Annotated in this window: 52 protein-coding genes and 1 riboswitch (1 of these 53 running past the window's edge); of the genes, 20 read left to right on the forward strand and 32 right to left on the reverse strand. The window is 56.1% G+C overall.

Features of this window, described 5'->3' with window-relative positions:
• Positions 1-598 precede the first annotated feature (598 nt).
• The gene (uvrB, locus tag PGR79_RS11100) at positions 599-2614 is read left to right on the forward strand and encodes an excinuclease ABC subunit UvrB (RefSeq protein ID WP_087860040.1); all 2016 of its coding nucleotides are present in this window, start codon (positions 599-601) and stop codon (positions 2612-2614) included.
• A 205-nt stretch (positions 2615-2819) separates the two neighbouring features.
• Here uvrB and pmrB read toward each other — a convergent pair whose 3' ends face one another.
• The 4 genes from pmrB to yvcK form a co-directional block, all read right to left on the reverse strand.
• On the reverse strand, positions 2820-3917 hold the full coding sequence (pmrB, locus tag PGR79_RS11105; RefSeq protein WP_113373896.1) for a two-component system sensor histidine kinase PmrB: 1098 nt from the start codon (positions 3915-3917) through the stop codon (positions 2820-2822).
• 4 nt (positions 3918-3921) lie between these two features.
• A complete protein-coding gene (gene pmrA / locus PGR79_RS11110; RefSeq protein ID WP_032705592.1) occupies positions 3922-4593 on the reverse strand; it encodes a two-component system response regulator PmrA in 672 nt (223 codons plus the stop codon).
• Complete coding sequence (eptA, locus tag PGR79_RS11115; RefSeq protein WP_213317777.1) at positions 4590-6233, reverse strand: phosphoethanolamine transferase EptA; 1644 nt, start codon at positions 6231-6233, stop codon at positions 4590-4592. Before eptA ends, pmrA begins: the two co-directional genes overlap by 4 nt.
• A gap of 110 nt (positions 6234-6343) precedes the next feature.
• Positions 6344-7249 carry a uridine diphosphate-N-acetylglucosamine-binding protein YvcK gene (yvcK, locus tag PGR79_RS11120; protein WP_087860037.1) on the reverse strand — a complete coding sequence of 302 codons (906 nt, stop codon included), beginning with the start codon at positions 7247-7249 and terminating at the stop codon, positions 6344-6346.
• A 208-nt stretch (positions 7250-7457) separates the two neighbouring features.
• Positions 7458-7595: riboswitch (molybdenum cofactor riboswitch) on the forward strand.
• Between yvcK and moaA the strand changes: the two genes are divergently transcribed.
• The 6 genes from moaA (at position 7583) to PGR79_RS11150 (ending at position 11044) form a co-directional block, all read left to right on the forward strand.
• Complete coding sequence (gene moaA / locus PGR79_RS11125; RefSeq protein WP_271032222.1) at positions 7583-8572, forward strand: GTP 3',8-cyclase MoaA; 990 nt, start codon at positions 7583-7585, stop codon at positions 8570-8572. Its footprint overlaps the riboswitch before it by 13 nt.
• 23 nt (positions 8573-8595) lie before the next feature.
• A complete protein-coding gene (gene moaB / locus PGR79_RS11130) occupies positions 8596-9108 on the forward strand; it encodes a molybdenum cofactor biosynthesis protein B (RefSeq protein ID WP_015367606.1) in 513 nt (170 codons plus the stop codon).
• 3 nt (positions 9109-9111) lie between these two features.
• Positions 9112-9600, forward strand: coding sequence for a cyclic pyranopterin monophosphate synthase MoaC (gene moaC, locus PGR79_RS11135; protein WP_015367605.1), 489 nt, complete (start codon positions 9112-9114; stop codon positions 9598-9600).
• A complete protein-coding gene (gene moaD, locus PGR79_RS11140) occupies positions 9593-9841 on the forward strand; it encodes a molybdopterin synthase sulfur carrier subunit (protein ID WP_015367604.1) in 249 nt (82 codons plus the stop codon). Before moaC ends, moaD begins: the two co-directional genes overlap by 8 nt.
• Before the next feature lies 1 nt (position 9842).
• A complete protein-coding gene (moaE, locus tag PGR79_RS11145) occupies positions 9843-10295 on the forward strand; it encodes a molybdopterin synthase catalytic subunit MoaE (protein ID WP_032707649.1) in 453 nt (150 codons plus the stop codon).
• 44 nt (positions 10296-10339) lie between these two features.
• Positions 10340-11044, forward strand: a complete 705-nt coding sequence (locus PGR79_RS11150; RefSeq protein WP_015367602.1) for a Bax inhibitor-1/YccA family protein — start codon at positions 10340-10342, stop codon at positions 11042-11044.
• A gap of 93 nt (positions 11045-11137) precedes the next feature.
• Here PGR79_RS11150 and PGR79_RS11155 read toward each other — a convergent pair whose 3' ends face one another.
• From PGR79_RS11155 to PGR79_RS11165, 3 genes are read right to left on the reverse strand one after another with little or no spacing between them, the layout of a single operon-like run.
• Positions 11138-12103: a lysylphosphatidylglycerol synthase domain-containing protein gene (locus tag PGR79_RS11155; protein ID WP_213317774.1), complete on the reverse strand. Its 966-nt coding sequence runs from the start codon at positions 12101-12103 to the stop codon at positions 11138-11140.
• Positions 12100-13344, reverse strand: a complete 1245-nt coding sequence (gene clsB, locus PGR79_RS11160; protein WP_430921669.1) for a cardiolipin synthase ClsB — start codon at positions 13342-13344, stop codon at positions 12100-12102. The genes PGR79_RS11155 and clsB overlap by 4 nt, the downstream gene beginning before the upstream one ends.
• On the reverse strand, positions 13341-14102 hold the full coding sequence (locus PGR79_RS11165; protein ID WP_430921671.1) for an endonuclease/exonuclease/phosphatase family protein: 762 nt from the start codon (positions 14100-14102) through the stop codon (positions 13341-13343). Before PGR79_RS11165 ends, clsB begins: the two co-directional genes overlap by 4 nt.
• Before the next feature lie 131 nt (positions 14103-14233).
• Here PGR79_RS11165 and PGR79_RS11170 point away from each other — a divergent pair, with 131 nt between their 5' ends.
• Positions 14234-14644: a YbhQ family protein gene (locus tag PGR79_RS11170; RefSeq protein WP_113373901.1), complete on the forward strand. Its 411-nt coding sequence runs from the start codon at positions 14234-14236 to the stop codon at positions 14642-14644.
• Here PGR79_RS11170 and PGR79_RS11175 read toward each other — a convergent pair.
• The 5 genes from PGR79_RS11175 to cecR form a co-directional block, all read right to left on the reverse strand.
• A complete protein-coding gene (locus PGR79_RS11175; protein ID WP_113373902.1) occupies positions 14606-15712 on the reverse strand; it encodes an ABC transporter permease in 1107 nt (368 codons plus the stop codon). The two genes, PGR79_RS11170 and PGR79_RS11175, sit on opposite strands and share 39 nt — an antisense overlap.
• A gap of 88 nt (positions 15713-15800) precedes the next feature.
• Positions 15801-16934, reverse strand: coding sequence for an ABC transporter permease (locus PGR79_RS11180; protein WP_046883533.1), 1134 nt, complete (start codon positions 16932-16934; stop codon positions 15801-15803).
• A complete protein-coding gene (locus PGR79_RS11185; RefSeq protein ID WP_271032225.1) occupies positions 16924-18663 on the reverse strand; it encodes an ATP-binding cassette domain-containing protein in 1740 nt (579 codons plus the stop codon). The genes PGR79_RS11180 and PGR79_RS11185 overlap by 11 nt, the downstream gene beginning before the upstream one ends.
• Positions 18656-19648, reverse strand: a complete 993-nt coding sequence (hlyD, locus tag PGR79_RS11190) for a secretion protein HlyD (protein ID WP_271032226.1) — start codon at positions 19646-19648, stop codon at positions 18656-18658. The genes PGR79_RS11185 and hlyD overlap by 8 nt, the downstream gene beginning before the upstream one ends.
• Complete coding sequence (cecR, locus tag PGR79_RS11195) at positions 19645-20322, reverse strand: transcriptional regulator CecR (RefSeq protein ID WP_213317771.1); 678 nt, start codon at positions 20320-20322, stop codon at positions 19645-19647. The genes hlyD and cecR overlap by 4 nt, the downstream gene beginning before the upstream one ends.
• 259 nt (positions 20323-20581) lie before the next feature.
• Between cecR and rhlE the strand changes: the two genes are divergently transcribed.
• From rhlE to ybiB, 3 genes are all read left to right on the forward strand, one after another.
• On the forward strand, positions 20582-21925 hold the full coding sequence (rhlE, locus tag PGR79_RS11200) for an ATP-dependent RNA helicase RhlE (RefSeq protein WP_087860027.1): 1344 nt from the start codon (positions 20582-20584) through the stop codon (positions 21923-21925).
• A 195-nt stretch (positions 21926-22120) separates the two neighbouring features.
• Entirely contained in the window at positions 22121-24265 is a 2145-nt protein-coding gene (gene dinG / locus PGR79_RS11205) for an ATP-dependent DNA helicase DinG (RefSeq protein WP_430921674.1), read from the forward strand.
• A gap of 50 nt (positions 24266-24315) precedes the next feature.
• A complete protein-coding gene (gene ybiB / locus PGR79_RS11210; RefSeq protein WP_430921676.1) occupies positions 24316-25284 on the forward strand; it encodes a DNA-binding protein YbiB in 969 nt (322 codons plus the stop codon).
• Positions 25285-25386: 102 nt separating this feature from the next.
• Here the strand turns inward: ybiB and ybiJ are convergent, their stop codons facing one another.
• From ybiJ to PGR79_RS11230, 4 genes are all read right to left on the reverse strand, one after another.
• Positions 25387-25647: a DUF1471 family protein YbiJ gene (ybiJ, locus tag PGR79_RS11215; protein ID WP_045395040.1), complete on the reverse strand. Its 261-nt coding sequence runs from the start codon at positions 25645-25647 to the stop codon at positions 25387-25389.
• A gap of 284 nt (positions 25648-25931) precedes the next feature.
• The gene (locus tag PGR79_RS11220; RefSeq protein ID WP_045395039.1) at positions 25932-26198 is read right to left on the reverse strand and encodes a DksA/TraR family C4-type zinc finger protein; all 267 of its coding nucleotides are present in this window, start codon (positions 26196-26198) and stop codon (positions 25932-25934) included.
• Positions 26199-26317: 119 nt separating this feature from the next.
• Entirely contained in the window at positions 26318-26581 is a 264-nt protein-coding gene (locus tag PGR79_RS11225) for a DUF1471 domain-containing protein (protein ID WP_113373909.1), read from the reverse strand.
• Positions 26582-26739: 158 nt separating this feature from the next.
• Complete coding sequence (locus tag PGR79_RS11230) at positions 26740-27354, reverse strand: flavin reductase family protein (RefSeq protein WP_087860024.1); 615 nt, start codon at positions 27352-27354, stop codon at positions 26740-26742.
• A gap of 97 nt (positions 27355-27451) precedes the next feature.
• Between PGR79_RS11230 and rlmF the strand changes: the two genes are divergently transcribed.
• Entirely contained in the window at positions 27452-28366 is a 915-nt protein-coding gene (rlmF, locus tag PGR79_RS11235) for a 23S rRNA (adenine(1618)-N(6))-methyltransferase RlmF (protein WP_113373910.1), read from the forward strand.
• Here rlmF and ybiO read toward each other — a convergent pair.
• From ybiO to rhtA, 6 genes are all read right to left on the reverse strand, one after another.
• Positions 28363-30561: a mechanosensitive channel protein gene (ybiO, locus tag PGR79_RS11240; protein ID WP_113373911.1), complete on the reverse strand. Its 2199-nt coding sequence runs from the start codon at positions 30559-30561 to the stop codon at positions 28363-28365. The two genes, rlmF and ybiO, sit on opposite strands and share 4 nt — an antisense overlap.
• Before the next feature lie 111 nt (positions 30562-30672).
• Positions 30673-31395 (reverse strand): glutamine ABC transporter ATP-binding protein GlnQ, encoded by a 723-nt coding sequence (glnQ, locus tag PGR79_RS11245; protein ID WP_015367582.1) that lies wholly within the window; start codon positions 31393-31395, stop codon positions 30673-30675.
• Positions 31392-32051: a glutamine ABC transporter permease GlnP gene (gene glnP / locus PGR79_RS11250; RefSeq protein ID WP_045364618.1), complete on the reverse strand. Its 660-nt coding sequence runs from the start codon at positions 32049-32051 to the stop codon at positions 31392-31394. Before glnP ends, glnQ begins: the two co-directional genes overlap by 4 nt.
• Positions 32052-32176: 125 nt before the next feature.
• The gene (gene glnH / locus PGR79_RS11255; protein ID WP_015367580.1) at positions 32177-32923 is read right to left on the reverse strand and encodes a glutamine ABC transporter substrate-binding protein GlnH; all 747 of its coding nucleotides are present in this window, start codon (positions 32921-32923) and stop codon (positions 32177-32179) included.
• 379 nt (positions 32924-33302) lie between these two features.
• Positions 33303-33806, reverse strand: coding sequence for a DNA starvation/stationary phase protection protein Dps (gene dps, locus PGR79_RS11260; RefSeq protein WP_015367579.1), 504 nt, complete (start codon positions 33804-33806; stop codon positions 33303-33305).
• A gap of 238 nt (positions 33807-34044) precedes the next feature.
• Entirely contained in the window at positions 34045-34932 is an 888-nt protein-coding gene (gene rhtA / locus PGR79_RS11265; protein WP_087860021.1) for a threonine/homoserine exporter RhtA, read from the reverse strand.
• 352 nt (positions 34933-35284) lie between these two features.
• Between rhtA and ompX the strand changes: the two genes are divergently transcribed.
• Entirely contained in the window at positions 35285-35800 is a 516-nt protein-coding gene (gene ompX, locus PGR79_RS11270) for an outer membrane protein OmpX (protein ID WP_015367577.1), read from the forward strand.
• Positions 35801-35867: 67 nt separating this feature from the next.
• Here the strand turns inward: ompX and PGR79_RS11275 are convergent, their stop codons facing one another.
• Together PGR79_RS11275 and mntS are read right to left on the reverse strand one after the other, a co-directional pair.
• A complete protein-coding gene (locus PGR79_RS11275; protein WP_113373912.1) occupies positions 35868-37445 on the reverse strand; it encodes a phosphoethanolamine transferase in 1578 nt (525 codons plus the stop codon).
• 268 nt (positions 37446-37713) lie between these two features.
• Positions 37714-37839, reverse strand: a complete 126-nt coding sequence (gene mntS / locus PGR79_RS11280) for a manganase accumulation protein MntS (protein ID WP_015367575.1) — start codon at positions 37837-37839, stop codon at positions 37714-37716.
• Positions 37840-38025: 186 nt separating this feature from the next.
• On the opposite strand from mntS, the gene mntR reads away from it, so the two are divergent.
• The 5 genes from mntR (at position 38026) to PGR79_RS11305 (ending at position 43060) form a co-directional block, all read left to right on the forward strand.
• Positions 38026-38493: a manganese-binding transcriptional regulator MntR gene (mntR, locus tag PGR79_RS11285; RefSeq protein ID WP_113373913.1), complete on the forward strand. Its 468-nt coding sequence runs from the start codon at positions 38026-38028 to the stop codon at positions 38491-38493.
• Complete coding sequence (locus tag PGR79_RS11290) at positions 38490-39602, forward strand: anion transporter (protein WP_087860018.1); 1113 nt, start codon at positions 38490-38492, stop codon at positions 39600-39602. The genes mntR and PGR79_RS11290 overlap by 4 nt, the downstream gene beginning before the upstream one ends.
• A gap of 107 nt (positions 39603-39709) precedes the next feature.
• The gene (locus PGR79_RS11295; RefSeq protein ID WP_113373914.1) at positions 39710-40750 is read left to right on the forward strand and encodes an aldo/keto reductase; all 1041 of its coding nucleotides are present in this window, start codon (positions 39710-39712) and stop codon (positions 40748-40750) included.
• Between the two features lie 156 nt (positions 40751-40906).
• Positions 40907-42283, forward strand: coding sequence for a glycoside hydrolase family 1 protein (locus PGR79_RS11300; RefSeq protein WP_113373915.1), 1377 nt, complete (start codon positions 40907-40909; stop codon positions 42281-42283).
• A 60-nt stretch (positions 42284-42343) separates the two neighbouring features.
• Positions 42344-43060, forward strand: a complete 717-nt coding sequence (locus PGR79_RS11305; protein WP_087860015.1) for a GntR family transcriptional regulator — start codon at positions 42344-42346, stop codon at positions 43058-43060.
• A 92-nt stretch (positions 43061-43152) separates the two neighbouring features.
• Here the strand turns inward: PGR79_RS11305 and ldtB are convergent, their stop codons facing one another.
• Together ldtB and PGR79_RS11315 are read right to left on the reverse strand one after the other, a co-directional pair.
• The gene (ldtB, locus tag PGR79_RS11310; RefSeq protein WP_015367569.1) at positions 43153-44067 is read right to left on the reverse strand and encodes a L,D-transpeptidase; all 915 of its coding nucleotides are present in this window, start codon (positions 44065-44067) and stop codon (positions 43153-43155) included.
• A 198-nt stretch (positions 44068-44265) separates the two neighbouring features.
• On the reverse strand, positions 44266-45048 hold the full coding sequence (locus PGR79_RS11315; RefSeq protein WP_047049100.1) for a tyrosine-protein phosphatase: 783 nt from the start codon (positions 45046-45048) through the stop codon (positions 44266-44268).
• A gap of 179 nt (positions 45049-45227) precedes the next feature.
• Here PGR79_RS11315 and PGR79_RS11320 point away from each other — a divergent pair, with 179 nt between their 5' ends.
• Positions 45228-46820 carry an ABC-F family ATPase gene (locus PGR79_RS11320; protein ID WP_015367567.1) on the forward strand — a complete coding sequence of 531 codons (1593 nt, stop codon included), beginning with the start codon at positions 45228-45230 and terminating at the stop codon, positions 46818-46820.
• Positions 46821-46953: 133 nt separating this feature from the next.
• On the opposite strand, the gene PGR79_RS11325 is transcribed toward PGR79_RS11320, so the two are convergent.
• Positions 46954-49317: a TIM-barrel domain-containing protein gene (locus PGR79_RS11325; RefSeq protein WP_430917220.1), complete on the reverse strand. Its 2364-nt coding sequence runs from the start codon at positions 49315-49317 to the stop codon at positions 46954-46956.
• Between the two features lie 15 nt (positions 49318-49332).
• Positions 49333-50634: an MFS transporter gene (locus PGR79_RS11330; RefSeq protein WP_087860013.1), complete on the reverse strand. Its 1302-nt coding sequence runs from the start codon at positions 50632-50634 to the stop codon at positions 49333-49335.
• 296 nt (positions 50635-50930) lie between these two features.
• Here PGR79_RS11330 and PGR79_RS11335 point away from each other — a divergent pair, with 296 nt between their 5' ends.
• Complete coding sequence (locus PGR79_RS11335) at positions 50931-52004, forward strand: LacI family DNA-binding transcriptional regulator (RefSeq protein WP_430921681.1); 1074 nt, start codon at positions 50931-50933, stop codon at positions 52002-52004.
• Here the strand turns inward: PGR79_RS11335 and PGR79_RS11340 are convergent.
• The 4 genes from PGR79_RS11340 to PGR79_RS11355 form a co-directional block, all read right to left on the reverse strand.
• Positions 52001-53266, reverse strand: a complete 1266-nt coding sequence (locus PGR79_RS11340) for a DUF1479 domain-containing protein (protein WP_430921683.1) — start codon at positions 53264-53266, stop codon at positions 52001-52003. The genes PGR79_RS11335 and PGR79_RS11340 overlap by 4 nt on opposite strands.
• 140 nt (positions 53267-53406) lie before the next feature.
• Positions 53407-54222: a Cof-type HAD-IIB family hydrolase gene (locus PGR79_RS11345; protein WP_045395017.1), complete on the reverse strand. Its 816-nt coding sequence runs from the start codon at positions 54220-54222 to the stop codon at positions 53407-53409.
• A 150-nt stretch (positions 54223-54372) separates the two neighbouring features.
• A complete protein-coding gene (locus tag PGR79_RS11350; RefSeq protein WP_430921685.1) occupies positions 54373-56805 on the reverse strand; it encodes a formate C-acetyltransferase/glycerol dehydratase family glycyl radical enzyme in 2433 nt (810 codons plus the stop codon).
• 3 nt (positions 56806-56808) lie between these two features.
• A protein-coding gene (locus PGR79_RS11355) for a glycyl-radical enzyme activating protein (RefSeq protein ID WP_430921687.1) crosses the window boundary here: on the reverse strand, positions 56809-57671 show its 3' portion. The gene runs 37 nt beyond the window's last position; 863 of the gene's 900 nt are visible here — the last part of the coding sequence; its start codon lies off the right edge, out of view; its stop codon occupies positions 56809-56811.

Consider the following 57671-nt stretch of genomic DNA (forward strand, 5'->3'; position numbering starts at 1 on the left):
CTGCGAGACGGCTCTATTTTTTGTTGACAGGACGATGAAATGTGGTCCAGGAAACGCAAAAAATCCAGCCGTCTTTAGCTGATAAATATCAAAAAAAATTCGATAATTTTTTTTAGCCGCGGGCTTTGGTCCGATGAGACTTTTCTGCCGGGTGGCAGACCTCGCGGCCTGCAGACAGTTATCCACTATTCCTGTGGATAACCTTGTGTATTAGAGTTAGAAAACTTGCGGTAAGCTAGAGAGTACGCGGCCTGCGAGCAAATTGGCGCGAAACCCGTCTTTTGGTAAATTATGTTTTATTTCAGCAAGTTAAATAAAAGCAATGGCTGTCAGAAAAGTGTCACCGGCTGCCATAAAAGATTCATTACCTTGCTTGACAAATGTTAAATGATAAATGTTTCTGGGGATAACCACACAGGCTGGTGGATTATTCCGCAAAGCGCGCATTTTACGCCCGCCCTCAGAGTGCAACGCGTCCGTTTACCGCCATACAATAATGCGGTACTGTTTTTATATCCAGTGTTATTTATTGGCAAAAGTCAAACTGAAGGGTAGAATTAAACACCTGCTGGCCAATCCCATCTTCAGGTCCTGAAATATGAGCAAACCGTTCAAGCTGCACTCCGCATTCCGTCCTTCCGGCGATCAGCCCGAAGCCATCCGCCGCCTGGAAGAGGGGCTGGAAGATGGCCTTGCGCATCAGACCCTGCTTGGGGTAACCGGTTCGGGGAAAACCTTCACCATCGCCAACGTTATCGCTGATTTACAGCGCCCGACGATGGTGCTGGCGCCGAACAAAACCCTGGCGGCGCAGCTGTATGGCGAGATGAAAGAGTTCTTTCCCGAGAATGCGGTGGAGTATTTTGTCTCCTACTACGATTATTACCAGCCTGAAGCCTACGTTCCGAGCTCGGATACCTTTATCGAAAAAGACGCCTCGGTGAACGAACACATTGAGCAGATGCGTCTGTCGGCCACCAAAGCGCTGCTTGAACGGCGCGACGTGGTGGTGGTGGCTTCGGTTTCCGCCATCTACGGTCTTGGCGATCCGGATCTGTATCTGAAGATGATGCTGCATCTGACCACCGGCATGCTGATCGACCAGCGGGCGATCCTGCGTCGGCTGGCGGAACTGCAATACACCCGCAACGATCAGGCCTTCCAGCGCGGCACTTTCCGCGTGCGCGGCGAGGTTATCGATGTCTTCCCGGCGGAATCCGATGATATCGCGCTGCGTATTGAACTGTTTGACGAAGAGGTCGAACGGCTATCGCTGTTTGATCCGCTGACCGGCCACGTCGAATCGTCCATTCCACGCTATACCATCTATCCGAAGACCCACTACGTTACGCCGCGTGAGCGTATCGTTCAGGCGATGGAAGAGATCAAAGACGAGCTGGCTGACCGCCGCAAGGTACTGCTGGCGAACAACAAACTGCTTGAAGAGCAGCGGCTGAGCCAGCGCACTCAGTTCGATCTCGAAATGATGAACGAGCTGGGATACTGCTCGGGAATTGAGAACTACTCGCGCTTTCTCTCCGGGCGCGGGCCGGGCGAGCCGCCGCCGACGCTGTTCGACTACCTGCCGGCGGATGGTCTGCTGGTTATCGATGAATCGCACGTGACTATCCCGCAAATCGGCGGTATGTACCGCGGCGACCGGGCGCGTAAAGAGACGCTGGTGGAATATGGCTTCCGCCTGCCGTCGGCGCTGGATAACCGGCCGATGAAGTTCGAAGAGTTTGAAGCGCTGGCGCCGCAGACTATCTACGTTTCGGCGACGCCGGGCGCCTATGAGCTGGAAAAATCCGGCGATGAGGTGGTAGATCAGGTCGTCCGCCCAACCGGGCTGTTGGATCCGGTCATCGAGGTGCGGCCGGTGGCGACGCAGGTCGACGATCTGTTATCTGAAATCCGTACCCGTGCGGCGATTAATGAGCGCGTACTGGTGACGACGCTGACCAAACGCATGGCGGAAGATTTAACCGAATATCTGGAAGAGCACGGCGAGCGGGTGCGCTATCTGCACTCAGATATCGATACCGTCGAGCGCATGGAAATTATTCGCGATTTGCGTCTTGGCGAGTTCGACGTGCTGGTGGGTATCAACCTGCTGCGTGAAGGGCTGGATATGCCGGAAGTCTCGCTGGTGGCGATACTTGATGCCGATAAAGAGGGTTTCCTGCGTTCCGAGAGATCGCTTATCCAGACCATCGGCCGCGCGGCGCGTAACGTGAACGGCAAGGCGATCCTTTACGGTGATAAAATTACGCCATCGATGGCGAAGGCGATCGGTGAAACCGAACGCCGCCGCGAGAAGCAGCAGCGTTATAACGAAGAGCACGGTATTGTGCCGCAGGGGCTGAATAAGAAAGTGGTCGATATTCTGGCGCTGGGTCAGAACATCGCGAAGACCAAAACCAAAGGCCGCGGCAAAGCCCGTTCTCCGGTGGAAGCCGATAGCGTCGAACTGACGCCGAAAGCGCTGCAGCAGAAGATCCACGAGCTGGAAGGGCAAATGATGCAGCACGCGCAGAACCTTGAGTTTGAGGAAGCGGCACAGATTCGCGATCAATTGCATCAGCTACGCGAACTGTTTATTGCGGCATCGTGAGGGCGATACGGGGAACGGTTAAAAAATGACGGCAATGCGTAATTTGCAATTGCCGTCACGCTATTTTCTTAGGATCTTAATGTTGGCTTAATTTTCTTCAGCCAAACTATCCTCAGTTTAATGAGGATAGCGCCATGCAAAAACTGACCAACCGTGAATATCTGGCCATTGCGACCGCCTTTGTGATAGTGGTCGCCTTCTTACATCAATGGGTATTAACCTTTTGACGCGAACTGCGTGGGAACAGCACCCAGGCGCGGACGCCCGGTCCGGGTTGACGGTTATGTAAAAAGAATTGCGCATCGTGCAGTTGAGCGATGCGGGTGACAATGCTTAAACCGAGGCCTATTCCACCATAGCGGCTATCCATACGGACAAACGCTTTACTCAGTTCGCCGCTCTTGGCCTCATCAATGCCCGGCCCTTCATCTTCAACTGCCAGAATCGGCGTATTTCCCGGTTTTACCGAAATCTTAATCTTCGACCCCACGGGGCTATAGCGGTGCGCATTCTCCACCAGATTGCGTAAAATCACCCGCGCTAACGTCGCATCCCCGGAAATGAGATCCTCGCCGGCGCCGCTTTCTATCTCCAGCGTCTGCTGGCGCGCTTCGAGCATTGTTTTCAGCTCATCCTGCAGAGGCTCCACCACATCTTCGTGCAAATGCACCTGCTGGTAACTCCCGGCGGAAAACGACTGCCCGACGCGCGCCAGTTGTAGCAGCTGCGAAATGCTGTTGGTCATCTGATCGAGGCGTTGAATTAACGGATCAACGCTGACGCCGTGAACCTTCGCCAGCAGTTCCAGATGCAGGCGCAGCCCGGCAAGAGGGGTACGAAGTTCGTGGGCGACGTCGGCGGTAAACAGACGCTCGCGATCGAGCGTCAGGGTCAGCCGCGACACCAGTTGGTTAATCGCCATGGTTACTGCGGTTACTTCCGGCACCGACTCCTGCAGAATAATGGGTTGCAGATTATCCGGCGTCCGGCTTTCCAGCTCGCTCTGCAGATTTGATAGCGGACGGGTGATTTTCTTCACCGCCACCAGGCTGATATACAGCGCCAGACCGATGATCAGCAGGCTGGGCACCAGCAGGCTGGCGACCGCCTCGCGTACCTCATGCTCGACGTGCCTTTGATTGTTATGACCCTCAATGGCGCTGGCAACCAGCAGCTGGATTTGCTCTTTGCTTTCATGCCATAGCCAAAATACGCTGATCAGCTGGCAGACCACCAGAATCGCGCCGATGGTCAGCAGCAGGCGGTGGCGCATGGTCCAGGTTTCGGTCGCAAACAGTGCCATAGCGTTATTCTGACTCCGTATTATTCACCAGCATGTAACCAAAGCCGCGGACGGTGCGGATCCGCGCTTTACCAATCTTGTCGCGCAGATTATGGATATGCACTTCGAGGGTATTGGTGGCCGGTTCGTTATCCCAGCTGTAGATATCATTGTAGAGAATTTCGCGATGCACCGGGCTGCCGGCCTTCATCATCAGGCGCGAGAGCAGGGCATACTCTTTTGGCGTCAGCTCCAGCGATTCGCCGGCCAGCCACACCTGACGGCGGGTAACATTAAGGCGCAGGTTGCCGACGGTCAGCTCATTATCGCCCTGATTATTATGGCGACGCAGCAGCGCGCGAATACGGGCGTTGAGCTCTTCAAGCGCGAAAGGTTTCACCAGGTAATCGTCAGCGCCGGTATCCAGCCCGCTGATGCGGTCGCCCACGGTATCGCGAGCGGTGAGGATGAGCACCGGCTGGGTGAATTTCTCCCGGCGCATACGCGCCAGGAAATGCAGACCGTCTTCATCCGGCAGGCCCAGGTCGAGCACCACCAGACTGTAATGGTTGCTGGCTAACGACAGCGCGGCTTCGTGCGCGGTGGCGACGCCATCGCAGACGTAGCCTTCGCTTTGCATGGCCAGGATTAACCCTTGTAACAGGAGCGCATCGTCTTCAATGACTAAGATTTTCATCTGCCGGTCTCTCTACATGGCGTTAAAAGGTCGTCTTTTGCCTGATACTCGCGGGTGTCTACCCCGAGCAGGCCAAGCAGGGTAGAGAACAGATTATCTTGAGAATAATCGTTCGTCTTAGCCTGTTGTTGCAAACACTGGCTGGATACGCCATAGCGTTGCTGATAATCCGGCGACAGCCACAGCAGCATCGGCACGTGTTTTTGCGTGTCCGGCGCTATGGAGTACGGCAGACCATGTAAATACACGCCGTCTTCACCCAGCGATTCGCCGTGGTCAGACAAATACACCAGACTGGTGGTAAATTTATCCTGTTTTGATTGCAGCAATTTTATCGCTTTATCAACTACATAGTCGACATACAAAATGGTGTTGTCGTAGGTATTGGTCAACTGTTGTTGCGTACAACTTTGGATTTCATTGGTATCGCATGTCGGAGTGAATTTTTTGAATTCAGCCGGATAGCGGTTGTAGTAGGTTGGGCCATGGCTACCAATGGTGTGCAGAACGATAATGCCATCCTGCTGTAAATTATCGATATAGCTATCCAGATTATGGAACAGCACGTCATCGTAGCACTCGCCATCAATGCACTGGCCGCTGAGGTTCAGGTTGGTGACGTTTTGGTGCGGCACGCGGTCGCAGGCGCCTTTACAGCCGCCATCGTTGTCGTTCCACAGCACCTGCACACCGGCGCGTTGCAGAATATCCAGAACGCCTTCCTGATGGTGCGCCAGTTCTTCATCGTAATGCGCGCGCGGCATATTGGAGAACATGCAGGGGACGGAAACCGCGGTTGCGGTGCCGCAGGAGGTGGTTTTCGGGAAGTACACCACGTCGTCCTGCTTCAGGCGCGGGTTAGTTTCGCGATCGTAGCCGCCCAGCGAAAAATTCTCGGCGCGTGAGGTTTCTCCAAGCACCACGATGGTCAGATTTTTACGCGCGCCGTTATGCATCACCGCTTTCTGTTTGGCATCTTCGCCAATCTTCACCAGCGGCAGGTTGTCCATCCGATTATGCGCATACCATGAGTTCAGCGCCACAATGCTGTTGGATGGACTCAATGATTTCACCAGCTCTTTATTGTTACGGAATACCGACGCGTAATCTTTGTAGAACAGCGCCGCCACCAGCACAATGAGCAGCGCTGAAACGGCGATATTGAGCAGGCGCATCGCCGCGCCGCGCCAGAAAGAGGCCGGTTTGCGAATTTTAATCCACCAGGCGACCAGAACCATCAATATCCCGGAGAGACCCAGCACGATGACCATTTTCGTCGACAGCAGGGCAAAACTTTCCGCAGGCGTCGTATCGAAGATATTAGCGATCATCGAACGGTCAATCACCACGCCGAAGGTCCAGATAAAGTACTGCGCCGAGGCGCTCAGCAGAATAAACAGGCTGATGACCACCCGGTCGAGTTTTAAGAACGAGGCGAGGGTGGTGATGATGTTCATCACGCAAATTGCCACGATCGGCATGCTGAGGAAAACCAGCCAGTTATGGAGATTGTTTACCGGCAGTAGCGGGAAAACCTGGCGATAAAAGGCCAGGTTAAGAAAGATACCGATATAGCAAGCAAAGAGAATCAAATAAGCCGTGCGGCCGAGTACCGGCCGACGTAAAGAAATAAACGACATAACGAATACCCGTAGTAGGAGATGCTCGTTATGTTGACAGCGTTATTTTAAGACAACCTTAAGATTTTAATCTGAGGCGTCATCTTGTTTAAAAGGGGGCCGGTTGAGGATTAACCTAATGCCTGAATAGCGTGTTCCAGCGCCTGGCGCAGCAGCACGCGGTCATGACGATAGGTGACATCGCTGGCGTCCAGCGCGGTCTGAATCACCAGTCGTTCTTCCATACCCTTAACATCGGCTTTCGGCCCGACGATGGCGGCATCAATCACTTTTTTGCCGACGTAATGTTCCAGAATAGTCATTCTGTCCGCCAGCGTCAGATTGGCGGCTGGGCTATGTTCCTTGCCCAGGTTATCGATAAACACCATGGGCGCCGGGGTCCGCCGCAGCGCCTGGGCCATTTCGTCGAGCAGTAAAATCGGCAGCAGGCTGGTGTAGAAGCTCCCTGGCCCAATCAGGATCAGATCGGCCTCGGCGATGGCCTCAACCGCTTCGCGAGTCGCCGGCACCGGTGGGCTGAGCATCAGTTCCTGAGGAACGTGATCCAACTGATCGATATTCACTTCGCCATACACTTCATGGCCTTCATGATCGAGCGCCACCAGATCGACCGGTTGTTCCGACATCGGAATCAGGAAAGCATCTACTTTAAGCAGATTTCTGATCAAATTGATGGCCTCTAAAGGCCGTACACTCAGGTGATCCAGCGCCTTTAACATCAAATTTCCGAGGTTATGTCCGGAAAGCTCGCCATTACCGCCAAAACGATATTCAAACATCGCGGAAGCGACGCTGGGTTCGGCGATTAATTGATTAATGCAGTTGCGCATATCACCCCAGGCGATCCCACCTTCCGAGCGGCGAATTCGCCCCGTTGATCCGCCGTTATCGGTGGTGGTCACGATGCCGGTCAGGCGTGAGCCGAGCGACGAGAGCGACGACATCACCCGCCCCAGACCGTGGCCCCCGCCAAGAGCGACAACGCGGTCCAGATCGGCGAAAGTGCGATTGCGCATACGAATTCCTTCTGTTCAATGTTCGGGTTTAGCGTATCCGATCTACCCCTAAAAGATAATGGCCGGTTTCCCTCAAACTGACCGATATCAATGTTAAAGTGTGATTTTTGGCTATTCTGTACTGAAAATGCAAGATATTAGCGATGTATAGATGATTATATAGCGAAAATGAAAATGGCGAAACCATCGTGAAAGCGCTACTATCGGCATAACCCACTAACACTCTAGCCTTAGTACCTGTGTCGCAAGATATGGTGCTCTGGCCGCGGCAGCCGCGCTGTCGCCAGGGCGTGGAAAGAAATGACCACGCCTCCCGTACTTGGAAAGGTGTATATGGCCTCACAGCTTACTGATGCATTTGCGCGTAAGTTTTATTACTTGCGCCTGTCGATTACCGACGTGTGTAACTTTCGTTGCACCTACTGTCTGCCGGACGGCTACAAGCCCGGCGCCGTGACCAACAAGGGCTTTCTTAGCGTAGACGAAGTGCGACGCGTCACGCGCGCATTTTCCGCCCTGGGCACGGAAAAAGTCCGCCTCACCGGCGGCGAACCCTCTTTACGTCGCGACTTTACCGAGATTATTGCCGCCGTGCGTGAAAACAGCGCGATTCGTCAGATTGCGGTGACCACCAACGGTTATCGTCTGGCGCGCGATGTCCAACGCTGGCGCGATGCCGGGCTGACGGCGATTAACGTCAGCGTTGATAGCCTCGACGCTCGCCAGTTCCATGCCATCACCGGGCAGGATAAGTTCCAGCAGGTGATGGACGGCATTGACGCTGCGTTTGCCGCCGGCTTTGAAAAGGTAAAGGTCAACACCGTGCTGATGCGTGATGTCAACCATCACCAGCTCGATACCTTCCTCGCGTGGATCAAACCACGTCATATTCAACTGCGTTTTATTGAGTTAATGGAAACCGGCGAAGGCAGCGATCTGTTCCGCCGCCACCATATCTCCGGCATGGTGCTGCGCGATGAACTGCTGCGTCGCGGCTGGATCCATCAGATCCGTCAGCGAAGCGATGGCCCGGCACAGGTCTTTTGCCATCCGGATTACGCCGGCGAAATCGGCTTGATCATGCCGTATGAAAAAGACTTCTGCGCCACCTGTAACCGACTTCGCGTCTCATCCGTTGGCAAGCTGCACCTGTGTCTGTTTGGCGAAGGCGGCGTAGACCTGCGCGACCTGATGGCCGAGGACGAGCAGCAGGCCGAGCTGGAAGCGCGGATAGCCGAAGCCTTAACCCATAAAAAGCAGACCCATTTCCTGCACCAGGGCAACACCGGTATTACGCAGAACCTGTCGTATATTGGCGGATAATCGTTTTCGAAAGGAGCATTCAGATGAGCCAGGCTAGCGCTGAGTTTATCCCGACCCGTATTGCTATTCTTACCGTTTCCAACCGTCGCGGCGAAGAGGACGATACCTCCGGCCACTGGCTGCGCGATGCGCTGCACGAAGCGGGACATACCCTCGTCGATAAGGCGATTGTGAAAGAGAACCGCTACGCGATTCGCGCCCAGGTCTCGGCGTGGATTGCCAGCGATGAGGTGCAGGTGGTGCTGATCACCGGTGGCACCGGTTTTACCGACGGCGATCAGGCGCCGGAGGCGCTGTTGCCGCTGTTTGATCGCGAGGTCGAAGGTTTTGGCGAAGTGTTCCGTATGCTTTCGTTTGAAGAGATTGGTACCTCGACGCTGCAGTCCCGCGCCGTTGCCGGCGTTGCCAACCGCACGTTGATTTTCGCCATGCCGGGTTCGACCAAGGCCTGCGCCACCGCGTGGGAAAATATTATCGCGCCGCAGCTGGATGCGCGCACTCGCCCGTGCAACTTCATTCCTCATTTAAAGAAATAGTTTATGTCACAACTGACCCACATTAACGCCGCGGGCGAAGCCCACATGGTTGACGTCTCCGGCAAAGCGGAAACGGTGCGTGAGGCGCGCGCTGAGGCTTACGTCGAAATGCAGGCCGCAACGCTTGCGATGATTATCGACGGCAGCCACCATAAAGGCGATGTATTCGCCACCGCGCGTATCGCCGGTATTCAGGCAGCGAAACGTACCTGGGAGCTGATCCCGCTATGTCATCCGCTGATGCTCAGCAAAGTAGAAGTGAACCTGCAGGCGCAGCCGGAACATAACCGCGTGCGCATTGAGTCACTCTGCCGCCTGACCGGTAAAACTGGCGTAGAAATGGAAGCGCTGACCGCGGCCTCGGTTGCCGCGCTGACTATCTACGATATGTGTAAAGCGGTACAAAAAGATATGGTGATTGGTCCGGTACGTCTGCTGGCGAAAAGCGGCGGCAAGTCCGGCGATTTTAAGGTGGAGGAAGCCCATGATTAACGTCCTGTTTTTTGCCCAGGTGCGCGAACTGGTTGGCACCGATACCCTGACACTCGACGCCAGCGAATTGCCGACCGTTGAAGCCGTGCGTCAGCAGCTTGCCGCGCGCGGAGACCGCTGGGCGCTGGCGCTGGAAGAAGGAAAATTGCTGGCGGCAGTCAACCAGACGCTGACCTCGTTTGACCATCCGGTCGCGAGCGGCGACGAAGTGGCGTTTTTCCCGCCGGTCACCGGGGGCTAAGATGACGCAAACTCGTATCGTGGTTAGCCCGGCGCGCTTTTGCGTCGGCGATGAGTATCCGTGGCTGGCCGAGCGCGATGAAGACGGCGCGGTGGTCACCTTCACCGGCAAAGTGCGTAATCATAATCTCGGCGACAGCGTGAAAGCGCTGACGCTGGAGCACTATCCGGGCATGACCGAGAAATCGCTGGCGGAAATAGTCGAACAGGCGCGGGAGCGTTGGCCGCTTGGCCGGGTGACGGTTATCCATCGCATTGGCGAAATGTGGCCGGGCGAAGAGATTGTTTTTGTTGGCGTGACCAGCGCCCACCGCGGCAGCGCCTTCGCCGCCGGAGAGTTCATTATGGATTACCTGAAAACCCGCGCGCCGTTCTGGAAACGCGAGGCGACGCCGGAAGGCGAACGCTGGGTCGATGCCCGCGATAGCGATCACCAGGCGGCAGAGCGCTGGTAGTGTGATACGCTTACTGAGAGAAACTTGTTAATCAGGAGATAGTCATGGACAGATTCCCTCGTTCCGATTCCATTGTTCAGAGCCGCAGCGGCCTGCAGACCTATATGGCGCAGGTTTACGGCTGGATGACGGTCGGGTTGTTGTTAACCGCGTTTATCGCGTGGTTTGCGGCGAATACCCCGGCGGTCATGATGTTCGTCTTTTCAAGCAAAATCACTTTCTTCGGGCTTATCATCGCCCAACTGGCGCTGGTGTTTGTGCTCTCGGGGATGGTGCAGCGCTTAAGCGCGGGTATGGCGACGACGCTATTTATGCTTTATTCGGCGCTGACCGGGCTAACGTTAGCGAGCATTTTTATCGTTTATACCTATTCGTCTATCGCCAGCACTTTTGTGGTCACCGGCGGTATGTTCGGGGCGATGAGCCTGTATGGTTACACCACCAAGCGCGATCTGAGCGGCTTCGGCAGCATGCTGTTTATGGGGCTGATTGGTATCGTGCTGGCGTCGTTGGTTAACCTGTGGCTGAAGAGCGAAGCGCTGATGTGGGCGGTAACCTACATTGGGGTGCTGGTGTTCGTCGGCCTGACCGCCTACGACACCCAGAAGCTGAAAAACATCGGCGAGCAGATTGATACCCGCGATAGCGCCACGCTGCGTAAATACTCGATTCTCGGCGCTTTAACGCTGTATCTGGACTTTATCAACCTGTTCCTGATGCTGCTGCGTATCTTCGGCAACCGCCGTTAATCTTATCCCGGATAGCGGCGCGATGCGCCTTATCCGGGCTACCAATCCAGGCAATCCGCAAAAATGTCGCCCGGTAAGCGCAACCGGGCCGTTTCATCCGCGGGCCAGCTTGCGTTCGTTCTTCTGCCGCAGCTTTTTCGCCCGACTCTCCAGTACCAGATAGGCGACGGTCGCCAGCAGCAACGGCAGAAAATAGTACAGCGCGCGCCACGCCAGCAGAGCGGCAATTATCGCCCCCTTCGAAATCGACTCGCCGGAGAGCATGGCGATAAACACCGCCTCCAGCACGCCAATTCCGGCGGGAATATGAACGATCACGCCGGCGATACTGCTCACCAGCAACACGCCCAGCACCAGAAAATAGTTAATCTCGCTGCCCAGGAGCAGCCAGATAATCGCCCCCATCACCATCCAGTTCGCCGCGGAAATCCCTATCTGTAGTAGAGCGAAACGAAAAGAGGGCAGCACCAGCCGCTGCCCCTTAATCGTCATGTGGCGGCGTTTAGCGAAGGCGCAAGCGAAAAGATAGAGCAGGGTAAAAAGCAGCAGAACGCCGCCAATAATACGTAACGTAGTTTGACTGATGTACCAGTGCGGCGGCAGCGTCACCAGATTCGCGGTGAATATGACGCCGCCCAGCAGAATATAGCCCAGCCAGTTGGTGGTAATGCTAAGCGAGAAAATACGGGTAATGGTGCTGCCGTTCAGCCCTAGCCGCGAGTATAGCCGATAGCGCATTCCGATCCCGCCAACCCAGGTGCTCAGCGTCAGGTTAAAGGCGTAGCAGATAAACGATACCAGCATCACCTGTTTTTTTGCCAGCTTATGGCCGCACCAGGCGCGCCCGAGCAGATCGTAGCAGCCATAAATCAGGTAGCTGACGATAACCAACCCAACGGCGCTAAATAGCGCCAGACGATCGTAGCCGCGGATAACCCTCCATACATCCTGCCAGTCGACCTTTTGCGCGTAAATCACCAGCAATACGATGACGGCGATAAAAAAGAGCACGGTCAGCACTCTTTTCGCCATCCGCCAGCGGGGATGCGATTTGCTCATAGCGGATTGTCTCTGGTTTGCGTTTCTACCCGATCCTGGGTTTCAATTTCCGGCTGCACCGGCGGGCTGACCCTGGCCAATTGCGGGGTGTGCGCCGGCAGCCAACCGACCCAGGCGGGGAAGTGGCGCAGAAAGTGGAACGCCAGTACGCTGACGCCGAGCCGCCACCAGTTGCGTTTTGGCAGCATGGATTTATCTATTTGCTGGCAGTCCCTGGCGATAAGGCCGTTGAGGTTATCGCGCAGGGTCTGGTTGAACTCGCGGTCGTGGATAATCAGATTGGCCTCCAGATTCAGCGACAGACTCAGCGGGTCGAGGTTACTGGAACCGACGGTGGCCCAGTGGTCGTCCGCCAGCGCTACCTTGCCATGCAGCGGACGTCGGCGGTATTCATACACCTGAACGCCGCCTTTAATCAGGTAGTGGTACAGCAGATGGGCGCCAAACTTAACAATCGGAATATCCGGTTCGCCCTGGACAATCAGCTTGACCCGTACGCCGCGCCGGGCGGCATTGCGCATGGCGTGCAGCAGACGGTAGCCGGGAAAGAAATAGGCGTTGGCGATGATGACCTCGCGGCGGGCGCTGGTCAGCATCTTCAGATAGTGCCGTTCAATATCGTCGCGGTGTTCGTGATTATCGCGCCAGATAAACAGCGCCTGCGCTTCGCCAGGGGTTTGGTTAATTTCCGGCTGATGGCGACGGCGACGCCACCAGCGGCGTACTGCCTCGCTGGTGGGCAGGTTCTCCAGCTCGAATTGGAGAATATCGAGCACCACCGGCCCCTCAACCTGCACGGCATAATCCTGTTTCGCCTCCGGACCGTAATCGCTCATGTGCTCGGCAGAGTAGTTGATGCCGCCGACAAACGCCGTTGTGTCGTCAATCACCACGATTTTTCGATGCATGCGGCGGAATAAATTGGTACGCATACCCATTAGCCGCGGGCGCGGATCGTAGTAGCGGAAGACCACGCCAGCGGCGGTGAGTTCGCCGACGAACTCATCGCTGAGATCAGGCGAGCCGTAGCCGTCGAGCAGTACTTCCACCTGAATCCCCCGGCGGGCGGCTTTCAGCAGCACCGCATGCAGGCGCCAGCCCACCTCATCTTCAAACCAGATAAAGGATTCAAGGATCACCTTGCGCTGCGCGCGGCCAATGGCGGCGAATAACGCCGGATAATACTGGTCGCCATTCTCCAGTAGGGTAATACGATTGCCTTCCTGCCAGCGACATTTCACAGATGTATCTCCACGCTCAGGGGCGCATGATCGGACAGATGCCGCCAGTGTTTAAGCGCCAGCGCTTTTGGATGGCTGGCATGAGCATTCTTAACGTAAATACGATCGAGTCGTAGCAGCGGGAAAGCGACCGGAAAGGTGCGTACCGGCCGCCCGCGGGCGCGGGTAAAAATCTCCTCAAGCCCTGCCTGCGCTTTTAATGGCTGATTAGCCTGCTGGCGCCAGTCGTTGAAGTCGCCAGCTACTACCACCGGATCGTCTGCCGGTAGCGTGTTGACCCATTCCGCCAGCATCGTTAGCTGTGCCTGCCGCTGGCGCGTGCGAAGACCGAGATGCACGCAGATGACGTGGATCGTCACGCCGCTGTGCGGAGGTACGATGCGACAGTAAAGCAGGCCTCGTTTTTCGCCATTGCCGACCGAAATATCGCGATTTTCATAATATTCAATGGGAAAGCGCGACAGCACGGCATTGCCGTGATGACCCTCGGGGTAGACCGCGTTGCGCCCGTAGGCGTAATCGCTCCACATGGTGTCGGCAAGAAACTCGTAATGGGTGGTATCAGGCCAGTTTTCGATATGCAAAGGGTGCACTTCGTGCGCGCCCATCACTTCCTGTAGGCAAACTATGTCGGCGCTGACGCTGCGAACGGCCTCGCGCAGTTCGGGCAAAATAAAACGCCGATTAAACGCCGTAAAGCCTTTATGAGTGTTAATTGTCAGCACGTTCACCGAAATTCGCGACGTTGGCTCAGCCATAATTCTCCAGTTAATGTCACTTTCCTGAATAAAATAGTGTAGTAGACGTCACAAAAAGATGCGGTGATACGGAATTTTCCGTAAAGTGCGGTACTCTGAGTAGCAGAGAAAAATCCTTCAGGAGAGAAGCCATGAAGTGGCAACAACGTGTACGCGTCGCAACGGGTCTTAGTTGCTGGCAGATTATGTTGCATCTACTGGTCGTGGCAGTACTGGTGATGGGTTGGATGAGCGGCGCGCTGGTGCGCGTCGGATTAGGGCTGTGCGTACTGTACGGCGTCACGCTGCTGGCGATGCTGTATTTGCAGCGTCACCATGAAGCGCGCTGGCGCGACGTGGGGGACTTCCTTGAGGAGCTCACCACAACCTGGTACTTCGGCGCCGCCATGATAGTGCTCTGGTTGTTGTCGCGCGTGTTGCACAACAACCTGCTGCTGGCCCTCGCCGGGCTGGTCATACTGGCAGGCCCGGCGGTGGTATCGCTGCTGGCGAAAGATAAAAAACTAGGCAATCTTTCTTCGGAACATCGCATACGCCGCTGAGCCGGTAGTGGCCGCTATGACTAATAGCGGCCACAAACTTCCCCACACAATCTTCAGACTCGCATCCTTCAGATAAATTTGCTTGGTGATATCGGTAAAATGGCGGATAGGGTTTATCCAGGTGACGTCCTGTAGCCATTGCGGCATGTTTTCAACCGGTGAGACGTAGCCGGAAAGCAGAATCGCCGGCATCATAAAGACGAACACGCCGATAAATGCCTGCTGCTGGGTTGAACACAGCGAAGAAATCAATAAGCCAAAGCCCACCAGCGATAGACCGTAAATCAGCATGGTGAAATAGAACAGCAGCAGCGAGCCGGCAAATGGGATCTGATAGGCCCAGATGCCGATCGCCAGCACGATAGTCGCCTGCATCGTGGCGACAATCAGCGCCGGTACCGCTTTGCCAACGAAGATTTGCCAGGTGGCGAGCGGTGAGACCAGCAGCTGATCGAGGGTGCCCTGTTCGCGCTCGCGTGCCACCGACAGCGACGTTACGATCATCACCCCGATGGTGGTGATCATGGCGATAAGCGACGGCACCACGAACCATTTATAATCGAGATTCGGGTTGTACCAGTTGCGCACCACCAGTTCGCTGTTATTCGGTTTCGCTTTGTCCTGCAGCAGATCCTGCTGATAGTTTTTAACAATCTGCTGTAGATAGTTAGCGGCGATTTGCGCGCTGTTGGAGTTACGCCCGTCGAGCAGTAGCTGTAGCGGGGCGGTTTGGTAGTTGTCGAGATTACGCGAGAAATCCGCCGGGAAGCGCACCACGAGCAGGGCTTTTTGTTCATCGATGGTCGGCTGGATCGCCTGCGGGCTTTTCAGCAGCAGAACGTGAGTAAAGGCTTTGGCGCGGGCAAAGCGCTGGGTGAGCTCCACCGCGTGGCGGCCGCTATCTTCGTTATAGATAGCGATGGTGGCGTTGGTCACCTCAAGCGTGGCGGCAAAGGGAAACAACAGTACCTGAATCAGCACCGGCATGATTAAAATCATCCGCGTTTGCGGTTCACGCAGTAGCGACTGCAGCTCTTTGCGGATTAATGTCCATAAACGATGAAACATAGAACCTTCCTCATGTCGGACCCGGGCGACCGAAACTTACCGTAGGCCCGGTAAGCGTAGCGCCACCGGGCAAAATTCGAGCGCCAGGTTAATCCAGACGCCGTTTGGTTTTAAGCCACGTCAGGCCGATAAACATCACCGCCGAAGCAATCAAAAACAGCACGTTCACCAGCAGTACCACCGGAATATTGCCCGCCAGAAACAAGCTTTGCAGGGTGTTGACGAAGTAACGCGCCGGGATCACGTAGGTCACCGCGCGGATCACCGCCGGCATACTGTCTATCTGGAAAATAAACCCGGACAACATAATTGACGGTAAAAAAGCGGCGTTCAGCGCGACCTGCGCGGCGTTAAACTGGTTGCGGGTAATGGTCGAGATCAGTAACCCCATTCCCAGCGTACTGAGCAAAAACAGGCTGGTGATGACAAACAGAATCAGCAGCGAGCCGCGATAGGGCACGCCGAGAATAAATACCGATACCAGCATACACAGCAACATCGCCAGCATGCCGAGGAAATAGTAGGGAATTATCTTGCACAGCAGCAGTTCGGCACGGGTGATTTCAGTGGATAGCAGCGCTTCCATGGTGCCGCGTTCCCATTCACGCGCTACCACCAGAGAGGTCAATATCGCCCCGACCACGGTCATGATGATGGTAATTGCGCCGGGGATAATAAAGTGCTGACTGATGGCCGCCGGGTTAAACCAGTAGCGCATCTGCACGTCAATAAGCGGTTCAAAGGTCTCACCGCGGTCTTCCGCCCGTTGCTGTTGCCAAATCTGCCAGATACCTTCGACGTAGCCCTGCGCGAAGTTAGCGGTATTAGGCTCGCTACCGTCGGTAATCAACTGAATCGGCGCATTGGCGCCGGCGCGGGCCATCTGGCGGTCAAAGTCGACGGGTATGACGACCATCGCGCGGATGCGCCCTGCCTGCATCAGCTCAATCAACTGCTGGCGATTATCGCTGACGGTGGCGTCGATATAGGGAGAGCCGGTCATGGTATGGACGAAATCCAGCGCCTCTTCGCTCTGCTGTTCCAGCAATACGCCGACCCGCAGTTTACTGGAGTCGAGGTTAATGCCGTAGCCGAAGATAAACAGCAGGAGCAGGGGGATCACCACCGCAATCAGCCAACTGCTGGGATCGCGGATAATCTGCCGGGTCTCTTTGACGCACAGCGCGCGAACCCGTCGCCAGGAGAGAATGCTATTGCTCATGACCGTTTTCCTTGTCCCATTGGTTAATCAGGGTAATAAACGCCTGTTCCATGGTGGGATCCGCCTGACTGTCATTCGCTGCCTGCGCCTTCAGCGCGTCCGGCGTGCCGCTGGCGATAAGCTTACCGTGGTAGACCAGCCCGATGCGGTCGCAGTATTCCGCCTCATCCATAAAGTGGGTAGTCACCATCACCGTGACCCCTTTATCGACCATGCTGTTGATATGCAGCCAGAATTCGCGGCGAGTAAGCGGGTCGACGCCGGAGGTGGGTTCATCGAGAAACAGAATGTCGGGTTCATGCATCAGCGAGCAGGCCAACGCCAGCCGCTGCTTGTAGCCGAGCGGTAGCTCGTCGGCGGCGTGGCCGGCGATACTTTTCAGGCCAAAGGCATCGCTCATGCGCGCGATTTTTTCATTTTGCGCCCGGCCGCGTAGGCCGTAAACGCCGGAGAAAAAACGCAGGTTCTGCTCGACGCTGAGGTTGCCGTACAGCGAGAATTTTTGCGCCATATATCCCAGATGCTGGCGCGCTTTACCGGAGCTAACCTTGAGATCCATGCCCAGCACCAGCGCTTTTCCGTCGGTCGGCACCAGCAGGCCGCACATCATTTTGAAGGTCGTGGATTTACCGGCGCCGTTAGGGCCAAGCAGGCCGAAAATCTCACCGCGCTTAACCTGGAAATCGACGTGGTCGGTGGCGGCGAAATCACCAAACTTTTTCGTTAACGACCGTGCTTCAATGACCGTTTCGTCTTTGCTGCCGTCAACGTGATGAATAATCTCTCCTAACGGCGACTCGGCGGTTCCGGCGCCGCCTAACAGGTCGATAAAGGCGTCTTCAAAACGCGGCGCGGTTTCGGCCACCTGTAGCGGCGGCATGTTGCCGTTTTGCTGAACCTCATCAATGCGGGCTGCCTTTTTCAGGATCAAACGCACCGATTTGCCCTGAATCACGCCATCGCTAATTTGCGGCAGTTTTAGCGCCCGCTGCAGCAGGCGGCGGTTGTTTTCCTGCGGGCTGGAGACCAGAAAGCTGCGCCCGGCCATGGTTTGCGTCAGCGCCTTCGGTTCACCCTGGTAAAGCAATTTACCTTCGTTCATCAGCAGCACATCGCGGCACTGCTCGGCTTCATCGAGATAAGAGGTGCTCCACAAAATTAGCATGCCGTCGCCGGCCAGTTCGTGAACCATCTGCCACAGCTCGCGGCGCGAAATAGGGTCGACCCCGACGCCGGGCTCATCTAACAACAGTACTTTAGGATCGCCCACCAGCGTACAGGCGAGCCCCAGCTTTTGTTTCATGCCGCCGGAGAGTTTGCCGGCTAATCGCCCGGTGAAAGGGCCAAGAGAAGTGAATTCCAGCAGGCGCTCGAATATTTTCTTCCGCGCCTCGCCGGTGACGCTGCGCAGATCGGCGTACAGATTCAGGTTTTCCATCACCGTCAGATCTTCATACAGGCCAAATTTCTGCGGCATATAGCCGAGCGCCGCGTGCAGCGCGCTGTCGTCCTTGAGCGGATCGAAGCCGATTACGCTGGCGCTGCCCTCATCGGGCTTAAGTAAACCGGCCAGCATTCGCATCAGGGTGGTTTTCCCAGCGCCATCGGGGCCGACGAGCCCTGTGACGTAGCCTGAGTGAATCGTACAGTTCAGCGGCGCGACCGCCGGCCTATCCATGCCGGGAAAACGGCGGGTCAGGCCGTTAACGGTAATGACGTCCTTACTCATGCCCGTTTCCGTTGCTGAATGAGACAGTCACTGGCATGCCCTGACGCAGGGCGCCATCGGCGTCGTTCACCACGATGCGTAGACGGTAGACGAGATCGGTGCGCAAATCCGGTGTTTCCACGGTCTTCGGCGTGAATTCGGCGCTGGGGGAGACAAAGCCGATTTTACCATGATAGGGCTTGTTCGGCCGGCTATCGGTATACAGCAGTACTTCGCGCCCCGGCTGCGCCTGGCCAAGATTTTTCTCGTCAACGTAGGCGCGTACCCAAACCGGACGGGTTAATGACAGCGTCAGCACCGTGCCGCCGGCGTTTAACATGGTGCCGGGTTCGACGGCGCGGGTCATCAAGGTGCCGTCGGAAGGCGCGGTCAGCACGGTATCATGCAGGTCCAGTTTGGCCTGCGCCAGGGCCGCCTGCGCCTGTTCAAGGCTGGCTTTGGCCTGGGCAATTTCCTGCGGGCGGTTACCGGCGCGATATTGACGCAGCTTATCCTGCGCTGACTTTAAGGTCGCCTGCGCCTGATCGCGTGAAGAACGGGCGTTTTCGAGGTCGTTGGCGGAAATCGCGCTGCTGGCGCGCAGGCCGAGCTGACGTTGATAAAAATTCTGCGCATAGACCCAGGCGGCCTGCGCCTGGTTCACCGCCGCCGCCGCCTGAGCAATCTCTTCGGCACGGTAGCCCGCCATCATCAAATCGTACTGCGCCTGGGCGGTGGAGACGTTGGCCTGCGCTTGCTGCAGCGCGTTTTCATACGGCGCGCGGTCAAGTTCGCCGAGGGTTTGGCCACGGCGAATTTCATCGCCTTCATCGACGTTCAGGGTTGCCAGCCGCCCGCCGACGCGGAAGCTCATATTCACAGTGCGAATATCGACATTGCCGTAGAGAGTGAGATCTTTTGCCTGGCTGCTTTGATACCACCACCAGCCGCCGCCGAGCACGGCGAGCACGATGACGACCAATAGAACGACGACGGGTTTTTTCATGATCCCAGGCTCCTTTGCGCTAACCCTTGCAGAATGAAATCGATATGACAGGTGATCACCTGAAAAATTTGTTCAGCCTTTTGTTGATCGAACTGCGCCCAGCCGGTTCGCAGTAAAATGGTTTCCCGCCCGAGCCGGAAGGCCAGCACCTCGCCAAGCAGGGCGTGGGTGTGCAGAATCATCTGCGTATCGTTGGCATCGCGCCCGGTCCAGGCGGCGATAAGCCGGGTCAAATAGCTATGTAGCGGAGCGATAACCTGCTGGTGGATTAGCTGGTAAGCCGCGGTAGGGGAGAGCTGCTCGCGAGAGATAAACTTGCTGAGGTTGACCGTATCGTCCTGGGTTAGCAGCAGACTCATATCGCGACAGCTGCGCAGAATCAATTCCCGCAGCGCCGGTTTGTCTGGCTTCGTCTGGGCGAGCAGGGCTTCGGCCGCTTCGGCATGCGGGCGGAAATTCTCGCCGATACAGTCGGCGATCCACTGCGCGCAGGCGAGATACAGGTCGTCTTTCGAACCGAAATAATAGGTGATGGCGGCGATATTTTGCCCGGCCTGCGCAGCGATATCGCGGGTCGTCGCATGGAGGCCATACTCGCCGAATTGCGCGATAGCGGCGGCGATAAGCTGGTTTTTGGCTTGTTCGCCTTTACTGGTCACGGAAGTATTATTCATCGCGCCTAAAAAAATCAATCAATCGATTGATTAAGAATAGGGGCGATTCGCTGAACTGTCCACAATGGTGAATACTAAAAGTGACCCGGCGCAAGCGAGCATTATTTTGCTGGTAATTCCTGCGGGGATATTTTATGCGGTTCGTCACAAAATCTGCTAGACTGCGCCCCTTCATGGCATTGTGGTTTTTGCCATCTCTATCGCAATAATCTCCCTGAAAACTACGCCCTTAAACGGGCCGGGGCGGTTCGGAGTTGTTATGTCTTTTGATTCCCTTGGCCTGAATCCCGATATCCTGCGCGCCGTCGCCGAGCAGGGTTACGTTGAGCCGACCCCTATCCAGCAGCAGGCGATCCCGGCAGTACTGCAGGGCCGCGATCTGATGGCCAGCGCCCAGACCGGGACCGGCAAAACCGCCGGTTTTACGCTGCCGCTGCTGCAGCGCCTGACCCAGGAGCAGCCGCACGCGAAGGGGCGCCGTCCGGTGCGCGCCCTGATCCTGACGCCGACCCGCGAACTGGCGGCGCAGGTGGGCGAGAACGTCCGCGACTACAGCAAATATCTGAATATCCGCTCGCTGGTGGTCTTCGGCGGCGTGAGCATCAACCCGCAGATGATGAAACTGCGCGGCGGTGTCGATATCCTCGTCGCCACCCCGGGCCGTCTGCTGGACCTTGAACATCAGAACGCGGTCAGTCTTGATAAAGTTGAAGTGCTGGTACTGGATGAAGCCGACCGCATGCTGGATATGGGCTTTATCCACGACATTCGCCGCGTGCTGGCTAAACTGCCGCCGCGTCGTCAAAACCTGCTGTTCTCTGCTACCTTCTCCGACGAAATCAAAGCGCTGGCGGAAAAACTGCTGCATAACCCGCTGGAAGTCGAAGTGGCGCGCCGCAACACCGCCTCTGAGCAGATCACCCAGCACGTTCACTTTGTGGATAAGAAACGTAAGCGTGAACTGCTCTCGCAGCTGATTGGCGAAGGCAACTGGCAGCAGGTGCTGGTCTTTACCCGCACCAAGCACGGCGCCAACCATCTGGCGGAGCAGCTGAATAAAGACGGTATCCGTAGCGCCGCCATCCACGGCAATAAGAGCCAGGGCGCGCGTACCCGTGCGCTGGCTGACTTTAAATCCGGCGGCATTCGTGTGCTGGTCGCCACCGACATCGCCGCGCGCGGGCTCGACATCGAAGAGCTGCCGCACGTGGTTAACTATGAGTTGCCGAACGTGCCGGAAGATTATGTGCACCGTATTGGCCGTACCGGCCGCGCGGCGGCGACCGGCGAAGCGCTGTCGCTGGTCTGCGTGGACGAGCATAAGCTGCTGCGTGATATCGAACGCCTGCTGAAAAAAGAGATCCCGCGTATTGCTATTGCCGGTTACGAGCCGGATCCGTCGATTAAAGCGGAGCCGATTCAAAACGGTCGTCAGCAGCGTGGCGGCGGCGGTGGTCGCGGTCAGGGGCAAGGACGCGGCGGTCAGAGCCAGGGCCGTAGCCAGCAGGCGCCGCGTCGTCAGGATGGCGAAGCGCCGAAAGCGCGTACCCAGGACGGTAAACCACCGCGTCGTCGTCGCCCACGTAAACCTGCCGGCGAATAAGACGCTGTTGCCTGGGACGATAAAGCGCTCAGGCATCATCACGGCTCGTTTGTCCGCATGCGCGGCGGCGGGCCGTTTCTTTGCCGTTCATTGCGTTTTTTATCGAGCGCGATTCCACCCTCTACAGAAAGCAATACCTCCTGGCCGGCAAAAATGGCACAATAGTGGCTGTTTATACAGTATTCAGGTTTTCTCATGGCTTTGACCGCTGCGCTTAAAGCGCAAATCGCCGCCTGGTATAAGGCGCTTCAGGAACAGATCCCGGACTTTATCCCCCGAGCCCCGCAGCGGCAGATGATCGCCGATGTGGCGAAAACGCTCGCCGGGGAAGAGGGACGGCATCTGGCTATCGAAGCGCCGACCGGCGTCGGCAAAACGCTGTCATATCTGATCCCCGGCATCGCCATCGCCCGTGAGGAACAAAAAACGCTGGTGGTCAGTACCGCCAACGTCGCGCTGCAGGATCAAATCTACAGTAAAGACCTGCCGTTGCTGCGCAAGATTATTCCCGACCTGCGCTTTACCGCCGCCTTTGGTCGCGGCCGCTACGTTTGTCCGCGTAATCTGGCGGCGCTGGCCAGCACCGAGGCGACGCAGCAGGACCTGCTGGCGTTCCTTGATGACGATCTGACGCCAAAAAACCAGGCCGAACAAAAACTGTGCGCGACGCTGAAAACCGATCTCGACGGCTATAAATGGGACGGCCTGCGCGACCATACCGACAAGCCCATTGATGACGCCCTGTGGGGACGGCTGAGCACCGATAAAGCCAGTTGTCTTAACCGCAACTGCCACTACTACCGTGAATGCCCATTTTTCGTGGCCCGCCGCGAAATTCAGGAAGCGGAAGTGGTGGTGGCCAACCATGCGTTGGTGATGGCGGCCATGGAGAGCGAAGCGGTGCTGCCGGAGCCGAAAAATCTGCTGCTGGTGCTCGACGAAGGCCACCATCTGCCGGACGTCGCCCGCGACGCCTTAGAGATGAGCGCGGAAATAACCGCGCCCTGGTACCGGCTGCAGTTGGATCTGTTCAGCAAGCTGGTGGCGACCTGCATGGAGCAGTTCCGTCCGAAGACCACGCCGCCGTTGGCCAATCCGGAACGGTTGAACGAACACTGCGAAGAGCTGTATGAGCTTATCGCCTCGCTCAATAATATTCTCAATCTCTATATGCCTGCTGCCCAGGAGGCGGAGCATCGCTTCCCAATGGGCGAACTGCCGCAGGAAGTGATGGAGATTTGCCAGCGGCTGGCCAAGCTCACCGAAATCTTGCGCGGGTTGGCGGAGCTGTTTCTCAACGATCTCAGCGAAAAGACCGGCAGCCACGACGTGGTGCGTCTGCATCGTATCCTGCTGCAGATGAACCGGGCCCTTGGCATGTTCGAAAGCCAGAGCAAGCTGTGGCGGCTGGCCTCAATGGCGCAGTCTTCCGGCGCGCCGGTGACGAAGTGGGCCACCCGTGAGATTCGCGATGGCCAGATCCATGTCTGGTTCCACTGCGTCGGGATCCGCGTCAGCGATCAGCTTGAACGCCTGCTATGGCGCAGCGTGCCGCATATTGTCGTCACCTCGGCGACCCTGCGTTCGTTGAATAGCTTTTCGCGACTGCAGGAGATGAGCGGTTTGAAGGAAAAAGCGGGCGATCGTTTCGTGGCGCTGGACTCGCCGTTCAATCACGTCGAGCAGGGAAAAATTATTATTCCGCAGATGCGCTATGAGCCGCTTATTGATAACGAAGAGCAGCACATCGCCGAAATGGCGGCTTTTTTCCGTGAACAGGTCGAGAGCAAAAAGCATCTTGGTATGCTGGTGCTGTTCGCCAGCGGGCGTGCCATGAATCGCTTTCTGGAACATGTTACCGATCTGCGCCTGATGCTGCTGGTGCAGGGTGACCAGCCGCGCTATCGGCTGGTCGAGCTGCATCGTAAACGCGTTGAAGGCGGGGAGCGCAGCGTACTGGTTGGCCTGCAATCTTTTGCCGAAGGGCTGGATTTAAAAGGCGAGCTGTTAAGCCAGGTACATATCCATAAAATCGCCTTCCCGCCGATCGACAGCCCGGTGGTGATCACCGAAGGCGAGTGGTTGAAAAGCCTCAACCGCTATCCCTTTGAGGTGCAAAGCCTGCCGAGCGCTTCATTCAACCTGATTCAACAGGTCGGGCGCCTGATACGTAGCCATCAGTGCTGGGGCGAAGTCATTATTTACGATAAGCGTCTGCTGACTAAAAATTACGGCGCGCGATTGTTAAATGCGTTACCGGTATTTCCCATAGAGCAGCCGGGCGTTCCCGAGGTTATAGTAAAAAGCAAAGCAAAACAGACGCGTCGCCGACGCCGCTAAGCGCATAAGCGGTGCGGTCGGCGGAGCCTACCGCTGGAGGGAGCAAGTCGATGGATTACACCAAAATCATCAAAGAAGTCGGGCGCGGCAAAAATCACGCTCGCGACCTGGATTTAGTCACGGCCCGTGCGCTGTATACGCGGATGTTAAACGGCGAAGTGGACGATCTGGAACTGGGCGCTATTCTCATTGCGCTGCGCATCAAGGGCGAAGGCGAAGCCGAAATGCAGGGCTTCTATGAGGCGATGCAGCTACAGACCATCCGCCTGACGCCGCCGGTAGCGAAACCGATGCCAATTGTTATCCCCAGCTATAACGGCGCGCGCAAACAGGCCAACCTGACGCCGCTGCTGGCGGTACTGCTGCATAAACTTGGTTTCCCGGTGGTGGTTCACGGCGTCAGCCACGATCCAACCCGCGTCCTGACCGAGACCATATTTGCGCTGATGGGGATCCCGGCCACCACCCACGCGGGTCAGGCCCAGGCGCGTCTCGACAGCCATGAGCCGGTCTATATCCCGGTCGGCGCGCTGTGCCCGCCGCTGGAAAAGCAGCTGGCATTGCGTTGGCGGATGGGGGTGCGCAACAGCGCCCATACCCTGGCCAAGCTGGCGACGCCGTTCGCTGAAGATGCCGGGCTGCGTCTGTCGAGCGTCTCGCATCCGGAATACGTCGATAAGGTCGCGAAGTTCTTTACTGAAATCGGCGGTCGCGCGCTATTGATGCACGGTACCGAAGGTGAGGTTTACGCCAATCCGCAGCGTTGTCCACAAATCAATCTCATTGATGCGGCGGGGACGCGAGCGCTGCATGAGCGAGCCGATGAAAGCCAGCAGGACAAGGTGGCGCTGCCGGAATCTAAAGATCCCGAAGTTACCGCGCGCTGGATTGAGCGCTGCGTGAGCGGTAGCGAGCCGGTTCCGCAGTCGCTGAAAATTCAGCTTGCCTGCTGCCTGGTCGCCACCGGTCAGGCGAGTTCGCTCGCCAATGGCCTGGCGCAGGTTGCCGAACGCTGGTAAACGGACAAAAAAAAGCCCGTCCGGTGGCTCGGACGGGCAAACAAGGGTATTTAAAAGGTCTTTTCAGGGTTAATTCAGTGGCATTTCAGAGTGTTGCTGCGATTATTTGTAGATAACCGCGGTACCGCTAACTTTGTTGTTGGTGTTAGCGGAGGTGATGCTGTAGCCGGTTGCGCCAGCGGCATCTGCTTTAGCAGCCAGTTTGGCTTCCAGGCCATCCAGAGTCGTTGCGCCTTCAGCGGAAACGACGCCGATTTTATTCATGCTTTCTGCCTGTGCGGAGGTCACCGGCTGAGCGGCGAATGCGCCGAAAGACAGAGCGGAAAGGGCGATAGCAGCGGCAGCGTATTTGATGTTTTTCATAATTAATCTCTCGCAGTGTGTTCTGTAGGGGGACGATGTTCTGTCGATGTGATGAGTATCACGTTTTTTGCCGCGAGATAAAATCGAAGGAAATTCACAGTCTTAATCGAATTTTTTGAATGATTAATAATTTATTGATTATTAATAAATTATTTTCCGCTATTGCTACGGTCGAGGGACAAACTAGTTGCCATGGCAACTAAAGGCACATTTTGCTACTTTTTTCGCCAAAAAACGTGCGTGAAAAGATAGCGCAATCAGCGGTAATGAACGGTAAAGGAAGGTCAGCGCAGCTGGCTATCTTTGGAGCCGCGGCGATTATATCCTGAATATGTATTGTTATGTAAATCTTTATCCTGCTGGCACTTCACGCAGTATTTAACCCCGGGCAGCGCCTTGCGCCGCGCCTCTGGAATAGGCTCGCCGCATTCTTCACAAAATTTGTTGCTCTCGCCGCCAGGAAGCTCGCTACGGGCGCGGGCGACAGCATCGTTTACCGTGCTGTCAATTTGATCCTGGACGGCCCCATCGTTTGCCCAACCTGATGCCATGATGCGCTCCTCGTGTTTGCAATCTATAAACAGTATAGAAAATATGGGGGCGAAAAATGAGCAGCCAAGTCCCGGCAGCCGGGATTTCCGCCTGCGTATTCCCGGCGAGAGCGGAAGAATTATTTATAAATAATCGCCGTGCCGGCTAATTTATTGCCGCCGCCGGCGGCGTTAATTCGCCAGGCAATCGCCCCCTGCTGGTGGGCTTTTTGCGCCAGTTGCGCTTGTAAGTCGTCGAGGGTGCTGGCGCCGGAGGCGGAAACAGAGCCGGACGGGCGCAGCGGACCAACGGCCACCGGAGCGGTTTCAGCGGTGTTGGCCAAAGTGGATGAGGAGAGAAGGGCGAGCGCGATAAAAGCGGGTACGAACAGAAAGGTTCTCATGGCTATATCCTCATTAACAGCATGGGACATACCATAAGTTTAGGTCGTGATGCGCAGAACCACCGGATAAATAAGAGTGGGCAAACAACCACTTTACGCGCTTAATGCCGCCCGGGCATTCGCCCGCTGCGACATGCGTTAGCCTTATTACGTGAAAGTTAACGAGCGTCCGGGCGGATCATATCGAAGCGCTGGCTTTCATCAATGCTGTAGTAGGCCGTCGGCCCGCCGGCGCGTAAAATCGGCTGCGCTTTCGCGGTTTGATAGATCCCGTCTTCCAGCAGCGACTCATCAATATGTACGGCGACCACTTCGCCGAGCACCAGCCAGCTATCAATGGCTTCGCCGCTGGCGCGCGTCAACTGAATACATTGCGTCAGGCGGCATTCGAAGTGGACCGGGCTTTCCGCCACGCGCGGAGCGCGGACGATCCGGCTCGGCGCGGCGGTCAATCCCGCGCGCAGGAATTCATCTTCATGACGCGGAATAGAGGCGGAGGTTTCATTCATCGCTTCGGCGAGTGGCCGGGTAGCCAGATTCCAGACAAACTCTTTTGTTTCAACAATGTTCTGCACGCTGTCTTTCCAGCCGCCGCTGGCGAAACCGATGATCGGTGGCCGATAGTTAAAGCAGTTGAAGAAGCTGTAGGGGGCGAGATTGCGTTGCCCTGCGTTATCGAGCGATGCGATCCAGCCGATGGGGCGCGGCCCGACGATAGCATTCAGCGGGTCGTGCGGCAGGCCGTGGCCTTCGGCAGGTTGATAGAAGTACATAGAGCACCAGAAAACGAAATAAGAAGATATCCAGACTCCCTTATTTACCGCGCCGCCGTCAACGGGTATCTTACGCGGCTGTTGAAAGGAGATTGCCATGAAAGCCGAAAAACCGGGGTTGCACCCGCGTAACCGTCATCACCAACGCTATGATTTGCCAGCGCTGTGCCAGACTCATCCCGAGCTGCAAAGCTACATCACCCTGAATCCGGTCGGTGAGCAAACCATTGATTTTGCTAACCCACTGGCGGTGAAGGCGCTGAATAAGGCGCTGCTGGCGCACTTTTACGCGGTAAAACACTGGGATATTCCTGACGGCTTCTTGTGCCCGCCGGTGCCGGGACGCGCGGACTACATCCACCATCTGGCCGACCTGCTGGCGCAGGATAGCGGCGAGATCCCGAAAAATGCCAGCATTCTCGATATCGGTACCGGCGCGAACTGCATCTATCCGCTGATTGGCGCGCATGAATACGGCTGGCGCTTCACCGGTAGCGAAGTCAACCCGCAAGCCTTTGCCAGCGCCCAGGCGATTATCAACGGCAACCCAGGGCTGACGCGGCAAATTCGTCTGCGTCGCCAGAAAGAGGGCCAGGCAATCTTTACCGGGATCATTCATAAGAATGAAACCTATGATGCGACTCTCTGCAACCCGCCGTTCCACGATTCCGCCGCCAGCGCGCGTGCCGGCGGCGAGCGTAAACGCCGTAATCTGGGGCTCGGTGAAGACAGCGTACTGAACTTCGGCGGCCAGCAGCAGGAACTGTGGTGTGAAGGCGGCGAAGTGGCCTTTATTTCGCAAATGATCCGCGAAAGCCAGCAGTTCGGCCGTCAGGTTAAATGGTTTACCTCGCTGGTTTCCCGCGGCGATAATTTGCCGCCGCTGTATCGCCTGCTGACCGAAGTCGGCGCGGTGAAAGTGGTGAAAAAAGAGATGGCGCAGGGGCAGAAACAGAGCCGCTTTATCGCCTGGAGCTTTATGGACGACGCAAAGCGCCGTCGTCCATTTTAAGTCTCCGCCGCCGGGTTTGCGTTGCCCAGCGGCGGCAATACTTGCCAGGTTTGTACCGGCGCGCGCACGCCGGCGCGGTCGAAATGCTGCTTCACCTGGGTATCGAGGGCAAAGCGTACCGTCCACTGCTTCAGCGGTAGCGTCGTAAAGCTGACGCGTAAGGTAAACGCGGTATTGCTAAGCCCCACCAGCCCGGCGAACGAGGGTTCGCCAATAATCAGCCCGCGGATCTCCTCCTGCGCCATCAGATCGTCTACCGCCGCCTTCAGCGCCTGATTGGCTTTATCCAGGTCCTCCTGCCTGTCGACATCATAGTTGGCGACCACCGAACCGATCCCGCGCACAAAGTTGGCGAAGGTGGTTATCGAAGACCAGGGAATAATATGGTACGCCCCGGTATCCTGGCGCACGCCCACCGAGCGGATCGACATCCGTTCCACCGTGCCGGTTAATGGCCCGATGGTCACCAGATCGCCGGTGTTCATCCCGTTTTCAAACTGGATAAAGATGCCGGTAATAATATCTTTAACCAGCGTTTGGGCGCCGAAAGAGATAGCCAACCCTAATGCCCCGGCGCCCGCCAGCAGCGGCGCGATGTTCACCCCCACTTCCGACAATAAGATCATTATCGTAATGGTGGTAATGACCACCGCCAGCGCGTTGCGAAACAGCGTCAGCAGCGTTCTGGCGCGAGCGCTGGGCAGCGGGCGTCCATGAATGTCCGATGACAGGCGGTTCTCAATCAGGCTTGCCAGTAGGGTCCAGCCGACGGCGGAGAAGAACAGGATTAGCGCGATACGAATCAGGACATCCACCGTTTTTTGCCCGGCATCATTGTGTAGCCATTGCTGAAAATCAAACAGTCCCCAGGCGCTCAGCAACAGCATCACCGCCACGCATACCGTCAGGATCCGCGCGGCTTTCAGCGAGGCGGAGATCCAGCCGTTGAGCCGTTTTTGCAGCTCCGGATAGTGGCGTTGCGTTTCTGGCGACAGGGTGATGGTTTTGGCTATCCAGCGTGACAAAATACCGGATACCAGCGCCGCGGCGCCGACGATAGCCAGGCTACGCAGCGTCGCGCCCATCATAAATTTGAGGCTGTTGCCGGGGTCAAAGAGCGAAAAGAAGAACAGCACGATAAAGTAGGCACAGGCCAGCCAGTGCCAGATCAGCGCGAAAGCGCGAATAAACAGGCTGAAGAAAGGCAGCGAGCGGTCGGCAAGATGGATAAGCCCCTGGGTGATGGCGCGTTTGTTGTGGAAAATCAGATACAACGCCCACACCGTAATGCACAACATTATGATGACGTTGGCCAGGGCGCCAATTTGCACGTTAACCTGGTTGGAGATAATCGGCACCGCCACGATCAGCCCGTAACCAATCAGGCTACTCAGGGCGCTGAGGCGTAAGTTCCAGTAGATTGCGTGTTCGTCGCTGATATTGAAGGGGCGTAAATCGGCAATCCGTGGGCAAAAAATCACTCGCAGGATGGCTTTAAAAAACTCGATCAGCGCGAAGGCGTTAAGAAACAGGCTTTGTTGAAAAGCAATGGTGCGGTTGCCGCCGTTTAAACGATCGCTTAACAGCTGGCCGATAAACAGCGTTAGCGCCAGCAGCAGCAGGTCGATGATGAAAGCGCCAGCAATGGTTGCCGGTAACTGAAGCCAGTTATTGCGCTCACGGTTTTTGTGCCTTCCCCAATGGCCCATTTTGCGGTACAGCGGCAGCGCCGCCAGGCGTACTAACCACCAGAAGGCAAATACCAGCCCGGCCAGCAGCAGGAAGTCGCCAGCGGCATTGCGAAAAGCATCGGCATGGAAAGGCTTATGCGGCGAGCCGGTGATATTGCGCCATAGCTGCGAAAACCGTGACGACAGGCGCTCGCTATACTGGCGGCTAATTTCCGTCACGCTTTCCAGGACGGTTTGCTCGTCTTTGACTTCTGGCGGGGTCAGCGTGGGGGCGGCGGCAGGGGGCTGGGTAGCGGCGGCTTTGCGCAGCTCATCGATTAACTCCTGCCGCGAGTCTGGATTATCCAGCACGTCAGCTAATGCCGCCCAGGCGGCTTTTTTTTGTTCGAGGTCAGGCTCGCTGGCTGTGCTTTTGTCGGTTGTCGCCGCCGGAATGCCGGGCAATGACGCCGCCGACAGCGGCGAAATCCACAGCGCAGCGAGCAACAGTAGGATCCACGGCATGGGCGCCTCCATTGCATCTCAAACTGCTAAGTATAGAAGGGGTCAGAGGAGAAGGAGCGGTGGGATGAATCTGGAAAGCGGCTCTCCCCTTACCGGGGAGAGCCGGGCGCATCAGGCTACGTGCTGCAAAAACTCGCGCAGACGCGGGCTTGGCGGGTTCTTCACCAGAACCTGCGGGTCGCCGTCTTCGGCGATGCGGCCTTTATCGATGAAGATCAGCCGTGACGCCACTTTTTCAGCAAAGCCGATTTCGTGGGTTACGATGACCATCGTCATACCTTCCTCGGCCAGGTCCTGCATGACTTTCAGCACTTCATGGCGCAGTTCCGGGTCAAGTGCCGAAGTCGGCTCATCAAACAGCATCATTTTCGGTTTCACCGCCAGCGCGCGGGCAATAGCGACGCGCTGCTGCTGGCCGCCGGAGAGTTCGGATGGATAGTGGTGCGCGCGTTCCGCAAGACCCACCTTCGCCAGCAGCTCTTTCGCCAGCGTTTCCGCCGCCGCCTTCGACGCGCCGCGCACGCGCTGCGGGCCGAACATCACGTTCTCCAGCGCCGTCAGGTGCGGGAACAGATAGAACTGCTGGAATACCATTCCGGCTTCCTGGCGAATTAAGCGTTCGTCAACCTTTGGGTCGTTCACCTTCAGGCCATCGACGATAAGATCGCCGCTGGTGATCTCTTCCAGTTTATTGATGCAGCGCAGCAGCGTGGATTTACCGGAGCCGGATGGCCCGATGATCACGACCACTTCGCCTTTGTTGATCTTCAGATCGATATCGTGCAGCACTTTAGTCGGGCCAAAGTGTTTGGAAACGTTTTTAAATTCAATCACAGGATTTTCATCCTTCTTTCAAGACGACGCAGAATGAAGCTCAACACCAGGGTGATGATCAGATAAATGACCGCAACGGCGCTCCAGATTTCCAGCGCGCGGAAGTTACCGGCAATAATTTCCTGGCCCTGGCGGGTCAGCTCGGCGACGCCGATGACGATAAACAGCGACGTATCTTTGATACTGATAATCCATTGGTTACCGAGCGGCGGCAGCATACGGCGCAGCGCCAGCGGCAGGATCACGTGGCGGATGGTCTCGCGGCGGGAGAGCCCCAGCGCCAGACCCGCTTCGCGGAAGCCTTTGTGGATGGACAGCACCGCGCCGCGGGTGATTTCCGCGATATAGGCGCCGGAGTTGATCATGATGGTCACCACCGCGGCGGTGAATGGGTCGATGCGTAAGTCGCTAAACGCCATCGGCAGCGCGAAGTAGATGAACATCACCTGCACCACAATTGGCGTGCCGCGGATGATTTCAATAAATACCAGCGCGACGTGGTTGGCTATCCAGCCGCCGAAACAGCGGGCGAAACCAGCCACCAGACCGATGATAAGGCCGCCAACCAGGCCGAGGACCGAAATCCACAGCGTCATTTTGGCGCCTTCCAGCAAAATAGGAATGGCGGGCCAGATGGCACTCCAGTCAAACTGCATAATGTGTTCCTGTTACTGTTACCGTGTCGAAAGCAGAGAAAGCCTCTGCGAATACGGCGCCGGGGAAAGAGACCCTGGCGCCGTGGAGCCCGCGGCGGATTGGCCGCGGGAAGTCGTCCTGATTATTATTTTGGTTCAGTACCGAACCATTTTTTATAAATTTCGTTGTAGGTGCCGTTTTCACGCAGCGTTTTCAGCGCGCCGTTCACTTTTTCGCGCAGTTCGTCGCTGCCTTTCGGGAAAGCGATACCATAGCTTTGCGCTTCCAGCGATTCGCCTACCGCTTTGAACTTGCCCTGACCGGCAGTTTTAATGAAGTACAGGATGTTTGGCGTGTCGTGCAGTACCGCGTCAGCGCGGCCGGTGCCCAGTTCCATATAAGCGTTGTCAATGTTCGGGAACTGGCGCAGATCTTTGGTTTTGATGTTGGCTTTCGCATAATCAACGGAGCCGGTGCCGCTCTTCACGGCGACCACTTTGCCGTTCAGGTCTTTCACGTCTTTGATGTCATTGTTTTTCGCGTTCACCATCACCAGCAGGCCGCTTTTGTAGTAGCCATCGGAGAAGTCGATCGCTTTTTTACGCTCGTCGGTGATGGTGATCCCCGCCAGCGCCAGATCGATGTTTTTGGTCTGCAGCGCGGGAATGATGCCGCTGAAGTCCATAGGTTTCAGGGTGTAGTCCAGTTTCAGCTCTTTGGCGACCGCGGCCCACAGGTCAATATCGAAGCCGACGTATTTATCACCTTGCTTAAATTCAAACGGAACAAACGCCGTATCGGTGGCGACTACCAGTTTTTTATCTGCGGCGTGAGACGAAACCGCAAAAGCCAGGGTCAGTGCAGCCAGTGACACTTTTAATACAGACTTCATAGTATTTCCTTTTTTATCCACGGGACGAGCCCCTGCGAGAACGTGTAGCCTAATGAAAAAATCGTGCCAGTTTTACAAGCCATTGTTTTTCAACAGGAGCTCTCATATCGCTTGCACAATTTCGGTTATCCAATACGGTAAATGCACCGTGATGGGGCGTCATTTTGGTGCAATATAAACGTAGCGAATAACCAGAGCATTTTTAACGCAAACCCTGATGGGAAAACAATCTTGCTGTAACGATTGTGTGAGGTGATTATTACAATTGTTTTACTTTAGTACGTATTGTGTACAAGGTGGTGCACCAAAAGAGGGCGAGTTAAGCGGTTGTAGGGGGGGATGGAAATAGCCGCCAGCGGGCGCTGACGGCGACGGACGTTTATTCGATATTCGCTTCGATGAACCACAGGAATTTATCCAGGTCGCGGGAAGCCGCGGTAAAGATATCGGCGGTGTCTTCATCTTTCGCTTCGCTGATAGCTTTACGCACATCATTGGCCACGATGGCATAACGGTCGGCCAGCTCTTTCAGATGTTCCTGAACGGTGTGAATATCCAGCGGGTAGCTTTTCAGCGGGCTTTTGCTGTTGATGACCTGAGTGGTGCCCAGAGCGACGCCGCCCAGTTGAACGGCACGTTCAGCCATCGTATCAAGGTGATCGGTGAGTGCAGTGCGGAAACCATCCAGCATTTCATGAACGGCAATAAAGTTGGCACCGCGCATATTCCAGTGGGCCTGCTTGGTAATCAGCGACAGGTCAATGAACTGGATCACCTGGCGATTCAGCAGCTCAACGGTAGCTTTCTTCTCGTTGTCTGCGACATCGTTACGGGTATAGAGCAGGTTAGACGCTTTAGTTTTAACCAGTTTTGCGGTACTCATAGTTTCATATCCTCTTGATATTGATACTCGTCATACTTCAAATTTGAATTATGTAGAGCGTTTGTCCCAAATGACTTCGGGAATAATTATAGCAAGGGATATCGGATATGAGGCATCGGCTGTCCATATCAGTCCGATAGCGCTAAGTTGTTGGCTATTTAAAAAGCTTTGTTAAATCATATAATTAGAACTAAGTGACTGGCTCGCTAAGACCGCGAGCCAGTGTGGTAACAAAATCTTAATTTATATCGACTTTCTCAATTTTGCTTTGCCGCTGCATGGTCAGCGTCGACCCCATTGAGGCGATGATAATCGCCCCTAGCGCCAGAGTTTGCGTCAGCGTCAGCGTCTCGCCGAGGAACACCATTCCTGAGAGCGCTGCCAGCGCCGGCTCCATGCTCATCAGCGTGCCGAAGGTGCGGGTGGGCATCCGCGTCAGGGCAATCATTTCCAGCGAGTAGGGCAGCGCGGTAGAGAGAATGGCGATGCCAAGCCCCAGCGGCAGCAGCGACCATTGCAGTAGCGTATCGCTGGCCTGGACGATGCCGATGGGCACAAAAATCACCGCCGCGATGAGCGAGCCCATGGCCACCGTCGCCGGGCCATGTTCTTCACCCGCGCGCTGGCCGGTAAGAATATAGACCGCCCAGAATGCGCCGGCGCCGAGCGCGAATAGCGCGCCGACTAAATCTACTTGCCCTACGTTTTGCCCAAGCGGCAGCAGGAACCACAGCCCGAGCACCGCCAGCGCCACCCAGACGAAATCAAGCGGACGGCGTGAACCGAAGAGCGCCACCGCCAGCGGCCCGGTAAACTCCAGCGCGACCGCGACGCCGAGCGGTATTCGCTGCAGCGATAAATAGAAGAGATAGTTCATCGCCCCTAACGCTACGCCGTAAAAGAACAGCGGCAGCCGCTGCTGCGGGGCAAAGCGCAGTCGCCACGGCTTAAAAATAACGACTAAAATTAAAGTGCCGAGCGTCAGGCGTAGAGCGGTGACTCCCGGTGCGCCAATCAACGGGAAGAGCGATTTCGCCAGCGATGCGCCGCTCTGAATGGAGACCATGGCGATCAAAATAACCAGTATCGGCAACCACGCCGGAACTTTACGGGACGAGCCGGGCATCCTTTCTCCTGTCAGGGTTTGTCAAAAGAGGTAAAGGTTCCAGTGTACTGGAATAACCGCTTAACGGTTTAGCGATTGTTGAAAAAAGAGGGTGGAAAAACAGTACAATGGCGTAAAATGCGTAGGGGAATGCCTTCGCGACTAAGAATAATCTGGATGCGCAGCGCTTACGGCTGGTAAACGTTAAGCACTTTTTGCGCGAAAAGTGTTTGATTTCCAGATTGTTACGAAATCGTGGAAACTTTTGCTTACATGAAAAAGTATGTTAGACAATGTAAAGTCAAAAGAGTTTCCCAAAAGTTTTTGATATATTTAAGACTTAGGACTTATTAGAAACACATTTGAGGTGGTTATGAATAAAATTGCACGTCTTTCAGCACTGGCCGTTGTTCTGGCTGCATCCGTAGGTACTACTGCTTTCGCTGCAACTTCTACCGTTACCGGTGGTTACGCTCAGAGCGACATGCAGGGTAAAGCTAACAAAGCAGGCGGTTTCAACCTTAAGTACCGTTACGAGCAAGATAACAACCCGCTGGGCGTTATCGGTTCCTTCACCTACACCGAAAAAGACAACACCAGCAACGGTACTTACAACAAAGGTCAGTACTACGGCATCACCGCTGGTCCGGCTTACCGTCTGAACGACTGGGCGAGCATCTACGGCGTAATCGGTGTTGGCTACGGTAAGTTCCAGAACAACAACTTCCCGAACCAGAAATCCGACATGAGCGACTACGGTTTCTCTTACGGCGCTGGTATGCAGTTCAACCCGATCGAAAACGTTGCCCTGGACTTCTCCTACGAGCAGTCTCGCATTCGTAACGTTGACGTCGGCACCTGGATTGCTGGCGTAGGTTACCGCTTCTAATCACTTCGGTGATATAAAAAATCCGCCTCAAGGGGCGGATTTTTTTTGCCTGCGATTCGGGCCCCGCTTAGTTGACGGTAAACTCGTCGCTGCCCAGATGGTTGTAGTCCACCTTCTGTAACTGGAAATTGGTGATATACACCGGTCCGGCTTTCTGTTCCGAGATAAAGCGATAGCGTGGGGTAATTTCCTGTGCGCTGATGCCGGTCCACTGCGAGAAGAAGCTGAGGAAATCATTCGCCGAGCGGCGGGCTTTAATCATCTTATGCGCTTTATCGTCGCTGGAGAGCACCATAAACGGCACCTGGAAGTTCTGTTGATATTTGTCATCATGGGCGAGATATTGCACCGCTTTACCGCGCTCTTTAAACGCCAGACCGTGATCGGAAAAATAGGTGAGCGAGAAAGTGCTGCCGGAATTCTGCAGCTGACCGTAGAGCTTCGCCAACAGCGCGTCGGTTTGCGTCACGCTGTAGAGATAGCATGAGGTCTCCTTTGACTGCACAAAGGTGGTGTATTTGCCTTTGGTACGATCGCAGGCCTGCGGGTGTGAGCCCATGATATGCAATACGATCAGCTGGGGCTGGCTGCGCTCGACTGATAAGACTTGCTCGGTCAGTTTCAGCAGTTGCTCATCCTGAGTATTTTTATTGGCTTCAAAATCACCGTTTTTCAGGAACTGCACCTCATCGGCACGTTTGGCGATGCTGGCGATAGCGGTGTCGTATTCACCAATTTGTCCCTGATTGGAGAACCACCAGGTCTGGAAGCCTGCGCGGTTGGCGAGGGTGACGAAGTTATCCTGATACTGGGGTTTGCCGTCAACCACCCGGTTGAGGGTCAGGCCCAGCGACTTCTGCGTGGAGCCGCTGGCGGCCACGTAGTTTTTAAACAGATAGCCGTTAACCGAGCTGGCGAACGGCGTGTTGTCCCAGTGGCCGCCGAAAGCGCCAAGGGCATCGCGGCGCGCGCTCTCGCCAATCACCACGACATAGAGATGGTACTTCGGCTTCACCGCCAGCACGTGCCAGCTATCTTTCATGTTAGCCAATTGCGCCATCCGCGCCTGTTCATCCAGCACTTCGTTGTTATTAACGATCACGTCTTTTACGAAGCGCACGGCGGGATAACCGCTATCAATGACTTTAAAGACGCCGCCCCAGGCCAGATTTTGCACTGGCTGTAGAAAGAAGATACCGATGCTAAACAGCAGCCCCAGATATTCCACTTTGCCAAGGCGCGCGGGCGGCTGTGGTTTCCGCCGTACGGCAATGACGCCGAGGGCGAAGATAAATATCGCCAGCAAATAGTTGTACCACGGGAAAATAGTGAGAATTTCCGTCGATTCTTCAACGTTGGTCGCGTGCAGCGCCAGTAGCGTATTGAAGTTCGGCGCGCCGTAAGCCTGGCCGAAGGGATAGTACATTGCGGCCAGCAGGGAATAGAGGCCAACAACGCCTTTTTGTACCCGCGGGAAGGTGCGCCACAGCAGATGGAGTACGCAGGTAAACGCAACGGTATAGAGCAAGCTAAATTCATACCCAAGCGCCAGATTAATCAACAGCGACTGTAAAAAGTAGAATCCTGTCCACGGGTTCAGGGCCAGCCTGCGGGCGGCCAGCGTTTCTTTCAGAGTGACATTCATAATTCGTAATCAACAAGACGCCATGTTCGTCCCCTGGCATCAAGGGGGTAAAACCTGCTGGACAGTGCGTGAAGAGGGTCTCTGCGAGCCGCAGTAGTGGCAGGGCTGACAAACGATAGGGCCTGCGAATGGTAAGGTCAACTGTTCATAACAGATTGTTTTGCGAGAAAGCTTACAAAACTTGAAAAAAGCGCTGAAAGGCGAGGAAACCGGGTAGGTTAACGGGGGAAAATGACAAAAAAATGAAGCGGCGTACCGCGACGCCGCGTTAGTGGTTAGGTTTGTCCTGCTGCGGTTTGCCGTTGATCATGTCGCACAGCATGCCGATCAGCATTAAGCGTACTTTAAAGGGTGAATGGCTAAACACGTTTAAGCACCTCTTGAATTCGTTCATGGTTATTCCTCCTGCGTTTTCGCGCCGTCAAATCCGTGATGGCTGTTTGCATTACATACAGATATAGCACAGGCTATATTTTATAGCTATGGCTAAAACGTTAATTTTTTGTGCTACGGGCGCAATCCATTACAATGTGGATCCTTTTATATGATGCTTGACGCGTCACACCAACGAGGAAGCACAATGAACCGTCGCGCAGGTAAGCCCATAACTAAAAAAGTGACGCAGCTGGTTAATGTCGAAGAACACGTAGAGGGGTTCCGTCAGGTGCGCGAAGCGCATCGTCGCGAGCTTATTGATGACTATGTGGAGCTGATCTCCGATCTGATCAACGAAGTGGGCGAAGCGCGCCAGGTGGATATGGCTGCGCGTCTTGGCGTTTCGCAACCGACGGTGGCGAAAATGCTTAAACGTCTGGCGAGCGTCGGCTTGATCGAACAAATCCCCTGGCGCGGGATCTTCTTAACCCCGGAAGGGGAAAAGCTGGCCCATGAAAGCCGCGAGCGTCATCAGATTGTGGAAAATTTTCTGCTGGCGATTGGCGTGAGTGCGGAGATTGCCCGCCGCGATGCGGAAGGAATGGAGCACCACGTCAGCGAAGAGACGCTGGCGCAATTTAAGCTGTTTACCCAGAGATTACACGCGGAATGAATCTCCCCTTTGTGCAGTCGCTCGCCCGTGACCGTTTCCTGCATCTTTTATTGCTTATCGCCATTATTCTTAGCCTGTTCGTTCCTTTCGCGCCTCGGCGCTGGGGGCAGGCTATCGACTGGCACACTATCATCACGCTTAGCGGGCTGATGCTGCTGACAAAAGGGATTGAACTGAGCGGTTATTTTGATGTACTGGGGCGTAAAATGGCGCGCCGTTTCGTCACCGAACGCCAGCTGGCCATCTTTATGGTGTTGGCTGCCGCGCTGCTTTCCACTTTTTTGACCAACGACGTCGCGCTGTTCATCGTCGTCCCCCTCACGTTGACGCTGAAAAAATGGTGCGCCATCCCGGTGAACCGGCTGATTATTTTTGAAGCGCTGGCGGTTAATGCCGGCTCTTTATTAACGCCCATCGGCAATCCGCAGAATATCTTACTGTGGGGGCGCTCCGGGCTATCGTTTCTTGCCTTTATCGGCCAGATGCTGCCGCTGGCGGCGGCGATGATGATCACGCTGTTGGTGCTGTGTTGGTTCTGTTTCCCCGCCGCTCGGCTCAATTATCAAAGTAGCGACAAAGCGCCGGAGTGGCGGCCTAAGCTGGTGTGGAGCTGCCTCGCTTTCTACCTTATCTTTCTGGCGGCGCTGGAGATGAAGCAGGAACTCTGGGGACTGGCGCTCATTGCCGTCGGGTTCCTGTTGCTGGCGCGAGCGGTGATTATCAACGTCGACTGGTCGCTGCTGCTGGTGTTTATGGCGATGTTTATCGACGTTCACCTGCTGACGCAGCTGCCGGTGCTGCAGCAGTGGCTGAACGGCGTCGGCCAGCTCTCTTCCGGCGGGCTGTGGCTGACGGCAATCGGACTGTCGCAGTTTATCAGCAACGTGCCATCGACTATTTTGCTGCTTAATTACGTACCGCCAACGATGCTGTTAGCGTGGGCGGTGAACGTCGGCGGCTTTGGGCTACTGCCCGGATCGCTGGCGAATCTGATTGCGTTGCGGATGGCCGGCGACCGCCGGATCTGGTGGCGCTTTCATCTTTATTCCATTCCGCTGCTGATCTGGGCGGCACTCACCGGTTATGCCTTGCTCGCGCTGTGGCGCTGATTTTCAGAGGATTGGGCAAGAAACGGGCAGGAACACCCCATTCGCGATGACGACGCTCGGGCTATAACTATCTGGCTGACGTTAATCATCCGAATGAGGACACTGCTATGCGTTATCAAAAACTGGGAAATACCGGCCTGTTTGTCTCTGAGCTGTGCCTTGGCACCATGACCTTCGGCGGCGAAGAGGGGATGTGGGGGAAAATCGGCCAGCTTCGCCAGGCGGAAGCCGAACAGCTGGTGGGCAGCGCGCTGGATGCGGGCATCAACTTCATCGATACCGCCAACGTTTATTCAGAAGGACGCTCGGAGGAGATAACCGGCCAGGCGTTAAAGAATCTGAAGATACCGCGTGAAAACGTGGTGGTGGCGACCAAAGTGTTCGGCGAAACCGGCACCGCTGGGGTGAACTCGCGCGGCAGCTCCCGCTACCACATTATGGGCAGCGTGAAAGAGAGCCTGCGCCGCCTGCAGCTCGATCATATCGATCTCTACCAATTACACGGTTTCGATCCGGCGACGCCTATCGAAGAGACGCTGTCGGCGCTGGACACTCTGGTGCAGCAGGGGCACGTGCGCTACATCGGCGTTTCTAACTGGGCGGCCTGGCAAATCGCCAAAGCGCTGGGCATCGCGGAACGCCTTGGGCTCTCGCGCTTTGCTTCTCTTCAGGCTTACTACACGATTGCCGGGCGTGACCTGGAGCGCGAACTGGTGCCGATGATGCAAAGCGAAGGTCTCGGCCTGATGGTCTGGAGCCCGCTGGCGGGCGGACTGCTGAGCGGTAAATATCGCCGCGATGGGCAGGCGGAAGCGGGCGGTCGTCGCCTGGAGTTCGACTTCCCGCCGGTGAATAAAGATCGCGCCTTTGACTGCATCGACGTCATGCAGGCGATAGCCGAAGCGAAAGGGGTGTCGGTGGCGCAGATTGCGCTGGCGTGGTTACTGCATCAGCCGGCGGTCACCAGCGTTATTATTGGCGCCAAACGGGCCGAACAGTTGCAGGATAACATTGCCGCCACCGCTATTCGCCTGAGTGAAGATGAGTTACGCCAGCTTGACGCGGTCAGCGCGCTGCCGCGCGAGTATCCGGGTTGGATGCTGGAGCGCCAGGGGGAATATCGCCGTAAGCAGCTTGACGCGCAGTAACGCCGTTTTTTCCGTGCTTATAAAGATCGCCGCTTGCGGCGATCTTTTTTGTGTGTATGGCTCACAGAAAACGATCCTGCTTTTGCTTCGGCGGCGGTTTTTTTGTATATGACTAGTCATAACATTTAAATGACTAGTCATATACAGAGGCGAACCATGAAAGACAAACTACCGGCCAATTTTTTATGGGGTAATTCGGTCTCCAGCATGCAGACCGAAGGGGCGTGGAATGAGGGGGGGAAGGGGATGTCGGTATACGATATCCGTGAACCGTCGGAGTTCGCCTCGGACTGGAAGGTAGCGACCGACTCCTACCATCGCTTCCGCGAAGATTTTGATTTAATGCAGGATCTGGGCATGAACTGCTATCGCTTCCAGATAGCCTGGAGCCGCGTCTGCCCGCAGGGAGATGGCGAGTTCAATGAAGAGGGGATTGCGTTCTACCATCAGTTTATTGATGAGCTCATTGCCCGCGGTATTGAACCAATGATCTGCCTCTATCACTTCGATATGCCCTTGTCGCTGGCGGAGCGCTACAACGGTTTTACCGACCGCCGGGTAATGGACGCCTTTATCCGCTATGGCCAGAAGATGATCGACTGCTACGGCGATAAGGTGAAGTACTGGCTGACCTTCAACGAACAGAATCTTTACCATTCGCCGGAGGCTTTTCTTATCACCGGTTATCTGCGTGGCGATAAAACGCTGCGCGAGCTTTACCAAATTCAGCACCACGTGATGATGGCGCACGTTCATCTCACCGACTATCTGCATCAGGCCAAACCACAGTGTCTAATGGGCGGAATGCTGGCCCATGCGCTGGTCTATCCGGCAACCTGTAAGCCGCGCGATATTCTGTGCGCCCAGCAACTGGACGAGTTTTTAAACCAGAACCTGCTGCGCGCGTACGCGGGCGAGGGCTATAGTCCGGAGGTGATGCATTTTGTCGCCCGTGAAGGTTTTGATGATATCTATCGCCCTGAAGATATCGCGCTGATGGCGAGGGTGAAGGTCGACTATCTGGCATTCAGCTACTACGCCAGCCGCACGCTCAATAGCGACGCGATTCCGCCAGGTACGGCGGTGAACAACTATATGTTGTTCGGTAATCAGGACAATCCATACCTGAAAGCGACGGAATGGAACTGGCAGATCGATCCGCTGGGATTCCGCACGATCATTACCCGCTATTACAACGACTGGCGGCTGCCGGTCTTCCCGATTGAAAACGGTATCGGGGTAATTGAATCCTGGGATGGCGAAAATCCGGTCGCTGATGATTATCGTATTGCCTATCACCGCGATCACATTGACGCCATGAAAGCGGCAATGTTTGAAGACGGGGCGCAGGTGATAGGCTATCTCGGCTGGGGATTAATCGATATCCTTAGCTCGCAGGGCGACATGCGTAAACGCTACGGCGTGGTGTACGTCAATCGTGAAAACCACGATCTTAAGGATCTGAAGCGGGTGCCGAAGAAAAGCTACGCGTGGCTGAAGCGGGTGATTCACAGTAATGGCGAAGAGATGTAACGGCACGCGGGCGGTGTATGCCGCCCGCCAGCCCTTCACAAAATAGTAAAGGATCGGAGAATGACGGCGAAGTATCTTAATATCGCGCGGGAAATAAAAAAGCGGATCATCAGCCAGCAGTATCCTGCCAGCGCGCCGTTACCCGACCAGTTTGCGCTGGCGGCAGAGTTCAATACCAGCCGGATGACCATCCAGCAGGCAATGCGTCAGCTGATTGTCGAGGGTCTTATCTACACCCGCAAAGGTCAGGGTACCTTTGTGCGGAAAAATTTCCTCCAGCTATCGCAGTGGGAACTGCCCGGCAGCGACTATTTCGGCGCCACCAAAACCTGGGAGCATCTTGGCGAAGTACAAAGCGTAGTCGTGCGCTTTGAGCTGCGTTTTCCCAGCGAGAAGGAGCAGAGTTCGCTGCTGATCGACGCCGATGCGCCGGTGTATGACTTCGTCCGCCTGCGGTTGCTTAACGGCGAGCCGGTTTCGCTGGATTTAACGGTGATGCCAGTAGCGCTGGTGCCGGGACTCAATAAAAGCCATCTGCAGAGTTCGGTGTTTCGTTATGTGCAGGAGACGCTGGGGCTGAAGCTGATGGGGTCATATCGGGTGGTGCGGGCGATGAAGCCGGATGAGCTGGATAAATTACATCTTAACTGCGAGCCGACCGACCCGGTGCTGGAGGTTGAGCAGGTGATTTATCTGGAAGACGGTACGCCGCTGGAGTACGCGCACTGCCGCTACCGCTACGATCATGGCGGGGTCATTCTGGTCAATAACGGCTAGCCGGAAGATTTACCCTGCTGGCGCTGCGCTTAGCAGATGCAGATAAAAAAACGGCGGGCACCAGGCCCGCCGTTTTCATGTGGTTGCTGAACTTAGTTCAGGCGCACCGGCATCCCTGAACGGTTCTGGATCGCCTGATCCATTACGCTCTGGTCAACGTCAGGCTGGCTGGTCACCGACTGCACGGCCTGAGTCAGGCTGATAGGCACGATTTCGCCGCCTTTGAACTGCGCTTCGGTGGTCGACAGCGGGTTATGTACTTCGACGTAGCGGCTGCCATCCGGTTCGGTGGTGGCTTTCACCGGCTCATCGATAAACTGCACGCGGGTGCCGACCGGCACGTTCTCAAACAGGAATTTGATGTCTTCGTTACGCAGACGCACGCAGCCATGGCTCACGCGCAGGCCGATACCAAAGTTGGCGTTGGTACCGTGGATGGCGTACAGACGACCGATATACAGCGCGTACAGGCCCATCGGGTTATCCGGGCCTGCTGGCACGACTGCCGGCAGCGGGTTACCTTCCGCGGCGTATTCGGCGTGCATTTTCGCCGTCGGGGTCCAGGTCGGGCCCGCTTTCTTACGCTCAACTTTGGTCGTCCAGTTGATCGGCGTATCTTTACCCAACTGGCCGATACCGATCGGCAGTACGATGACGGTATTAGTGCCTTTCGGGTAGTAGTACAGACGCATCTCGGCGCTGTTGATAACGATGCCTTCATGCACGGTGTCCGGCAGAATCAGCTGTTGCGGAATATTCAGCACGGTACCGCCTTTCGGCAGGTAGGTATCCACGCCCGGGTTCGCTTCCAGCATGTTGGACAGACCCATCTGATATTTGGCAGCGAAATATTCCAACGGCTGTTTATTATCGTCTGGAATAGTAATGACCTGGTTCTGGCCAATCAGACGACTGCCGTCGGTCGGCAGAGGATAGGTAACAGCTGAAGCTGTGTTGCAAAAGCCCACGATGGCGAAGGCTGCCGCTAAGAGTGTCGATAATTTCATATTCTTCATGTCGTGCGCGGTGTCAACGCCACACGGGCCTTGTTAGATATTCAGATAGTAGATGGGAGCGCATTATATGTGCTTTCCGATAAACAGGTAAATCAGATGTGTACGAAATCACAATTTTTTCCTGTTGCTACTAGTGTAGTGCGCAACGCGCCGCTTTCACGGCGAATCGTCTGGTTATCGAAACGTGGATTAATCTTCCAGCAGCCGCGACTGTAACGCTTCGCGCGCCTGCGGCGTCAGGCGATATTCCTGTTCCAGCCAGCGGTCGACATGACCGTAACGCTGTTCAATGCTGGACAACGCGGTCGCCAGATACGACTCCTGGACGGTCATGATGGCGGCGAGATTTTTACGCCCATTATCGTTAAGGCCTTCGCCGAAGGTATCGAGCAGGAATCCTTCGACCTGCGCCAGCATCCCCTGGGTCAGCAGATACTCTTCCATGACCGTATTGCTATCGCAGCCAAGCGCGAACAGCGTCAGGGCGCAGCCGACGCCGGTACGGTCTTTACCAACCGCGCAGTGCTGCAGCAGAGCGCCGTCGAAAGGTTCCATCAACCACTGAGTCAACTGGCGATAGGCGGCGTTATCAAACGGCAACTGGCGGTAGAGCTGTAGCATAAACTGCTCGCCGTCCATGGTGTTGAGGGTCGCGGCGTTAAACTCGGTGACTTTCGCATTGACGCTGCTGGAAAGCGGATTAGCCGGAGCGTTGAGGTAGAAGGCTTCGCTATTTAGCCGGTCAGGGCTGCGATTGACCTCCGTCGGATCGCGATAATCCAGCACCCGGCTCAGCGGAATGGCGCTGAGATGATTGAGATCCTCCGGCGTCATGTTGTGCAGCGAGCCTGAGCGCAGCAGTTTGCCAGAACGTACGCGCCGGCCATCGGCCGCGCGTTGACCGCCGAGGTCGCGAAAGTTAATGCCGCCTTGAAGCGAGATAAATGCAGGATGGCTGGTGCGGGTGGTCATAAATTCCCTCTGAATTGCGGATAATTATTATGTCTTAGCAATCGGTCATTTTGCGGTAAAACCCTGACCATAGCATAGTTATTGGCGGGCTTTTTACCGTAGCCCGTGAAAAGTGAACCATTTGCTGGCATAATGTCTGGTTCATCACATCCCTAATTCTCTATTTTCAGGATATCCTCGTGCTAGTATCCAGCAACGTCACCATGCAGTTTGGCAGTAAGCCGCTGTTTGAAAACATCTCCGTCAAATTTGGCGGCGGCAACCGCTACGGCCTGATTGGCGCCAACGGCAGCGGCAAATCCACGTTTATGAAGATCCTCGGCGGCGATCTTGAGCCGACGCTGGGCAACGTTTCGCTCGACCCGAACGAGCGTATCGGTAAGCTGCGCCAGGATCAGTTCGCCTTCGAAGAGTTCACCGTGCTGGATACGGTTATCATGGGCCACGGCGAGCTGTGGGAAGTGAAGCAAGAGCGCGATCGCATCTACGCGCTGCCGGAAATGAGCGAGGAAGACGGCTATAAAGTGGCCGACCTGGAAGTAAAATACGGCGAGATGGACGGTTACTCCGCCGAAGCGCGCGCCGGCGAACTGCTGCTCGGCGTCGGTATTCCCGTGGAGCAACATTACGGCCCGATGAGCGAAGTCGCGCCGGGCTGGAAACTGCGTGTCCTGCTGGCGCAGGCGCTGTTCTCCAATCCGGATATCCTGCTGCTCGATGAACCGACGAACAACCTCGACATCGACACCATTCGCTGGCTGGAGCAGGTGCTGAACGAACGTGACAGCACCATGATTATCATTTCGCACGACCGTCACTTCCTGAACATGGTCTGCACTCATATGGCGGATCTCGATTACGGCGAACTGCGCGTATATCCGGGTAACTATGACGAGTATATGACCGCGGCGACCCAGGCGCGTGAGCGTCTGCTGGCCGATAACGCCAAGAAGAAAGCGCAAATTGCCGACCTGCAGGCCTTTGTTAGCCGTTTTAGCGCCAACGCTTCAAAATCGCGTCAGGCGACTTCCCGTGCCCGTCAGATTGATAAAATTAAGCTGGATGAAGTGAAAGCCTCCAGCCGTCAGAACCCGTTTATTCGCTTCGAGCAGGATAAGAAACTGTTCCGTAACGCGCTGGAAGTGGAAGCGCTGGCGAAAGGCTTTGATAACGGCCCGCTGTTCAAAGGGGTTAATCTGCTGCTGGAAGTTGGCGAAAAGCTGGCGGTACTGGGGACCAACGGCGTCGGGAAATCAACGATGCTGAAAACGCTGGTCGGCGAACTGGAAGCGGATAACGGTACCGTCAAGTGGTCGGAAAACGCCCGTATCGGCTACTACGCTCAGGATCATGCCGAAGATTTCGAGAACGACCTGACGGTCTTTGACTGGATGAGCCAGTGGAAACAGGAAGGCGATGACGAGCAGGCGGTACGCAGTATCCTCGGTCGTCTGTTGTTTAGCCAGGACGATATTAAAAAGCCGGCGAAAGTCCTCTCCGGCGGCGAGAAAGGACGCATGCTGTTCGGTAAGCTGATGATGCAGAAACCGAACATCCTGGTGATGGATGAACCGACTAACCACCTGGATATGGAATCGATCGAATCGCTGAACATGGCGCTGGAGATGTATCAGGGCACCCTGATTTTCGTTTCTCACGACCGTGAGTTCGTGAGTTCGCTGGCGACTCGCGTACTGGAGATCACCCCAGAACGCGTCATCGATTTCAGCGGCAACTACGAAGATTACCTGCGCAGTAAAGGTATCGAGTAATCCCTCTCCGTTACCCGGGTGGCGGCTACGCCTTACCCGGGCTACCAAACAGCATAGTGCTGTAGCCCCGGTAAGCGGTAGCGCCACCGGGGATTTCGAGACCACCAATACCGGCGGTTTCAGCGGGACTTGGTCAGAGTCTCCACTCGGTCCCTTCGACGCCATTCACCAGCAGTTGGCGTTTTTCTCCCGCTGGTAATAAGAGCTTCAGCGCTTTCCACGCCGGGCGATAGTTGCCGCGAGCGTTAATATTCAGGTTTACACTAGTGGCGCTGCAGGTCATTTCCCACTCTAGCCATAGCGCATCCCCTTCTTTATAGCCCCAGCTTTCGCCGTCGTCTTCAAACAGCAGACCGCGGGTTGAGCCGGTACCTTTCAGCGGGAACAACTGCAGTTCGCGACGATCGTCTTTTTGCGCATCGACGTGGTTGATACGTTCACTGAGCGGCAGACCGGCGCCGGCGCGGACCAGCAGCGGCAGTTTTTCCAGCGGCGCGTCCAGCGTCACCCACTGACCACCGGCGAACCACTGGTGGCTGTAAAAATCGTACCAGCCGTCCTGATTATCGGGCAGCCACAGCTGGCGCTGACGGGCGCCGGGCTCGACTACGCTTGCCACCAGCAGATCGCGCCCCAGCATGAAGTCATCACACTCGGCGAAGGTCTGGGTATCGTGCTGGTGATCGAGGAAGGTCGGGCGCAACATGGGTTCGTCATCGGCATGCGCCTGCCATAACAGGGTGTACAAATAGGGCAGCAGACGGTAGCGCAGCTCGATGGCAGAGCGGATCGCCGGGGTGATTTCCGGGTACATCCAGGGTTCATTGACCGTCTGGTCGTCATTCCACGAGTGAATGGTAAAGCGCGGATGCATCACGCCGTTTTGCACCCAGCGAACGAACAGTTCTGGCTCGGGTTTATCGCCGGAGAATCCGCCGACGTCATGGCCGACGTTAAACAGCCCGGAAAGACTCATCCCTAATCCCATACGGGTGTTATAGCGCAGCGTATCCCAGTTGGTGCGGTTGTCGCCGCTCCAGGTCTGTACGTAGCGCTGCATCCCGGCACAGCCGGAGCGGGAGATCAGATACGGGCGCTTTTGCGGCGCAAAACGCTGCTGCGCTTCCAGCGAGGCGCGCATCATTAATAGCGGCATCACCGGGCGAATATGCTTAATGGCGATTTCGCGGCCAAAGCCGTAGCAACGCGCTTCGCCGTCCCATACCTCATACTCGTTATTATCATTCCAGGTCGAATCGATACCCATCTCCAGTAGCTGGGTGGTTACGCCTTCTTGCCACCAGGTCACGGTGTGCGGGTTGGTGAAGTCGAGATGCGAACCTTCATCGTCCCAGAAGCTGGAACGTTCGGGAGCATCGGTTTGCGAATCGCGAATAAAGAGGCCGCGTTCCGCCACTTCGCCATAGCGCGGGTGATCCTGCAGCAGGCACGGTTTGATATTGGCAGCCAGTTTCAGCCCGGCATCGTGGAACGACTGGCTCATCACTTTTGGCTGCGGCACCTTGTCGTAGTTCCAGTTAAAGACGTAGCGTTTGCCGTTGATTGAGGTATAGCCGGAAGAGAGCTGGAACGAATCACAGGGGATCGCATGCTGCTCGCACAGGCGGATAAAGTTCATCAGCTGATTTTGCGCATCCGGCGCGTCGGTATAGTGCATCGTCGAGCCGCTATAGCCGAGGCTCCATTTCGGCCCAAACAGCGTTTTACCGGTCAGACGGACGAACGCCTTGGTCACATCCAGCACCTGCTTACCGGTAAACAGGTAATAATCGATGTCGCCGGCTTCCGCCTGCCAGCGGCGATAGGCGGTGTGGTAGTTGTCGATTTCATTACCTAGATCCAGCCAGCAGCTACTCAGGTTGTCATAGAACAGGCCGTAGCTGATATCGCTGCGCTGCGTGATGGTAAACGGAATATGTTTATACAGCGGGTCTGTGCTGACGGCGTTGTAGCCCATGGCATCGAGGTTACGCATTTCGTAGCGCTTACCGTTACGCTGCAGGTCGCCGGCCTTTTCACCCAGACCATAGAAACGCTCATCTTTACGACGGCTGAGATAATGGGCGACGCCATCCCCGTGGGCATTTGCCAGATAGGCGCTGGTTGGGCGGTCATTGGCAAGCGTCTGCCACTCGCCGGCGTCGTCGCGATAGCTCCACTCCAGCCAAAGCGGCTGGTGGACGGTGACGCGCAGCTGGCGGGTGGCGATGGTCAGCGCGTCATCTTCTTTGGTCATCTGCCAGGCCGGGAGGCTAAAACCGCTGAGGTCATCCCGCGCGCGGCCTTCCCACGGCACATCCTGCTGCGGGGCGATACTCCAGGTGCGATCCAGCGCCAGTTGGCCCTGGCGCTTCAGCAGGACGCGGAATAAATTCTCTTCCAGCACGTACAGACACAAAGTGTGCTGACCATCAACGGTCAATTCAACGTGATGCTCCAGCTGTTGGTGCAAACTCCAGTGTTTCAACGTCTTCATATTTTACATCCACTCTCAGGCGCGCTTGGCGCGACGTTCAGCAATAAATACCACCAGGAAAACGGCGCCAATCAGGTCAAAGAACCCCATGGCGATAAACAGCGGGTTGAAGCCGATTTTGTCGGCGGTCACCCCGATTAATAATGAGAACAGGAAGCTGGCGATCCATGCCGCGGAACCGCGCATACCGTTGACCGTCGCCATTTGTCCCTTGTCGAAAGACTCCACCACCAGCGCGCTGAGCATGCAGGAGATGATCTGGTGGCCGAAACCGCCAATGGAGATCAGGATGATGGTGATATAGGGATCGCGGGTAATAGCGACCAGCGCCAGCGAGATCATCAGAAACGCGCCGGTAACGGAACTGGCGATGACCGAGTTGACTCGCGTACAGCCGAACCAACGGACGTACAGGCGGGTGAGGTAGCCGCTGACCACGCTGCCAAGGTCGGCGGCGAGGAACGGCAGCCAGGCGAACATCGCTATCTGTTTAAGATCCATACCGTGCTCTTTCGCCAGGTACAGCGGCACCCAGAAGCTCAGCACCGCCCAGGCGGGCTCGGCCATAAAAGCGGGGATGGCGATACCGTAGAAACGTTTATTCTTCGAGACGGTTTTTAGCGCGGTAAAAAAGGGCAGCTTCACCGGCGGCGCTTCGTTATCCTGCTTGATGTACTCCAGCTCGCCTTGGCTGAGATTCGGGTGTTTTTCCGGGCTCTGGTAGAACACCCACCACAGCACGACCCATAGCAGCGCCAGCACGCCGGTAAACATAAACGCGCCCTGCCAGCCGAAGGAGGCGTGGGCGAAGTAGATGATAGGCGGCGCCAGCATCGCGCCGATAGAAAAGCCGACGCCAGCCCAGCCGGCGGCAATCGGCCGTTCGGATTTCGGGAACCACTCGCCGATGGTTTTAGCGTTAGCCGGGGTGGCGGCCGCCTCCGCGCCACCCATAAAGAAGCGCAAAATAGCCAGATGCAGCCAACTGCCGGCGCCGGCGTGCGCGATACAGGCTACCGCCCACAGCGTGGCGCAAACCATAAAGCCTAGCTTGAGCCCGATGACGTCGATAAGCCAGCCGCACAGCGGTTGGAAGATGGTATAAGCCAGCTGAAATGCGCCGACGATCCACGAATATTGCTCGGTGGTAATACCGAGTGTGGCTTTCAGTTCCGGGGCGATAATCCCCAGCGAGTTACGTGTGATGTAGTTGACGGTGACGCCAAGTAAAAACAGTACCAGCACCCACCAGCGCAGGTTTTTCACTACCCGGCGCGTTTTGCTGACTGCCATATCATTGTTGAGGCCTTGACTCATAGAACTCTCCACAAGACGTTGTAGGGGGAAGTGACGATCCAGGCGTTGGGTCGTCACGTAATAGTTCTAACCATTTGAATTATTTGTTTTTATTTCAATATCTATTGGTATAACTAGTATGGAAGATATTGGACCAATTCAAAATAAGGGAGAAAGTCGGCAGGCAGTAGCGCTATTTATGCAAAATTTTTCATGAGATGACGTAGTTCTCATAATTTGGCGGAGTATTTGCTTGTTGTTCAGGGTTTGGCGACTATGAAAATTCTTTCATTTTTGAATTGGAGCTGGATCACAGAATGGATAAAAAGCTGCGAGTCGCGGAAATTGCCGCCCGCACCGGGCTGTCGGCCAGTACGGTTTCGCGTGTGTTAGCCGGAAAAGCGAATACCAGCGAAAAGGCCCGTCAGGCGGTATTGGCCTGCGCCCGTGAACTTGGGGTGATGCAGGGATTGGCCGCCGGGCGGCTACTGCTCAACAACCTGCTGATTTTTGCGCCACAGCGGGCCTTCGACGAACGTTCAGATATTTTCTACTACCGCGTCATCCAGAGTATTAATAACGCGCTGGCGCCGCATGAAGTACGTCTGCGCTATTGCGCGCTGGAAGAAAACGACAGCGACGCCAATCTGTTTCTGGCCCGCATGAACGAGACCGACACCCAGGCGGCGGTATTGCTGGGTATTGACGATCGGCATATCCACGCGCTGGCGGCGGATCTTGGCAAACCTTGCGTATTAATTAACTGCCGGGATGAAGGGATGCGGCTTCCTTCTATTGCGCCTGACCATCGGCTGATTGGCCAGTGCGCCGCTCGTTATCTGTTTGATATGGGCCATCAGGCGGTAATGAACGTGATGTGCTTGCGCCGCTATACCATGGAGCTACGGCTGGTGGGTATCAAGGAGGCGTGGCGCGCGCGCAACCTGCGATTTACCGGTAGCCGTGACCTGATTAGCGTCGCTAATTTTAGCGCCAGAGAAACGGAAGAGCAGGTCGGTGCCTGGCTCGATGCTTTACAGGGGCGCCCGATGCCGACGGCATTCCTGGTGGGCGGCGATTTTATGGCCGCCGGTACCGTCAGCGCGCTGCAAAAACAAGGCCTGCGGGTGCCGCAGGATGTCTCGGTGATGAGTATCGACGGTTTTAATCTGGCGGCGATTCAGGACGTGCCGCTGACGGCGATTCATGTGCCGCGGGATGAGCTCGGCAGCGAGGCGGTGCATCTTCTCCAGCAGCGTCTGCTGCGCCCGGAAGCGCCGCACGGTTCGCTACTACTGCACGGCGCCCTGGTGGTACGCGATTCGGTGCGGCGGATCCGGCCAGGCAAGAGCCATACCGCCGTAGAACAGCAAGGTCTGTATGATGATTAGATCTTCATGCCCAATGCGCGTTTGCCGTGCTCGTTAAGATCGGCAACGGTGAAGCGCGCCTGCCAGTCGCATTCATAATCCTCGCGCGGGAAATCCCCGGGAGAAGCGCCTTTTTCCAGCGCGATTTTTACCTTCTGCGCGTAGGCGAGATTCTTCTCGCACATCGGCGCGGCCGGGATGTACATGACGTTGCCCCAGCCCTGTTGATTTTCCACCGGCGCGACCGAGTGAATGACATCGCAGTGCCACCAGACGGAATCACCGGCGTTCAGCGCTGGAATCGAGCTTAACGCTTTGATAAGCAATGGATGCCATTGCTCAGAGATCGGCAGTACCTTGCCCGGCGCGACGCCGCACAGTTCATCTTCCGGCACATCATCCAGCAGCGGACGCAGCAGAACGTAAGCCATCGCCTCCGGGATCGGCACCACGTGCAGCAGCCCTTGACCGGGGATCATGTCCGACAGCGCCGTCCAGCCCTGGAAAGTGCGGAAGACCGAACATTTGGTGGTGTTATCGACGGTGTACTCTTCCACTTCGGTACGGTGCGCCGCGTCCCACGGATCGTAGGCGTCGATATTGCCATTAAAGACGTTGGCGAAAACCTGCTGATAGGCGGGAAGCAACCAGCGCTCCAGCGCCCCGGAATCGGTATGCGCGCCCAGCCCCTTTGACGTGGTTCCCGGCGGGCGGCGGCGGATGCGGTCAGGGTAAATCACGCTGACATCCGGATCGAACCAGCGTTTGCCATCCTGTTCAAAGCGCCACAGTCGGTTAAGGAAGGATTGTACCGCCGCCATTTCATCGCTTTGGCGCGCCTGCATTTGCGAGGGCGACCAGTAGATCGGATAGATCTCCGGGCGCGAAGCCTCCAGCGAGCCGAAGAAGCTGTCGCCGGGCCCTTTGTAAACGTCGTCGAAATGGTTCAGATCCAGGTATTCCAGCATCGCGTTATCCCAGGCCAGCGCCTGTTCGCGCGGGTAGTGGCCTTTGATAACCGCGCAACCGCGGCGCTTAATCGCCTCACGCTGCGCCTCGCTCACTTTACCCTGGGCGATATCGCTAAACGGGATTACCGGCCAAACTTCCTGACCTGCGGCTTTCAGGGCATTAATCTCGTCCAGGCGCTCGCTGATGCGCGCCGAGAGTCTATCGAATACCGCCTGGACATCGCCGATTTGCGCCCGTAGCGCCTGTTTCATCTGGCGAATCGCCGCTTTGTGGTCGGCAGGTAATGTTTCGTGGGTAGGGAGAGCAGCCATAATCACCTCGCTGTATCTTTCATTCGAAAGTAATAAATCTTACAAACGTTAATTTAAGTTAAATTAGAGTTAATGCAAGTTTAAAATCATGCAGCGGCGCACAAAATGGAAAAGCCGGGGCTTGATGCCCCGGTACAGGATCAGTCGTTGAAAGGAGAGGTCTTATCAAGAACGGCCTGAATCACCTTCAATGCGCCGTCGTGGTTATTGTCATCGGTGGTGAAACCGGCGATGGCTTTGATGCTGTCGGCAGCGTTGGCCATAGCAAAAGCATATTTCACCAGTTTTAACATTTCGGCGTCATTGCCGCTGTCGCCAATTGCTACGCACTGCTGCGGCGAAAGGTTCCAGCGTTTGAGCAGGCGGCTGATGCCGTTGGCTTTATGCAGGCCGGGGATAATCAAATCGACAAAGCCAAAGCCGCTGGTGACCGGCTTCATGATCCCGTCGAGCGAGACGTGCAGTTTATCGATAAGCTGTGGGATATCGCTATCCGGCAGGTTGAGGGAGAATTTGAATAGCGTATCGTCGATGCGATGGTAATCGCTTACCCGCTGCAGACGATGGTAGTGCTTCGACATCAGCTCAACAAAGGCATCGGGCGCTTTATCGCTAACGTATGCGCTTTGCAGGCCGCAGGCGACGAAGTTGAGCTGCGGATCTTTCAGCAGTTCGCCAATCACTACCTGCGACTCGTGACGGGTCAATTCACCGTGGAACAACTGTTTGCCATGCTCGTAAACCAGAGCGCCGTTTTCTGCGACGAATGAAATCTGCTCGCGGATTTCCGGGAAAAATGAGATCAGCTGATAGTACTGGTTGCCGCTGGCGACAACAAATTCAATACCTTGCTGTTTAAGCTGCGCAAACTGCGCGAGGAAACGCGGGCGGTCATACTGCTTGGCGTCATTGAGAAAAGTTCCGTCCATATCGGTGACGATAACTTTAACGGTCATAAGAGGTGCTCCTGGCTTAACTTCGACCAGTAACATTCTAATTACAATGTGATGGGGAGCACAAATTTATTTCGAATGAAAGTTTATCCCATTATCAACGGGTACAGAAGATGTCACCCGGCTCAGCGCAGCGCCGGCCGGGTATTTTCCTTACAGCGTATGTTCGGTTCGGGCGATGATATCGTCCTGGGTATCCGGCGACAGGGCGGTGAAGAACGCCGAGTATCCGGCGACGCGGACCACTAAATCTCGGTACTGGTCAGGGTGTTTCTTGGCTTCCAGCAGCGTTTCGCGTGACACGATGTTGTACTGGATATGCCAGCCTTTGTGCACTTCAAAGAAAGTACGCAGCAGCACCATTAGCTTCTGCTTATCGGACTCGTTCTCCAGCGTGGAAGGATTTAGCTTCTGGTTGAGCAGCACGCCGCCGAGGATCGCGCCGGTCGGCAGTTTGCCTACCGAACTGATAACCGCCGTGGGCCCCAGGTGATCGGTACCGGAGGCCGGGCTAGCCCCTTCCGCCAGCGGCGCGTGCGCTTTGCGGCCATCCGGCGTCGCCATGGTTTGCGCGCCGAACGGGACGTTCGCGGAGATAGACGACGTACCGGCGTAATAGTTACCGCCAATCGGGCCGCGGCCGTAACGCGGGTTATGGTACTGCTTCAGCTCGTCGATATAGGTCTGATAGGCCCGCGCTAGCAGAATGTCGACGCTGTCGTCGTCGTTACCGTACTTCGGCGCGCCGTTGATCAAGCGCTGACGTAACTGCTCATGGGTCAGGCCGGCAAAATCTTCCGCCAGCGCTTTCGCCAGCTCCTGCTGGCCGATAACGCCCTGATCGAAGACCAGTTTTTTCACCGCCGCCAGGCTGTTGCCTAGGTTGGCAATCCCGACCTGCAGGCCGGAAACCCAGTCATATTTCGCGCCGCCTTGCTTGATGCTTTTCGCCCGTTCGATGCAGTCATCGACTAACGCTGAGCAAAGAATATCGTGGACGTTCTCTTCCAGCATGGTATCGACAACGTACTCAATTTCGATTGATTTACGGGTGTAGTAGCGGATCTGGGTGTCCCAGTCTTCCAGTACCTGGTCGAAGTTGGCGAAGTTGCCTTTCGACAGCGCATGTTCCTGCGCAAGGAATACCTGACCGCTGGTGGCATCGCGGCCGCCTTCCAGCGTCGCCAGCATCACCCGCGCGAAGTTGATAAAACTCATGCCGGTGCAACGGTAGCCCCACTTGCCGCCGACCGCGGTTTCGATACAGCCGATGGCGGCATAATCGTAGGCGTCCTGCGGCTCGATACCGAGCTTGATAAATTCCGGAATGACGATTTCATCGTTATTAAACGCCGGCATGCCGAAACCGCAGCGGATCACCTGAACGCAGGCGTCGAGGAAGTCGTTGCTCATCCCGGCATGGTAACGCACGCTGAGGTTCGGCTGGGTCGAGCGCAGGCGGCCGCAGGATTCGAGGATCGCGTACGACAGCGGGTTGACGGCGTCCTGCGGTTGGCCGTCGACCAGATTTTGCCCGCCGATGGTGACGTTCTGGTACAGCGGGCTACCGGCGGAAGCTTTGGAATGCGAGCCGGAGCGAATTTTGTTGACCTCCAGCAGCTTCAGCCAGCAGCAATGCAGCAGCTCAATGGCCTGTTCGCGATCCAACGATTGCTGCAGTTCAACGTCGCGGCGGTAGTATGGATAGAGGTACTGGTCCATGCGGCCAAAAGAGACCGAGTGGCCGTTGGATTCAATCTGCAGGATCAACTGAATGAAGTAGCAGAGCTGCAGCGCCTGCCAGAAGGTTTTCGGCGGCTCGTGGGCGATAATTTCACAGTTTTCGGCAATCGCCAGCAGCTCGTCGCGGCGCAGTTCGCGCGGCTCCTGCGCCGCCATGTCGCGCGCCAGCGTAGCGAAGCGTTTGCAGTGTTCGCTCACTGCCGCGAGCACGATATCGATCGCCTTCAAAAACTGTTCGCCGTGCAGATCTTCCAGCACCGTCAGATTAATGCGTGAGCGGCGCTCAGCGACTTTCGCGCGCATGCCGTCGAGCCCTTTTTCCAGCAGCAGCGGATAGTTGACCGCCAGGTGGGCGTCGCCGGAAGTCATGTTGCCTTCGGCTTTGATAATGCCGGTAGCGAGCAGCGCTTTTTGTTCATCGGTAAACATGCCGTAGCAGCGGTCCTGAACGGTCTGCCCGCGCCACCATGGGCACACTTCATGTAAGACACGCTTATTCTCTTCACTGACCGAGAAGCCGGCGCCCGGACGGTCGGCGAGATCGTCGATCTCTTTCTCAATCCAGCTGACGGTATATTCCGGGAAAATCGGCGCGGCGCGAACTTCGCTGGCCTGGTTGCCGACGATCAGCTCATCGTGCTTGATCCAGATGGTGCGTTCCGCCAGGTGATGGGCCAGCGCCAGCGCGCGACGTACCGGGATCGGTTTATCGAGATGTTGCTGATAGGCGGCGGTATAGTGTTGGGCGCGCTCGGTACAAACCGGCGGCTTAACGATATGCACCAGCGCCATTTTATGCGCCTGAATGCGAGCGCTCAGAGTATCCAGTTTTAAGGTGGTCATAAGTTATCCTCGTAGGGTCGCCGTTAAACCTTTGCTTTGCGCGTACTGCTGCGCAAAGGCCAGCAGCTCGGGAGCGGCCAGCGGTTTTTCCGGTGCGGTATAGGGCTGACTGAGTAGTTGGTATTTATTCATTCCCAGCGTGTGGTACGGCAGAAAATGGATTTCGCTGACCTGAAGACGGTCAGCGGCAAAATCGGTAATCGCGGTAATATCGGCTTCGCTGGCGTTAAATCCCTGAATTAATGGGACGCGGATAATGATTTTTTTCCCGGCCTGCGCCAGGCGCTGCAGGTTATCCAGCACCCGGCGGGCGCTGCCGTCGGTCCACTGCTGGAAAACGGCCTCGTCAACGTGCTTCAGGTCGGCCAGAAACAGATCGACAAACGGTAAAGAGGGTTCAATGTACTTCCACGGTACGTGCAGGCAGGTTTCCACGGCGGTGTGAATGCCCGCCTGATGGCTGGCTTCGAACAGCGCCTGCGCCAGCGCCGGGTTCATAAAGGGCTCGCCGCCGGAAAGAGTAATGCCTCCGCCGCTGCGATCGTAAAACGGCTTATCGCGCAGCACCGTCGCCATAATTTCCGCCACGCTTTTTTCCTCGCCGCAGACCGTCAGCGCGGTAGTGGGGCAGCAGTGGCGTAGCGCGGCAATATGGCGCTCGTTGACATTTTGCCGATAGATAATCAGGCCGTCCAGGGTACGGGTAATCACCTCCGGCGCCGCCTGCTGGCAAAGCTCGCAGCCGTCAAGGCACAACCGCGCGTCATACAGCAGGTCTTCGCTGCGGGCGCGGCTTTCCGGGTTCTGACACCAACGGCAGCCCAGCGAACAGCCTTTAAGGAATACGACAGTACGGATCCCCGGGC

Origin of the sequence: Klebsiella sp. 141161 (assembly GCF_050600815.1) — a bacterium.
Lineage (GTDB): Bacteria > Pseudomonadota > Gammaproteobacteria > Enterobacterales > Enterobacteriaceae > Klebsiella > Klebsiella aerogenes.

Excerpts from the sequence above, each read along its gene's own strand:
- ldtB (WP_015367569.1), bottom strand. The coding sequence starts at position 44,067 with ATGAAATTATCGACACTCTTAGCGGCAGCCTTCGCCATCGTGGGCTTT.
- PGR79_RS11330 (WP_087860013.1), bottom strand. The coding sequence starts at position 50,634 with ATGAGTCAAGGCCTCAACAATGATATGGCAGTCAGCAAAACGCGCCGG.
- moaB (WP_015367606.1), top strand. The coding sequence starts at position 8,596 with ATGAGCCAGGCTAGCGCTGAGTTTATCCCGACCCGTATTGCTATTCTT.
- glnP (WP_045364618.1), bottom strand. The coding sequence starts at position 32,051 with ATGCAGTTTGACTGGAGTGCCATCTGGCCCGCCATTCCTATTTTGCTG.
- hlyD (WP_271032226.1), bottom strand. The coding sequence starts at position 19,648 with ATGAAAAAACCCGTCGTCGTTCTATTGGTCGTCATCGTGCTCGCCGTG.
- PGR79_RS11275 (WP_113373912.1), bottom strand. The coding sequence starts at position 37,445 with ATGAATGTCACTCTGAAAGAAACGCTGGCCGCCCGCAGGCTGGCCCTG.
- pmrB (WP_113373896.1), bottom strand. The coding sequence starts at position 3,917 with ATGGCACTGTTTGCGACCGAAACCTGGACCATGCGCCACCGCCTGCTG.
- PGR79_RS11340 (WP_430921683.1), bottom strand. The coding sequence starts at position 53,266 with ATGGCTGCTCTCCCTACCCACGAAACATTACCTGCCGACCACAAAGCG.
- glnH (WP_015367580.1), bottom strand. The coding sequence starts at position 32,923 with ATGAAGTCTGTATTAAAAGTGTCACTGGCTGCACTGACCCTGGCTTTT.
- moaC (WP_015367605.1), top strand. The coding sequence starts at position 9,112 with ATGTCACAACTGACCCACATTAACGCCGCGGGCGAAGCCCACATGGTT.
- yvcK (WP_087860037.1), bottom strand. The coding sequence starts at position 7,249 with ATGCGCAATCGCACTTTCGCCGATCTGGACCGCGTTGTCGCTCTTGGC.
- mntR (WP_113373913.1), top strand. The coding sequence starts at position 38,026 with ATGAACCGTCGCGCAGGTAAGCCCATAACTAAAAAAGTGACGCAGCTG.
- PGR79_RS11325 (WP_430917220.1), bottom strand. The coding sequence starts at position 49,317 with ATGAAGACGTTGAAACACTGGAGTTTGCACCAACAGCTGGAGCATCAC.
- dinG (WP_430921674.1), top strand. The coding sequence starts at position 22,121 with ATGGCTTTGACCGCTGCGCTTAAAGCGCAAATCGCCGCCTGGTATAAG.
- PGR79_RS11230 (WP_087860024.1), bottom strand. The coding sequence starts at position 27,354 with ATGTACTTCTATCAACCTGCCGAAGGCCACGGCCTGCCGCACGACCCG.
- PGR79_RS11335 (WP_430921681.1), top strand. The coding sequence starts at position 50,931 with ATGGATAAAAAGCTGCGAGTCGCGGAAATTGCCGCCCGCACCGGGCTG.
- PGR79_RS11150 (WP_015367602.1), top strand. The coding sequence starts at position 10,340 with ATGGACAGATTCCCTCGTTCCGATTCCATTGTTCAGAGCCGCAGCGGC.
- pmrA (WP_032705592.1), bottom strand. The coding sequence starts at position 4,593 with ATGAAAATCTTAGTCATTGAAGACGATGCGCTCCTGTTACAAGGGTTA.
- dps (WP_015367579.1), bottom strand. The coding sequence starts at position 33,806 with ATGAGTACCGCAAAACTGGTTAAAACTAAAGCGTCTAACCTGCTCTAT.
- PGR79_RS11300 (WP_113373915.1), top strand. The coding sequence starts at position 40,907 with ATGAAAGACAAACTACCGGCCAATTTTTTATGGGGTAATTCGGTCTCC.
- rlmF (WP_113373910.1), top strand. The coding sequence starts at position 27,452 with ATGAAAGCCGAAAAACCGGGGTTGCACCCGCGTAACCGTCATCACCAA.
- PGR79_RS11155 (WP_213317774.1), bottom strand. The coding sequence starts at position 12,103 with ATGAGCAAATCGCATCCCCGCTGGCGGATGGCGAAAAGAGTGCTGACC.
- PGR79_RS11175 (WP_113373902.1), bottom strand. The coding sequence starts at position 15,712 with ATGTTTCATCGTTTATGGACATTAATCCGCAAAGAGCTGCAGTCGCTA.
- PGR79_RS11185 (WP_271032225.1), bottom strand. The coding sequence starts at position 18,663 with ATGAGTAAGGACGTCATTACCGTTAACGGCCTGACCCGCCGTTTTCCC.
- moaA (WP_271032222.1), top strand. The coding sequence starts at position 7,583 with ATGGCCTCACAGCTTACTGATGCATTTGCGCGTAAGTTTTATTACTTG.
- PGR79_RS11295 (WP_113373914.1), top strand. The coding sequence starts at position 39,710 with ATGCGTTATCAAAAACTGGGAAATACCGGCCTGTTTGTCTCTGAGCTG.
- PGR79_RS11350 (WP_430921685.1), bottom strand. The coding sequence starts at position 56,805 with ATGACCACCTTAAAACTGGATACTCTGAGCGCTCGCATTCAGGCGCAT.
- PGR79_RS11305 (WP_087860015.1), top strand. The coding sequence starts at position 42,344 with ATGACGGCGAAGTATCTTAATATCGCGCGGGAAATAAAAAAGCGGATC.
- moaE (WP_032707649.1), top strand. The coding sequence starts at position 9,843 with ATGACGCAAACTCGTATCGTGGTTAGCCCGGCGCGCTTTTGCGTCGGC.
- ompX (WP_015367577.1), top strand. The coding sequence starts at position 35,285 with ATGAATAAAATTGCACGTCTTTCAGCACTGGCCGTTGTTCTGGCTGCA.
- cecR (WP_213317771.1), bottom strand. The coding sequence starts at position 20,322 with ATGAATAATACTTCCGTGACCAGTAAAGGCGAACAAGCCAAAAACCAG.
- PGR79_RS11220 (WP_045395039.1), bottom strand. The coding sequence starts at position 26,198 with ATGGCATCAGGTTGGGCAAACGATGGGGCCGTCCAGGATCAAATTGAC.
- mntS (WP_015367575.1), bottom strand. The coding sequence starts at position 37,839 with ATGAACGAATTCAAGAGGTGCTTAAACGTGTTTAGCCATTCACCCTTT.
- rhlE (WP_087860027.1), top strand. The coding sequence starts at position 20,582 with ATGTCTTTTGATTCCCTTGGCCTGAATCCCGATATCCTGCGCGCCGTC.
- PGR79_RS11315 (WP_047049100.1), bottom strand. The coding sequence starts at position 45,048 with ATGACCACCCGCACCAGCCATCCTGCATTTATCTCGCTTCAAGGCGGC.
- PGR79_RS11225 (WP_113373909.1), bottom strand. The coding sequence starts at position 26,581 with ATGAGAACCTTTCTGTTCGTACCCGCTTTTATCGCGCTCGCCCTTCTC.
- ybiJ (WP_045395040.1), bottom strand. The coding sequence starts at position 25,647 with ATGAAAAACATCAAATACGCTGCCGCTGCTATCGCCCTTTCCGCTCTG.
- PGR79_RS11345 (WP_045395017.1), bottom strand. The coding sequence starts at position 54,222 with ATGACCGTTAAAGTTATCGTCACCGATATGGACGGAACTTTTCTCAAT.
- moaD (WP_015367604.1), top strand. The coding sequence starts at position 9,593 with ATGATTAACGTCCTGTTTTTTGCCCAGGTGCGCGAACTGGTTGGCACC.
- rhtA (WP_087860021.1), bottom strand. The coding sequence starts at position 34,932 with ATGCCCGGCTCGTCCCGTAAAGTTCCGGCGTGGTTGCCGATACTGGTT.
- PGR79_RS11165 (WP_430921671.1), bottom strand. The coding sequence starts at position 14,102 with ATGGCTGAGCCAACGTCGCGAATTTCGGTGAACGTGCTGACAATTAAC.
- ybiO (WP_113373911.1), bottom strand. The coding sequence starts at position 30,561 with ATGCCGTGGATCCTACTGTTGCTCGCTGCGCTGTGGATTTCGCCGCTG.
- eptA (WP_213317777.1), bottom strand. The coding sequence starts at position 6,233 with ATGTCGTTTATTTCTTTACGTCGGCCGGTACTCGGCCGCACGGCTTAT.
- ybiB (WP_430921676.1), top strand. The coding sequence starts at position 24,316 with ATGGATTACACCAAAATCATCAAAGAAGTCGGGCGCGGCAAAAATCAC.
- PGR79_RS11170 (WP_113373901.1), top strand. The coding sequence starts at position 14,234 with ATGAAGTGGCAACAACGTGTACGCGTCGCAACGGGTCTTAGTTGCTGG.
- PGR79_RS11180 (WP_046883533.1), bottom strand. The coding sequence starts at position 16,934 with ATGAGCAATAGCATTCTCTCCTGGCGACGGGTTCGCGCGCTGTGCGTC.
- PGR79_RS11290 (WP_087860018.1), top strand. The coding sequence starts at position 38,490 with ATGAATCTCCCCTTTGTGCAGTCGCTCGCCCGTGACCGTTTCCTGCAT.
- uvrB (WP_087860040.1), top strand. The coding sequence starts at position 599 with ATGAGCAAACCGTTCAAGCTGCACTCCGCATTCCGTCCTTCCGGCGAT.